General features: G+C 72.1%; 35 protein-coding genes (2 of these 35 running past the window's edge). 16 read left to right on the top strand and 19 right to left on the bottom strand.

What is annotated here, in order from left to right; all coding sequences use genetic code 11:
* Positions 1-1307: the 3' end of a WXG100-like domain-containing protein gene (locus FHR32_RS20340; RefSeq protein ID WP_184755741.1), read on the top strand. It extends 7969 nt beyond the left edge of the window; only the last 1307 of its 9276 coding nucleotides appear in the window; its start codon lies beyond the left edge, outside the window; its stop codon occupies positions 1305-1307.
* Positions 1308-1451: 144 nt separating this feature from the next.
* On the top strand, positions 1452-1979 hold the full coding sequence (locus FHR32_RS20345) for a hypothetical protein (RefSeq protein ID WP_184755742.1): 528 nt from the start codon (positions 1452-1454) through the stop codon (positions 1977-1979).
* A 114-nt stretch (positions 1980-2093) separates the two neighbouring features.
* Here the strand turns inward: FHR32_RS20345 and FHR32_RS20350 are convergent, their stop codons facing one another.
* From FHR32_RS20350 to FHR32_RS20395, 10 genes are read right to left on the bottom strand one after another with little or no spacing between them, the layout of a single operon-like run.
* Positions 2094-3068 (bottom strand): TauD/TfdA family dioxygenase, encoded by a 975-nt coding sequence (locus FHR32_RS20350; protein WP_184755743.1) that lies wholly within the window; start codon positions 3066-3068, stop codon positions 2094-2096.
* Positions 3065-8560, bottom strand: a complete 5496-nt coding sequence (locus FHR32_RS20355; RefSeq protein WP_184755744.1) for a non-ribosomal peptide synthetase/MFS transporter — start codon at positions 8558-8560, stop codon at positions 3065-3067. The genes FHR32_RS20350 and FHR32_RS20355 overlap by 4 nt, the downstream gene beginning before the upstream one ends.
* Positions 8557-11685, bottom strand: a complete 3129-nt coding sequence (locus FHR32_RS20360; RefSeq protein WP_312882504.1) for a non-ribosomal peptide synthetase — start codon at positions 11683-11685, stop codon at positions 8557-8559. The genes FHR32_RS20355 and FHR32_RS20360 overlap by 4 nt, the downstream gene beginning before the upstream one ends.
* Before the next feature lie 4 nt (positions 11686-11689).
* Positions 11690-11893, bottom strand: a complete 204-nt coding sequence (locus FHR32_RS20365) for an MbtH family protein (protein ID WP_184755746.1) — start codon at positions 11891-11893, stop codon at positions 11690-11692.
* Positions 11890-17262, bottom strand: coding sequence for a type I polyketide synthase (locus FHR32_RS20370; RefSeq protein WP_184755747.1), 5373 nt, complete (start codon positions 17260-17262; stop codon positions 11890-11892). Before FHR32_RS20370 ends, FHR32_RS20365 begins: the two co-directional genes overlap by 4 nt.
* Positions 17252-20773, bottom strand: coding sequence for a non-ribosomal peptide synthetase (locus FHR32_RS20375; protein WP_184755748.1), 3522 nt, complete (start codon positions 20771-20773; stop codon positions 17252-17254). The genes FHR32_RS20370 and FHR32_RS20375 overlap by 11 nt, the downstream gene beginning before the upstream one ends.
* Complete coding sequence (locus tag FHR32_RS20380; RefSeq protein WP_184755749.1) at positions 20770-23046, bottom strand: lantibiotic dehydratase; 2277 nt, start codon at positions 23044-23046, stop codon at positions 20770-20772. Before FHR32_RS20380 ends, FHR32_RS20375 begins: the two co-directional genes overlap by 4 nt.
* Entirely contained in the window at positions 23043-25328 is a 2286-nt protein-coding gene (locus FHR32_RS20385) for a lantibiotic dehydratase (protein WP_184755750.1), read from the bottom strand. The genes FHR32_RS20380 and FHR32_RS20385 overlap by 4 nt, the downstream gene beginning before the upstream one ends.
* Positions 25325-26083 (bottom strand): thioesterase II family protein, encoded by a 759-nt coding sequence (locus tag FHR32_RS20390; RefSeq protein WP_184755751.1) that lies wholly within the window; start codon positions 26081-26083, stop codon positions 25325-25327. The genes FHR32_RS20385 and FHR32_RS20390 overlap by 4 nt, the downstream gene beginning before the upstream one ends.
* Positions 26080-29481, bottom strand: coding sequence for an amino acid adenylation domain-containing protein (locus tag FHR32_RS20395; RefSeq protein ID WP_312882506.1), 3402 nt, complete (start codon positions 29479-29481; stop codon positions 26080-26082). The genes FHR32_RS20390 and FHR32_RS20395 overlap by 4 nt, the downstream gene beginning before the upstream one ends.
* 250 nt (positions 29482-29731) lie before the next feature.
* Here FHR32_RS20395 and FHR32_RS20400 point away from each other — a divergent pair, with 250 nt between their 5' ends.
* Entirely contained in the window at positions 29732-31570 is a 1839-nt protein-coding gene (locus tag FHR32_RS20400) for an AfsR/SARP family transcriptional regulator (protein ID WP_184755753.1), read from the top strand.
* A 31-nt stretch (positions 31571-31601) separates the two neighbouring features.
* On the opposite strand, the gene FHR32_RS20405 is transcribed toward FHR32_RS20400, so the two are convergent.
* Together FHR32_RS20405 and FHR32_RS20410 are read right to left on the bottom strand one after the other, a co-directional pair.
* Positions 31602-31907 (bottom strand): STAS domain-containing protein, encoded by a 306-nt coding sequence (locus tag FHR32_RS20405; RefSeq protein WP_312882507.1) that lies wholly within the window; start codon positions 31905-31907, stop codon positions 31602-31604.
* A gap of 101 nt (positions 31908-32008) precedes the next feature.
* Entirely contained in the window at positions 32009-33505 is a 1497-nt protein-coding gene (locus FHR32_RS20410) for an LCP family protein (protein WP_184755755.1), read from the bottom strand.
* Positions 33506-33570: 65 nt separating this feature from the next.
* On the opposite strand from FHR32_RS20410, the gene FHR32_RS20415 reads away from it, so the two are divergent.
* Positions 33571-34602, top strand: a complete 1032-nt coding sequence (locus FHR32_RS20415; RefSeq protein WP_184756613.1) for a glycosyltransferase family 2 protein — start codon at positions 33571-33573, stop codon at positions 34600-34602.
* A 19-nt stretch (positions 34603-34621) separates the two neighbouring features.
* On the opposite strand, the gene FHR32_RS20420 is transcribed toward FHR32_RS20415, so the two are convergent.
* Positions 34622-36415: a CDP-glycerol glycerophosphotransferase family protein gene (locus FHR32_RS20420; RefSeq protein ID WP_184755756.1), complete on the bottom strand. Its 1794-nt coding sequence runs from the start codon at positions 36413-36415 to the stop codon at positions 34622-34624.
* Between the two features lie 49 nt (positions 36416-36464).
* The gene (locus tag FHR32_RS20425) at positions 36465-37877 is read right to left on the bottom strand and encodes a bifunctional cytidylyltransferase/SDR family oxidoreductase (RefSeq protein WP_184755757.1); all 1413 of its coding nucleotides are present in this window, start codon (positions 37875-37877) and stop codon (positions 36465-36467) included.
* Positions 37878-38032: 155 nt separating this feature from the next.
* Between FHR32_RS20425 and FHR32_RS46055 the strand changes: the two genes are divergently transcribed.
* From FHR32_RS46055 to FHR32_RS20465, 8 genes are all read left to right on the top strand, one after another.
* Positions 38033-39652, top strand: coding sequence for a CDP-alcohol phosphatidyltransferase family protein (locus tag FHR32_RS46055; protein WP_184755758.1), 1620 nt, complete (start codon positions 38033-38035; stop codon positions 39650-39652).
* Between the two features lie 86 nt (positions 39653-39738).
* On the top strand, positions 39739-40362 hold the full coding sequence (locus FHR32_RS46060) for a DUF5941 domain-containing protein (RefSeq protein WP_184755759.1): 624 nt from the start codon (positions 39739-39741) through the stop codon (positions 40360-40362).
* A 115-nt stretch (positions 40363-40477) separates the two neighbouring features.
* A complete protein-coding gene (locus FHR32_RS20440) occupies positions 40478-41212 on the top strand; it encodes a phosphocholine cytidylyltransferase family protein (RefSeq protein ID WP_184756614.1) in 735 nt (244 codons plus the stop codon).
* A gap of 5 nt (positions 41213-41217) precedes the next feature.
* Positions 41218-42258 carry an iron-containing alcohol dehydrogenase family protein gene (locus FHR32_RS20445; protein ID WP_184755760.1) on the top strand — a complete coding sequence of 347 codons (1041 nt, stop codon included), beginning with the start codon at positions 41218-41220 and terminating at the stop codon, positions 42256-42258.
* A complete protein-coding gene (locus tag FHR32_RS20450; RefSeq protein WP_184755761.1) occupies positions 42236-43003 on the top strand; it encodes a CDP-alcohol phosphatidyltransferase family protein in 768 nt (255 codons plus the stop codon). Before FHR32_RS20445 ends, FHR32_RS20450 begins: the two co-directional genes overlap by 23 nt.
* Positions 43004-43199: 196 nt before the next feature.
* Complete coding sequence (locus FHR32_RS20455; RefSeq protein ID WP_184756615.1) at positions 43200-44081, top strand: glycosyltransferase family 2 protein; 882 nt, start codon at positions 43200-43202, stop codon at positions 44079-44081.
* A gap of 8 nt (positions 44082-44089) precedes the next feature.
* Positions 44090-44623 carry a type III PLP-dependent enzyme domain-containing protein gene (locus FHR32_RS20460; RefSeq protein ID WP_312882510.1) on the top strand — a complete coding sequence of 178 codons (534 nt, stop codon included), beginning with the start codon at positions 44090-44092 and terminating at the stop codon, positions 44621-44623.
* Positions 44624-44628: 5 nt separating this feature from the next.
* Entirely contained in the window at positions 44629-45504 is an 876-nt protein-coding gene (locus tag FHR32_RS20465) for a sugar kinase (protein WP_184755762.1), read from the top strand.
* A gap of 76 nt (positions 45505-45580) precedes the next feature.
* Here the strand turns inward: FHR32_RS20465 and FHR32_RS20470 are convergent, their stop codons facing one another.
* Positions 45581-46312 carry an acetoacetate decarboxylase family protein gene (locus tag FHR32_RS20470; protein ID WP_184755763.1) on the bottom strand — a complete coding sequence of 244 codons (732 nt, stop codon included), beginning with the start codon at positions 46310-46312 and terminating at the stop codon, positions 45581-45583.
* 120 nt (positions 46313-46432) lie between these two features.
* Here FHR32_RS20470 and FHR32_RS20475 point away from each other — a divergent pair, with 120 nt between their 5' ends.
* Both FHR32_RS20475 and FHR32_RS20480 read left to right on the top strand, forming a co-directional pair.
* Positions 46433-46885, top strand: coding sequence for an RNA polymerase sigma factor (locus FHR32_RS20475; protein WP_312882667.1), 453 nt, complete (start codon positions 46433-46435; stop codon positions 46883-46885).
* On the top strand, positions 46882-47820 hold the full coding sequence (locus tag FHR32_RS20480; protein WP_184755764.1) for a hypothetical protein: 939 nt from the start codon (positions 46882-46884) through the stop codon (positions 47818-47820). The genes FHR32_RS20475 and FHR32_RS20480 overlap by 4 nt, the downstream gene beginning before the upstream one ends.
* 13 nt (positions 47821-47833) lie before the next feature.
* On the opposite strand, the gene FHR32_RS20485 is transcribed toward FHR32_RS20480, so the two are convergent.
* From FHR32_RS20485 to FHR32_RS20500, 4 genes are all read right to left on the bottom strand, one after another.
* Positions 47834-48943, bottom strand: coding sequence for a glycosyltransferase family 4 protein (locus FHR32_RS20485; RefSeq protein ID WP_184755765.1), 1110 nt, complete (start codon positions 48941-48943; stop codon positions 47834-47836).
* Positions 48944-48992: 49 nt separating this feature from the next.
* Positions 48993-50966 (bottom strand): acyltransferase family protein, encoded by a 1974-nt coding sequence (locus FHR32_RS20490; protein ID WP_184755766.1) that lies wholly within the window; start codon positions 50964-50966, stop codon positions 48993-48995.
* Between the two features lie 317 nt (positions 50967-51283).
* A complete protein-coding gene (locus tag FHR32_RS20495) occupies positions 51284-52861 on the bottom strand; it encodes an LCP family protein (RefSeq protein WP_184755767.1) in 1578 nt (525 codons plus the stop codon).
* A 158-nt stretch (positions 52862-53019) separates the two neighbouring features.
* The gene (locus FHR32_RS20500) at positions 53020-54438 is read right to left on the bottom strand and encodes a hypothetical protein (protein WP_184755768.1); all 1419 of its coding nucleotides are present in this window, start codon (positions 54436-54438) and stop codon (positions 53020-53022) included.
* A gap of 120 nt (positions 54439-54558) precedes the next feature.
* Here FHR32_RS20500 and FHR32_RS20505 point away from each other — a divergent pair, with 120 nt between their 5' ends.
* Positions 54559-56700, top strand: a complete 2142-nt coding sequence (locus FHR32_RS20505) for a hypothetical protein (protein WP_246466232.1) — start codon at positions 54559-54561, stop codon at positions 56698-56700.
* A gap of 279 nt (positions 56701-56979) precedes the next feature.
* Positions 56980-57671, top strand: partial view of a glycosyltransferase family 2 protein gene (locus FHR32_RS20510; protein WP_312882512.1) — the 5' portion only. It continues 202 nt past the right edge of the window; only the first 692 of its 894 coding nucleotides appear in the window; it begins with the start codon at positions 56980-56982; its stop codon lies beyond the right edge, outside the window.

Genomic DNA, 57671 nt, shown 5'->3' on the forward strand with positions numbered 1-57671 from the left:
AGTGGAGCCTGGTCGGCCGCTGGACGCCCGGCACGCCGATCGTGCTCACCGCCACGGCGAGCGCCCCCGGACAGATGGGCCCGGTGACCCAGGCCCGGCTGCTGGCACGCGGGCTGCACACCGACGTCCACATCGAGCTGCGCGAGCCCGACGGTACCGTGCGTCGTTACCGTGCCACCTCCAGGGGCATGCTGTACAGCGCGGTGCCCGACGGCGGGTTCGCCTCGGCGTTCGCCCCGCTCCCTCCCGAGCTGGTGACCCGCGCCGACCAGGCCGGTGTGGACCTGCGCGCGCTGCACAACCGCTCGCCGGAGGAGGGCGACTTCGCCGGGCGGGTCAGCGAGGCACTGGACGCGCCCGCCGTTTCATCTGCCGCGCCCGCCGCCGCGCCGCAGAGCGCCTCCGGCCCGGGGACGCCGCAGCAGCCGAACACGACACTACCGAGCGGCAGCACCTACCAGCCGAGCGGCACCGGCTCGATGCCGGCGCGGGCGACGTCCGCGCCGCGCCAGGGCGTGATCCGCCGCTTCCTGCTGGCGCCCCTGATGGGTGCGCGGAACGAATACGTGTCGGCACGGTACAACGAGTACCAGCATCTGGCGGAGCGGTGGCAGAAGGTCCGTACGGCCTGCCGCACCGTGGAGCAACAGCTCAAGGCCTCGGGGCAACACCCCGACGCCTTGGAGCAACAGCTCAAGGCCTTGGAGCAACGGCTCAAGGACGTGGAGCAACAGCTCGACAAGGTGGCGCAGGCCCTGCGCGAACGCGGTCAGGTCCCGCCGGTGCCGCCCCGGGAGACCGAGTCGCCGACGGTGCCAGGGGCGCCGGGGGCGGGGGGCGCTCTCGCGAACCTCCTCAACCGGCCCGACGGCGAGATCATCCCGCCCCGCCAGTGGGAGACCCAGTACTGGGCTCGGATGCGCCGGATCAACAACACCACCGGCTGGATTCCTCCGGAGGAGGAGGAATGCGTTTGCCCGCCCGACAGGCCGTGCGTCTGCGGGCGGCGGCCGCAGGTGCCGGCACCGCGACCCGGCGACTCGCCGTCCTCCCCGGGCAGTGCCTCGCCGAAGCCGTCGGAGCAACCGGGATCGTCGGCGAAGCCGGAGAACCCACCGTCCGCAGGCGGTCACACCGTCACCACCGGCCACGGCAGCACATTGTGGGAGATCTCCGAGCAGGTTTACGGCGACGGCCGCTACTGGAAGGACATCTGGGAGCGCAACCGGGAGGCGATCGGTTCCGACCCCGATTCCCTGTCACCTGACCTGGAACTGGTCCTCCCGGACCGTCCGAAGTCCCCGTGATCGGCCTCGCGACCCGACGGGTCCGTGCCGGAGCCCCCGAGGTGATCATGCGGCCTCCGGGACGGAGATCCGGTAGGGCGCGGCGGGGAGGGCGAAGGTGCCCGTGGCCGGGGCATGATGGGGATCTTCAAGGAGAGGACGGCTATGGCGTTCGCGGTCGTGCGGTCCAGGGACGAGGCACACCTCTACCTCGACCTGCACCCGTGCAAGCAGTGCGGGTCTGTGGAGACGACCTGGGCCATGGGGTCGGGCAGCGTGGAGGACGAGTCCGTCGACCGCTACGCCGGCACCTGCGACGGCTGCGGAGCCGAGCGTGAGTTCCTGTTCGGCGTGCCGGAACGGCCCGTCATTCCGGCCGGCTACCCGGCCTTCGGCGGCCGGGAGCCCTCCCGGCTCATCGACGCGGGAGAGTGGCTGTGGGTGGCCGACCTGACCGCGGGAAACGTGCCGGCCGACGACCGGGCCGAGGCGCACCGCACGCTGTCGGTGGCCGCCGCGGCAGTCGAGGAGGTCGTCAAGTTCATCCCGCCGGGGGAGGAGGAGGTGCCCGACGACGGGTTCTGGTCAGAGCGTGGGCAGCAGGTGCGCGCGGCGGAGCCAGGTCGCTTCCAACTGGACCGGCTGCTGGTCGTCCGGAACACCTACCGCGACCTGGCGGCCCAGCATGCCTGACCCCGGCGGCCTCCCCGGCGAGAACGGCTCCGCGCAGCCGGCGGGAGACGGCTGAGGACCTGACCGCCGTCGTCGGCGGTCAGGTCCTCGGTCTGTGATCGCGGGGACCGGTGGTCAGGCCGTCATGGCGACCAGGATCCGCCGGGCGCCGGTGAACGGCTCCCGGCCGTGCGCGCACAGCATGTTGTTGATGATCATCACGTCGCCCTCGCGCCAGGGGAACGCGAAGGAGGCCTCGTCGTAGGCGGCCTTGACCGCGGCGAGGTCGGCCGGGTCGATCGGGGTGCCGTCGGCGAGATACGCGTTCCGCGGCAGGTCGGCCTCGTCGTACAGCGACAGCAGGGCCTCGCGGACCTCCTCGTCCAGGCTGGTGACGTGGAACAGGTTCGCCTGGTTGAACCAGACCTGCTCTCCGGTGAGCGGCTCGGTCTGGTGGGAGGGCCGGAGATGCCTGGTGCGCAGGCCGTCCTCGGTCCACTCGAACGTCTGCCCGTGCCGGGCGCAGTGCTCCTCGACCGCCGCCGGGTCGTCGGTCTGGAACGACTCCTGCCAGGACAGGCCGAGTCCTTCCCGGAAGGACCTGGCGTACACGACACCGTCGGCGAACCGGTCCCGCACCTCGTCGGGGATCAGGCGGAACACCGCCCGGCTGTCGGCGATCGGGGTGGCTCCGCCCGTGGCCGCGGCGGTGGCGCAGGCGAAGAACAGGTGACCCGGCCACGTGTCCGCGTAGGAGTTCTCGTTGTGCATCGGGAGCGGCTGGTCGGCCGGATACTCGGTGGAGGTGTAGATGGACTCGGTGACGGACGTGCGCGGCGTGGAGCGCTCGGTGTAGCGCAGCGGGTCGCCGCCGACGACGCGGACGATCCGGTCGAACAGCTCGAGGTCGGCCGGCAGGTCGCGGAGCAGTACCGCGCCGTGCTCGGCCAGACCCGCCCGCAGACTCTCGCGGTGAGCCGTCACCCAGTCGAGATGGTCGGTCATGTCCGGCCCGAGACCGTACACCACGACGGTGGTGTGGTCGTTGCCGTCCAGATGCCCGGTCACCGGCCCGAGCTGGGCCGGGTCCGTGGGGATGACACCCGTCATGATGCGTTTATTCCTTTCAGACGACGCTGCCGCTCCTGCATGCCGATGAGGTCGTCGGGGAGCGAGTCGGGCACTTCGGTGTCGAAGTTGCGCAGCAACCGGATGGTGGACGCGCAGACGGTGACCGCGGCCATCATCAGCGCGAAGACGACGTAGGTGAGGCCCACACCCCGGCCGTCACCGGTCCCGATGACCGCGCCGACCGAGTCGGCGAGCGCGCCGCCCGGCTGCAGCAGGGGGTTGAACAGGGAAGTGGCCGCCGGCGCCAGCACGGCGAACCCGAGCGGCAGGGTGGACCACGAGATGGCCTGGTTGAGTGCGAGCACCCGCCCGTGGTACCGCTGCGGCACCTTGACCTGGATCAGCGTCACGTAGATGCCCTGGGAGACCGTCATTCCCATGGCGAGGCAGAAGACACCGGCCATGACCACGACCAGGGACGGCCGCAGGCCCATCACCAGGCATCCGGCGGCCATCACCAGGTTGCCCAGGAACACACCGATCATCCGGCGCTTCCGGGGGCCGCCCCAGAGCGCCATCAGCACCCCGCCGGCCACCGCGCCCACGGCCTCGGCCACCGCCACCTGGGCGACCTGGGAGACCGTGCCGAAGGAGAGCGTCAGCGGGACGGTCAGCACCAGGGCGGGGCCCAGGAAGACGTTGGCGACGGCGAAGTAGACGACCATGGCCCGGAACCCGCGGAGGTTCCAGGAGAACCGCAGCCCCTCCGCGATCGCGGTGACCAGCGGCTCCTTGCGGCGGAAACCGAGCGTGTCGGGGAAGCGGACGACCAGCAGCACCGCGAGGGCGAACAGGTAGCTCGCCACGTCGACGGCGAGGATGCCGGTCAGGCCGATCGCGACGTACAGCCCGGCGCCCATCAGGGGGGCGAACAGCATCGCGAACCCGTTGGTGAGCTGGGTGAGGCCCACCGCGTGACCCAGATAGCGTTTGGGCACCAGTTGCGGGACGGCGGTCTGGAAGGCCAGCCGCTGGTAGGTGCCCGCCATCGAGTTGAGCGGTAGCAGCAGGTAGATGACCCACAGGTCCAGCCGGTCGGTCAGCAGCAGCAGCGTGATGCAGAGCTGGATCACGCCCGAGATGCCACTCGCCGCGATCATCACGCGCCGCCGGTCGAACCGGTCGATGAGCGGACCGGCGATGGGCAGCATCGCCACCCCGCAGAGCAGGGACAGCGCCCACAGCAGGCCGAGGTCGGCGACCGACCCCGTCCGGTCGAACAGCCACACCGGTACGGCGAAGCCGGTCAGCGCCGACCCGGTCGACGACACCAGCTGGCCGATCGCGACGCTGAGGAACCTGGAGTTGCTCGGCTCCACCGCGGGCGGGCCCGCGGGTTCTCCGGGGCCGGCCGGGTAGTGCGTGTCGTGCAGCGCCCAGGCGGCGTCCGGGCCCCGCTCGGCGACGCCGTACTCGGCGGTCTCCCGCCGGGCCATCGCGGGGTGGATGCCCGTGACGATCTCGGCCAGCTCCTCCGACCGGTGCTTCAGGAAGAAGTGGCCGGCCTGGTCGAGGACCACCAGCCCGGTGGTGGTGGTGAGGAACTCCCACTCCCGGTACCGCTCGGTGTGGTAGTCGGTGACCGGGTCCTCGGAGCCGACCACCGAGATGATCGGAGCGGACATCGGCTCCGGCCGCCGGTCGAGCAGCTCGGTGAAGTACTCCTCGGCGGCACGGGAGTCGGCCCGCATGTTGCCGATGATCCGGTCGGCCTGCTCCGGGTCGAGCGCGTCGGTGTCGACGCCCATCCCCTTCAGCCAGTTGGCGGACTCGCGGTTGCTGCGCAGCTTCTCCAGCCGGGTCCGGACCGCGCCGATGACGCCCTTGAGCCGGGCGAACGGGAACATGGCGCCGATGTAGACCGCGTCCACGTCCCGCCCGGTCTCGGTCAGTTTCCGGGCCACCCCGACCGCGATGGCGCTGCCGACGCCGCAGTGCCCGTAGAGGACCAGCGGGCCGTCCACCCGCTCGCGGACCTCCGCGACCACCCGGTCCACCAGTTCGTGGAAGGGCAGCGCCTCCTCCGTCAGGCCCACGTCGTGGCCGGGGATGGCCACCGAGTACAGGGCGTGCCCGGCGGGCAGGGCGTCGGCGAGCGGCTGGTAGACGATCGCGCTGCCACCGCCGTACGGCACGCAGACGTAGGACAGGGTGCGTTTACCGGCCTTCGGGGTCAGCTCGTACAGCAGCGGCTGCGGTCCGGAGGCCGCACCGGCCCCGGCGTCGATGAAGACGGCCAGCTCACGGATGGTGCGGTTCTGGAACAGGTCCATCACGCCGACCGGCCGTCCCGACCCGTCGGACGCCTTGCGGATCCTGGCCACCACCTGGGTGGCGAGCAGCGAGTGGCCGCCCGAGTCGAAGAAGTCGTCGTGGACGCCGAGCCGTTCCAGACCGAGGACCTCGGTCCAGATGGCGGCCAGCATCAATTCCGTGGCGGTCTCCGGCTCGACCAGCTCGGCGGTGGCGTCCCGCGTCGCCTGCGGGGCCGGCAGCGCCTTGCGGTCCAGCTTGCCGTTGGGGGAGAGCGGCAGCGCGTCCAGGATGACGAACGCGGTCGGCACCATGTAGTCGGGCAGGCCCTGCTTCAGCGCCAGGCGCAGTTCGGCGACGTCGACGTCGGCGTCCGCCTCGCCGGAGGTCGTCAGGTAGGCGACCAGCCGCTTGTCTCCGGGGGTGTCCTCACGGACCACCACGACCGCGTCGCCGATCTCCTGTCGTTCCCGCAGCACCGTCTCGATCTCGCCGAGCTCGATGCGCAGGCCGCGCAGCTTCACCTGCTGGTCGATGCGGCCGAGGAACTCCAGGTTCCCGTCGCGGCGCCAGCGCGCCAGGTCGCCGGTACGGTACATCCGCGCGCCCTGCTCGGAGCCGAACGGGTCGGGGACGAACCGCTCGGCGGTGAGCGCCGGACGGCGGTGATAGCCCCTGGCCACCCCGACCCCGCCGATGTGCAGCTCACCGGGCACGCCGACCGGGGTGGGGCTGCCGTGCCGGTCGAGGACGTAGAGCCGGATGTTCGCGATCGGGGCGCCGATCGGCAGGGTGACGGCGCCGGCGATGCCCTCCGGAGTGCAGTGCCAGGAGGTGACGTCGATGGCGGCCTCGGTGGGCCCGTACAGGTTGTGCAGCTCGCAGTGCGGGAGCGCCGCCATGAACGTGGCCGCCGTGGCGACGGGGAGTTCCTCGCCGCTGCAGATCACCCGGCGCAGCGCCGCGCAGTCCGCCGCGGCGTTCTCGTCGTCGGCGAGGAACACCGCCAGCATCGAGGGGACGAAGTGGGCGGTGGTCACGTCCTCGCTGATCAGCAGGTCGCGCAGGTAGGCCGCGTCCTTGTGGCCGCCCGGCTTGGCGAGCACCAGACGGGCCCCGGTGAGCAGCGGCCAGAAGAACTCCCACACCGACACGTCGAAACCGGCGGGGGTCTTCTGCAGCACGACGTCGTCGCCGCCCAGCCGGTAGGTCCGCTGCATCCACTGCAGCCGGTTCACGATGCCGCGGTGGGTGTTGGGCACGCCCTTGGGCCGGCCGGTGGATCCCGAGGTGTAGATGACGTAGGCGGCGTTGCGGGAGGTGACCGGCGGCCGGGGGTCGCCGGCGGGCTGGTCCGCCCACTCGCCGGGCCGGTCCAGGTCCAGGATGGTCGCGTCGGTGGCGGGGACGCTCTCCCTCAGGTGTCCCTGGGTCAGCACCACGGGGGCGGCGGCGTCGTTGATCATGAATGTCAGCCGGTCGGCCGGATACTCGGGGTCGAGCGGCAGGTAGGCCGCGCCCGCCTTGAGCACGCCCAGCAGCGCCACGACGAGCTCGGCCGAACGTTCGGCGTAGACGCCGACGAGCGTCTCCGGCCCCACGCCCAGGCCGCTCAGCCGGTGCGCCACCCGGTTGGCCCGCTCGTTCAGCTCGGCGTAGGTGAGGTGGCGGCCCTCGAAGGTCACCGCGACGGCGCCGGGGGTGAGGGCGGCCTGCGCCTCGACCAGGCCGTGCAGCGTCGCTCCCTCGTCCATCTCGGCACCGGTGTCGTTCCACCCGTCCACCAGCAGCGTCCGCTCGACGCCGTCGAGCATCGGCAGCTCGGACACCCGGGTGGCGGGGGCGGCGACGATCGACCGCAGGAGGGTCACGAAGCGGGTCGCCATCCCGGCCACGGTCGTCTCGTCGAACAGCGCCGTGTTGTAGACGAACTTGACGATCAGCCCGTCCGGCACCTCGATGACGTGCAGTTCGATGTCGAAGCGGGTGGCCCGCAGGTCCATCGGCAGCCACGCGATGCGCAGGTCCGAACTTCCCGCGTCCGCGATCCTGCCCATCTGGTAGTTCTGCAGCGCGAACATCGCCTGGAACACCGGCGACCGGCTGACGTCGCGGGGCACGCCGAGCGCGTTGACCAGCTGCTCGAACGGGACCTCCGCGTGGTCGAAGGCGTCGAGCACCTCGACCCGGGTGCGTCCGAGCAGCTCGTCGAAGGTGGGGTCGTCGTCGAGCCGCGCGCGCATCGGCAGCATGTTGACGAACATGCCGACCACGTTCTCCAGCTCCGCCAGCGACCGGCCCGCCGAGGAGGAACCGACCGCGAAGTCGTCCTGACCGGAGTGCCGCGCCAGGAGCACCTGGTAGGCGGCGAGCAGCGTCATGAACAGGGTCGAGCCGCGCTCCCTGGAGAGCCGGTTGACCGCGTCGGTGAGGTCGGCGTCGACGTCGACGACGTGCCAGTCGCCGTCGAAGGACTGGGTGGCGGGCCGGGGCCGGTCGGTGGGCAGCTCCAGGGCCGGCACGCCGGCGAGCCGTTCGCTCCAGAACTCCAGCTGGCGGTCCAACGCGGGACCGGTCTGGGTCTGCCGCTGCCAGTGCGCGAAGTCTCCATAGGAGATCGGCAGGCCGGGCAGCGTGGCCGCCTCGTCGGCGCGCCGGGCGTGGTAGGCCGCGGCGAGGTCGCGCAGCAGCAGGTCCACCGACCAGCCGTCGCCGACGATGTGGTGGGTGGTGACCAGCAGCCGGTGGTCGTCGTCGGCCAGCCTGACCAGCAGGGCGCGGAGCAGCGGCCCGTCGGCCAGGTCGAACGGCTCGGTCGCCGCCTCGTCGATCAGCGCCTGCGCGGCGGCCTCGTCGTCCGCCGCCACGAAGCGCAGCGGCACCGCGACGGAGGGCTCGACGTGCACGGTGGGCCGGCCGTCCGCGTCGGCGGGGAAACGCATCCGCAGCGCCTCGTGCCGGGCGGGGAGCGTCTGCAGGGCCTGCTCCAGCAGGTCGAGGTCGAGCTCCCCGGTGAGGCGCATCGGGACGGGGATGTTGTACTGGCTCGTGCCCGGCGCGAACTGCTCCATGAACCAGACGCGCTCCTGCTGGTAGGACAGGGGCGGGACGGTCCCGGTGGGGCGGGGCGCCACGGTGGCGGCGGCGCGCCGGCGCAGCCGCTGCTCCAGCAGCGCCCGGCGGGCGTCGGAGGGGGATGTCTGGGGGATCGCCGTCATGCTCGGCTGTCACCTTCCGCTGTGAGTAGCCGCTCGACGTCCTCATCGCTGAGCTGGTCGAGGTCTTCGGTGAGCCGCCGTTCGATCTCGGCGGCGAGGTCGGCGACGGTGGCGTAGGAGAACAGCCCGCGGACCGGGATGTCGACCTCGATCTGGCCGCGGATCCTGGCGATGGCCCGGATCGCCAGCAGGGAGTTGCCGCCGAGCTCGAAGAAGTCGTCGTCGACGCCGACCTTCTCCAGTCCCAGCAGCGTGGCGAACACCTCCGCCACCAGCTCCTCGGCGGCGGTGCGGGGCGCGACGTACCCGCGCTCCGTCGCCGTCTCCGGGGCGGGGAGCGCGGCGTGGTCGAGCTTGCCGTTGGGCGTCAGGGGAAGGACGTCGAGGGTGACGTAACCGGACGGGATCATGTGCGCCGGCAGGGTGGCGGTGAGCGCGTCGTTCACCGCCGCCGGGTCCGCGTCGCCGACCAGGTAGGCGACGAGCCGCTTGCCGTCGGAGGTGTCCTCCCGGACGACGACGGCGGCGGCGCGGACGCCGGGCCGCGCGCGCAGGGCCGTCTCGATCTCGCCGGGTTCGATGCGGTAGCCGTGCAGCTTGATCTGGTCGTCCGCGCGGCCGGCGAACTCCAGGCTCCCGTCGGCGCGACGGCGTGCCAGGTCGCCGGTGCGGTACATCCGTCCGCCGGGCGGCCCGTAGGGGCACGGCAGGTAGGCGGCGGCGGTGGCGCCCGGCCGGTTCAGGTAGCCGCGGGTGACCTGGGGGCCGGCGACGTAGAGCTCGCCGACGACGTCGACGGGGACCGGCCGCAGCCCGCCGTCCAGCACGTAGGCGGCGTTGCCGGGAGCCGGCCGGCCGATCCCGGCCGATCCCGACCGGTCGACGGGCAGCGCCTCGCCCGGCGCCACGTGGGCCGCGACGCAGCCGACGGTGGCCTCGGTGGGACCGTACTCGTTGACGACGGTGACGCCGGGGTGGCGTTCCCGCCAGTCGGTGGCCCAGTCGGCGCGCAACGCCTCACCCCCCAGCACCAGGTCGGCGCTGGGGGCCACGTGGTCGGGCAGCGCCGCCAGCAGCGCCAGGTGGCCGGGGGTGGCCTTGAGGAACGTCGGCTTCCCGTCCGCGGGGAGGTTCTCGTCGAGGGCGGCGAACCGTACCGCCCCTCCGACGGTCAGCGGCCCGAACAGACCGGTGACGGTCAGGTCGAACGAGATCGGGGAGTGCAGCAGGGCCTGTCCGGCCAGGCCGGGGTAGGCGGTGCCGGCCCATGCCAGGTAGGCGGCCACCGAGCCGTGCTCGACCACGACGCCCTTGGGGGTGCCGGTCGAGCCGGAGGTGTAGATGACGTACGCGACGTTCTCGGGTCCGGCCGCCTGCGGGGAGGCCGGTTCCCCGGCCCACTCGCCGGGGTCGTCGACGGCGAGCACGGTCGCGCCGGCCGCCGGCAGGGCTCCCGCCAGGTGCCGCTGGGTGAGCACCACCGTCGCGGCGGAGTCGGCGAGCATGTACGCCACCCGGTCGGCCGGGTAGGCGGGGTCCACCGGCACGTAGCCGGCTCCGGCCTTCCACACGCCCAGCAGGGCGGGCAGCAGCTCCAGGCACGGCTCGGCGTACACCGCGACCAGCGACTCGGGACCGATGCCCGACCGGCTCAGCCGGTCCGCCACCCGGCCGGCGGCCTCGTCCAGCTCGGCGTAGGTCAGCCGCCGGTCACCGACGATCACGGCGGTCGCGTCCGGGGTGCGGGCGGCCTGCGCCTCCACCATGCGGCCGACCGTGGCGTGCTCGCGCGGCGGCGCCGGCGTGCCCGCCTCGACCAGCGACGCGCGCTCGGCGTCGTCCATCAGCGGCAGGTCGCCGATCCGGGTCTGCGGGTCGGCCGCGGCGGCGGCCAGGACCCGCAGGTAGCGGGCGACGAACGTCTCCATGGTGGCCCGGTCGAACAGGTCGGTGCGGTACAGCAGCCGGCTGGTGCCGGTGGTCAGGTCGAAGGCCAGGTCGTCCTTCGAGGTGGTGTAGGGGATCGGTTCGATGCCGGAGTCGGGGATGTAGTTGAAGCCGATCTGGTAGAGCGGCTGCACCCCCGGGTCCCGCTGCGGCGCGACCGCCTCCACGACCGCCTGGAACGGGATCTGGCCGTTCTCCATGGCGTCGAGCAGGGTGGCGCGGACCCGGTCGAGCAGCTCGGCGAAGGCCGGGTCGCCCGAGGTGCCGGTCCGCACCACCATCTGGTTGATGAACATGCCGACCAGGCCGGTGACCTCCGGCAGGTCCCGCCCGCTCATGGTCACTCCGACGACGGTGTCGTCGTCGCGGGACAGCCGGGACAGCAGCGCGACGTAGGCCGTCAGGAACACCATGAACGGTGTCGCGGCCGAACGGCGTCCCACCGCGGCGAGCTTCCCCTGCAGCTCTTCGGGGACCGTGAAGCGGACCTCGTCGCCGGCGTAGCCGAGCCGGGCGGGACGGGGCCGGTCGGTCGGCAGGGTGTGTACGGCGGGCAGCCCCGCCAGCCGTGACCGCCAGTAGTCCGGCTGCTCGGCCAGCGCCTGGCCGGTGAGCTGGCCGCGCTGCCAGGCCGCGTAGTCGGCGTACTGGATGGGCAGCTCGGGCAGCTCGGCGGGCCGGCCGCTCACCGCGGCGGCGCACAGCTCGGATATCTCATCCGAGAGGATGACGGCAGAGGCGGCGTCGAACACGGCGTGGTGGACCGCAAAACCGACCACCCAGCGCGCGTCGTCGGTCCGGACCGCCGTGGCCCGCCACAGCGGGGCGCGGTCGGTCGGGATCGCGGCCCTGGCGTCGGCCAGGATGTGCTCGAACAACCGGGGCCGGCGCTCCTCGGCCGGGAGCGTCCGCAGGTCGTGCACCCGCACGCCGAGGTCGACCTCGGCGTGCACCACCTGGCGGAGGGCGCCGTCGACGACCCTGAAGGAGGTGCGGAGCACCTCGTGACGGTCGACGACGGTCTTCAGTGTCGCGACGATCTCATCGGCCTCGAATGGGTGCGGGATCGCGAACGAGCACGGCAGATTGAACACCGGCGAGCCGGGGTCCATCTGGTCGGCCAGCCAGATCCTCTCCTGGCCGAAGGAGGCGGGAGCCTCCCATTCCCTGGCGGTCACCTCGTCATCCCCCCTGGCGCAGGCTGAGCGGACGCATGTCAGTCCATACCGTCTCGATGTGGTCCAGGCATTCCTGCCGTGCTCCGCTGAAGCCCGTGTCATGCCATCCGGCGGGGAGGGACTGCCCCGCGGGCCAGATCGAGTACTGCTCCTCGTCGTTGCGGACGACAAGGTAGGGGGAGTCGGTCACGGTTCCTGCCTCGTTCATTTGCGGTCCAGCTTGGGGATGGTGGTGGCCGGGCGGGACTGCTCGGCCTCGCCGCCGGCGGCCCGGAGCCGTTCGACGACGGCCGCGAGCTCGGCCACCGTCGGCGACTCGAACAGGCTGCGCATCGGCAGCTTCACGCCGACGGCCTTGCGCAGGGAGGCGATGAGCTGCACCGCGATCAGGGAGTTGCCGCCGAGCTCGAAGAAGTCGTCGTCGATGCCGACCCGGGACACTCCCAGGCCGTCGCTCCACACGCGTGCGATGGCCGCCTCCAGCTCGGTGCGGGGCACGGCGTGGTCGTCGCCGGCCGCCGTGTCCTCGCCGGTCTCGCCGGCCTCGCCGTCCCCGGCGTGGATGCCGGTGGTCCGGGCCCGGACCCGTTCGACGAGTTCGGCCACCGGCAGCGGGTTGATCACGACCTGGGGGCCGAGGCGCGCGGCCAGCACCCGGCGGAACGCCTCCGCGCCGTCCACGGGGGCGATGCCGTCCGTGGCCGGTGCGGCGGGCGCGGGGTCAGCCGTGCCGCCGGGGGCGGTCAGGCCGCCGGTGACGGCGTCGCGGTCCACCCGGCGCAGGACGAAGTCGCCGATCTCCACCAGCGCCCGGCCGTCCTCGTCGAACAGCGTCAGGTCCGCCGAGACCACGTCGTCACCGCCGTCGGCGTAGCGCAGGTGGCTCCAGAACCGCGCGGGCAGCGGGCCGCGCACCAGCACCCGGCCGTAGGAGAGCGGCAGGTAGCTGCCCTCGCCCCGTCCCTCGCCGAACGCGGTGGCCACGTCGAGCAGCGCCGGGTTCAGCACCCAGCGCTCCAGGTCGGCCAGGGCGGCCTCGGGCGCGACGATCCGGGCGAGCTCCTCGTCCTGGCCCACGTGGTGCTCGCCCAGCGCGTCCCAGCGGGGGCCGAAGGCGAGCATGCTGGTACGGCCGGCCTCGTGCCCGGCGGTGCGCGGCCGGCAACGGGCCACGATCGCCGGGGCGTCCGCCTCGGCGGCCGGTCCGGGGCGCACCCACCCGGCCGAGCCGCGCACGTGCGTGGCGGAGCGGCCCGCCGTACGGCTCACCACCTGGAACTCGACGCCGTCCGCCGAGCCGGTCAGCTCCACCCGATACTGGGCGGTGCTCCCGTCGGGAACGGAGAACGGCTCCAGGAAGGCCACGTCCCGCAGCTCCACGACGTGGTCGGCGTCCGGAGCGGGCAGGCAGGCGGCCACGGCGGCGCGGGCCGACTCCAGGTGACCGGTGCCGGGCACCACGGGCACCTCGCCGATGCGGTGTTCGTCGAGCAGCCAGTGCGTGCCGGCGGACACCAGCCCGTGGCACTCGGCCTCGCCGTCCTGCCCGGTGACCCGGGTGGAGAGGACCGGGTGGTCCACCGCCTGGGCCACCCCGCCGCGGGCGGCGCGGAAACCGCCGGGCGCGGACACCTCGACGGCCATGCCGACCTCGGTCCAGCCGCCCCAGTTCTGCGAGACGACCGGTGCGCGCCAGCCGTGGGCACTGCGGGCGTAGGCGTCGAGGAAGCTGTTGGCCGCGCAGTAGTCGACCTGCCCGAAGCCGCCGACCACCGAGGTCACCGAGGAGCAGAGCGCCACCCAGTCGAGCGGCAGGTCGCCGAAGGCCTCCGCCAGGGCGAGGGTCCCCGCGATCTTGGGGGCCAGTACGGCGGTCGCCGCGGAGCGGTCCTTCACCTCGGCCATGCCTCCGCCGGGCAGGCCTGCGGCGTGCACGATGCCGTCCAGCCCGCCGAACTCGGCCTCGATCCGCTCCCGTGCCGCGCTCAGCTCGGCCGGGTCGGTGACGTCCGCGGCCAGCACCAGCACCTGGGCGCCGGCCTGTTCCATCCGCCGGATCGCCAGGATGGCCCGGCCCGTCCGGTCCTGGCCGCCGTGCACCGCCAGGTGGGCGTCCCACTCCGCGCGCGGCGGCAGGCCGGCGCGGCTGAGCAGCGCCAGGCGGGCACGGGCCCGCCGCGCGAAGTCCTCGGCGAGGGTGATGCCGATGCCGCCGACGCCACCGGTGATCAGATAGCGGCCCCCGTCGCGGACCACCGTGGTCCCGGCGGCCTCCTCGCTCACGGGCACCTGGGTGTAGTCGCTGACCCAGCGGCGGCCGGCGCGCAGCGCCACCTCCGCCTCGTCGGCGGGCCGCAGCAGCTCGGAGACCAGGTCGGCCGTCTGAGCGGTGCCCGCCTCCGGGTCGGCGTCGATGTGACGGACGGTCAGCCCGGGCAGCTCCAGCGGGACCACCCGGGCGATGCCGGCGAGGGTGGCGTGCTCGGGACGGGACAGGACGCCCTGGGCGTCCGAGGTGCCCGACGAAACCACGTCCAGGTGGACGCCGTCGGCCACCCCCGCACCGGCCAGCGCCTGGACCAGGTCCAGCAGGCTGAAGAAGCCGCGCTCCTGCGCGTCCCAGGTGGCGGCGATCCCGCCGTCCGCGGGCGGGCCGTCCAGCGTCAGGGCGTGCACGATCCGGGCGGGGACTCCGCCCGCGAGCATCGCCCCGTGGTCGCCGGGACCGGCGACCCGTACGGTGACCCCCCTGGCGCGCAGCTCGGCGACGAGCTCCTGCCCGCGAGGCCCGTCGGCCAGCACCACGCAGTCGCCGAGGTCGGCCCGGCGGAGGTCCGGAGCGGCCTGGCGCCAGGTGGGCACCGCGAACCAGTCGGCCAGCGGCAGCGGACCCCGGCGGCGGGGCGGGGCCACGGCCTGGTCGGCCGGGTCGGCGTCGATCCAGTAGCGCCGGCGCTCGAACGGGTACGCCGGCAGCGGCACCCGGCGGCCCGACGGACCGAAGCCCGCACCCAGCGGCACCCCGGCGGCCCACAGCGTGCCCGCCGCGTCGTAGACGGTGGCGGCGTCCCCGGCGCGCTCCCCGGAACCGGGCAGGCTGGGCAGCGGCGCGGGCGCCCCCTTGGGGAGCTGCATCCTGGCCAGCCCGGCCAGCTGCCGTCCGGGTCCGCACTCCACCAGCAGCGGCGGCGTGTCGCCGTGCGTGGCGAACAGCCCGGCGACGCAGGCGCCGAATCTGACCGGCTGCCGCAGGTGGCCCGCCCAGTAGGCCGGGTCCGTCGCCTGCTCGGCGGTGATGGGCTCACCGGTGACGTTGGACCAGAACGGCAGGCTCGGCGCCTGCCGGGGCACCGAGGCGACCAGCGCGGTGAACTCCGCGAGGATCGGCTCCATCATCGGCGAGTGGAACGCGTGCGAGGTGCGCAGGGCCTTGCAGCCCACCTCCTCGGCCTTCAGCGTCTCGGCGAACGCCTCGACCGCGTCCGCGGGGCCGGCCACCACGCAGGTGCCGGGACCGTTGACGGTCGCCACCGACACCCCGTCCGGCAGCCGGCCGGCCAGCGCCGACTCGTCCCGCTGGACGGCGAGCATCGCGCCCGGCGGCATCGACTGCATCAACGCGCCCCGGGCGGCGACCAGCCGCACCGCGTCGGCCAGGGTGAAGACCCCGGCGACGGTCGCGGCGACGTACTCGCCGATGGAGTGGCCGATCATCGCGGCCGGCCGTACCCCCCAGCTCTGCCAGAGCCGGGCCAGCGCGTACTCCACGGTGAACAGCGCCGGCTGGGTGTAGCGCGTCTGCCGGAGCGTCTCGTCGGCGTCGGGCGCGGCGCCGAACACCAGGTCGCGCAGGTCGAGGCCGAGGTGCTCGGTGAGCAGGCCCGCGCACTCGTCGACGGCGGCGGCGAACACCGGCTCCGTCCGGTACAGCTCCGCGCCCATGCCGGCGTGCTGCGCGCCCTGCCCGGAGAACAGGAAGGCCACCGCCGGCGGGGTGGTGCCGGCCTCCCCCTTGCGGCGGCGCTTGCGGTCCCGCAGCGCGGTGACCGCGTCGGCGCGGTCGGTGGCCGTCACCGTGGCCCGGTGCGGGTACTCCATCCGGCCCACCCGCAGCGTGTGGGCCACGTCGGCGAGGTCGAGGTCCTCGTTGGCCGTCAGGTGCCCGGCCAGCCGCTCCACCGCCGTGTCCAGCGCGGTGGCGGTCTTGGCGGAGACCTGCAGCAGGTGCGCGGGCCGCGGGGGGATCGGGTCCGCCTCGACGCGCGGCGCCTCCTCCAGGATCATGTGCGCGTTGGTGCCGCCGATGCCGAAGGAGCTGACTCCGGCGCGCCGGGGACCGCCGTCCGTCTCCCACTTGCTGAGCGTGGACGCCACGTAGAACGGGGTGTCGGCGAAGTCGATGGCCGGGTTGGGGCGCTCGTAGTTGATCGTCGGCGGGATCAGCCCGTGCTCCAGCGCCAGCACCGCCTTGATCACGCTGATGATGCCCGCGGCCTGGCTGAGGTGGCCGATGTTGGACTTCACCGAGCCGATGCCGCACCAGCCGCGGTCCCGCGTGGACTGCGTGTACACCGCGGACAGGGCGGCGACCTCGATCGGGTCGCCCATCGCGGTGCCGGTGCCGTGCGCCTCGACGTAGCCGATGCTGCGCGGGTCGATCCCGGCGGCCCCGACCGCCTGCGCCACCGCGGCGGCCTGCCCGTCGACGCTGGGCGCGGAGAATCCGACCTTGCCGGCGCCGTCGTTGTTGATCGCGTTGCCCCGCACCACCGCGTGGATGTGGTCGCCGTCGGCGATGGCGTCCTCAAGCCGCTTGAGCACGGCGACGCCGACGCCGCTGCCCCAGACGGTGCCGTTCGCGTCGGCGTCGAACGGACGGCAGTGACCCTCGGGGGAGGTGAACCCCTCCACCCCGATGTATCCGGTCGCCGGCGGGTGTTCGAGGTTCACGCCGCCTGCCAGGGCCATGTCGCACTCGCCGCCGCGCAGCGCCTCGCACGCCAGGTGGAGCGCGACCAGCGACGTGGAGCAGGCGGTGTGGACGGTCAGGCTGGGCCCGCGCAGGTTCAGCCGGTACGACACGGTGGTGGCCACGTAGTTCGGCGAGTTGGCGGTGGCCAGGCCGATGCCGTGGCGGGTCTCCCAGACCCGCTTGTTGCGGGCCAGGTTCTCCCACAGGTACTGGTTGCCTCCGGTGCCGGCGTACACGCCGATGGCGCCGTCGTAGCGTCCCGGGTCGGTCCCGGCGTCGTTCAGCGCGGTGTAGCACGTCTCCAGGAACAGCCGGTGCTGCGGGTTGAGGATCTCCGCCTCGCGCGCGGTCAGGCCGAACAGCCCGGCGTCGAACTGGTCGTACCCCTCCACGTACGGTGCCTTCGACACCCAGCTCGGGTCGTCGACGTCCTCCTCGGACGCGCCCCTGGCCAGCTGTTCCTCGCGGGTGAAGGTGGTGATCGACTCCACACCGTCGACCAGGTTGCGCCAGAACCCGTCGATGTCGGCCGCGCCCGGCACCCGGGCGGCCATCCCCACGATGGCGATCGGTTCGACGCCCTCGTCGGCGACGTCACTGGTCATGGTCGTTCTCCTGTCCGGTGGTGCTGTTGACGCGTCGTGGGCGTCGGGTACGGTTGCGCCGCGCCTCGCCTCGTGAGACGGCGCGGGCGAGTTCTGAGTCGCCGCTCTGGGGGTCGTCGGAAGGGCCGCCCGCCTGGGTGTCCAGGTGGACGGCGAGGGCACGGATGTTCGGGTAGCGGAACAGGTCCACCATCCGCAGCTCACGGTCGAGCCGGACGCACAGGCGGGCGTGCACGGCGGCGAGCGCCAGTGAGTGACCGCCGATGTCGAAGAAGTTGTCGTCGGGGCCGACGGTGTCCCGTTCCAGAACCTCACGCCAGATCGCGGCGATCAGCTGCTCGGTGGCGCTCGACCCGCTCCCGGGGTTCGGGGGCGGCGCATGCGGCTCGGCGACCCGCATGGCGCCGGGCGCGGCGTCCGGCGTGACCTGTCCGGGCAGGGCGACCTCGCCCATCGGGGCGGCCGGATCGGCGGCCAGCGCGCCGACCACGTTCACGTAGTCGGCGAGCATCGCCTCGACCCTGGCCGCGTCGAACAGGTCGGGGTTGTAGACGACCTCGACACAGAACCGGCCGGCCCGCTCCGTCACGTACACGGTCATGTCGAACGGCGATCCCGGCTTGTCGACCTCGATCGTCTCGCTGCTCAACCCGGGCAGCTCCAGCCGGGGCTGCGTGAGGTTCAGCACGTTGAACATGATCTGCACCAGCGGGGCACGGGACGGGTCCCTGCGGATGCCCAGCTTCTCGACCACGCGCTCCAGCGGCGCGGCCGGGTGCGCGGCGACGTCCAGCAGCTCGCGGGTGCACCGCCGTACGTGGGCGGCGAAGTCGGCGCCGTCGTCCGACCGCAGCCGCAGCGGGACCATGTCGATGAAGAACCCGACCAGGTCGTCGAAGGCGGCCACCCGCCGGTCGGCGACGACCGCGCCGATGACGTGGTCGGCGGTGCCGGTGAGCCGGTGGAGCAGCCGTCCGAGCCCGGCGAGCAGCACCCCCGCCGGGGTCGCCCCGAGGTCGGCGGCGAGCGCGCGGACCGCGGCGTCGGCGCCGGGCGGCAGGGCCACGCGCGCCTCGGCTCCCCGGTAGGTCTGCACGGCCGGGCGGGGCCGGTCGCGGGGCAGGTCCAGCGCGGTGGGCGCTCCGTGCAGGTGCTCGGCCCACCAGGCCAGGTCCGCGTCTCCGTCGCGCTCGTCCCGCCCGGCCCGCCAGACCGCGTAGTCGGCGTACGAGGCGCGCAGCGGCACCAGGTCCGGCGCTCGGCCGGCGGCGGCGGCCGCGTAGCAGGCGGAGAGATCGGTGTAGAGCGCGTCCTGGGACCAGCCGTCGAACACCGCGTGGTGCAGGGTCAGCGCCAGCACGTGCTCGTCGGGGCCCAGCACGTACAGCCAGGCCCGCCAGGGGGGACCGCCCGCCAGGTCGAACGGCGCGGACGCGCCGGCCGCCAGCCGGGTGCGCAGCTGAGCGTCCCGCTGTGCCCGGCCGTACCCGCGCAGGTCGACCACCGTCAGCTCCACCTCGCCCGGCGGCTCGCAGACGGCGTACGGCACGCCGGCCGTCTGCCGGATCCGCCAGCGCAGCACGGCGTGCCGCTCGGCGACGGCCCGCAGCGCCGCCCGCAGCGCCGGCACCTCCAGGGGACCGCGCAACGTCTCGGCCAGGGCGATGTTGTACGGCGCGGCCTCGGGTGCCAGCTGGTCCAGGAACCACAGGCGGCGCTGCGGCGGCGCCAGGGTCGGCGGGTGGCCGAGGGTGAGCTCCGGACCAAGCAGCCGGGCGGCCTTGTCGAACCGCCCGGCGATCTCCGGCAGGGTACGGCCGGCGAACACGTCGTCCACCGTCACGTCCAGGCCCAGCTCGTCGCGGACGGCGGCGACCAGCCGCATCGCGGTGATCGAGTCACCGCCGCCGGAGAAGAAGTCGGCGCCGACGCCCAGGCGCCGCCACACCGCCGCGAGCGCGCGTTCGGTGGCGGTCTCCCCCTCGGGTGAGCCGCCGGCCGGGCGGTCCTCGGCGGCCAGCTCCCGCAGCCTGGCCCTGTCCACCTTGCCGGAGACGTTGAGCGGCAGTCGGGGCAGGCGCAGCACCCGCCCGGGCAGCATCGCGGCGGTCAGCCGCGAGGCGGCGTAGCCGGTGTCGGCCGGGGCGTCCTCCGGTGTGAGGAACGCGACCAGCTCCAGGCCGCCGCCGGGCCCCGGCACCGCCTCCACGGCCGCCTGCGCGACCGCCGGGTGCTCCTGCAGCACGGCCGCGACCTCGCCGAGCTCGATCCGCTGGCCGCGGATCTTGACCTGTCCGTCGCGGCGGCCCAGGTAGACGAGCTGCCCGTCGTCGGCGTGGCGCACCATGTCCCCGGTCCGGTAGAGCCGCGCGCCCGCCTCGCCGGAGAACGGGTCGGGCACGAACGCCTCGGCCGTCAGCGCGGGCCTGCCCAGGTAGCCCCGGGTGACGCCGGGGCCACCGATCAGCAGCTCGCCCTCGGCCCCGCGCTCGACCAGGCGGAGCCGGTCGTCGACGACGTAGCAGCGGTGGCCGCGCGTCGGGAGGCCGATCGTGACCGGCGTGGTCTGCGGCGCGGTCAGCTCGCCGGCGACGGGCGACACCGTGGTCTCGGTGGGTCCGTAGGTGTTGACGAACCGGCGGCCCGCCGTCGCCCACCGGTTGACCAGCTCGGCCGGCACCGCGTCGCCGCCGCACATCACCGTCCGCCAGCCGGGCAGCGCGGCCGGGTCGAGCAGGGACAGCACGGCCGGGGTGATCACCCCCCAGTCGACCCGGTGCCCGGCGATGAACCGCTCCAGCCGCGCGGGATCGGTGCGGTCGTCCTCACCGGCCAGCTGCACCGACCCGCCCACGGACAGCGGCACGAACAGGTCGAGGACGGAGGCGTCGAATCCGAGGGAGGCGAACGACAGCGCGCGGGTGCTCTGCCCGGCCTCGGTGTACGCGGCCCAGGTGACGACGTAGTCGATCAGGTTGCGGTGGGTGACGAGCACGCCCTTGGGACGGCCGGTGGAACCGGAGGTGTAGATCGCGTAGGCGACGTTGTCCGGCGCGGCGGGGCAGGCGGGCACGGCGGCCAGGTCGACCGGTCCGGCCGGCCCGGGTACGGCGACGCGCCGCGGGCCCGTCTCACCGACGGCCTCCGCTCCCGCCCGGTCGCACACCACGACGTCCAGACCGGCGTCGGCGGCTATGTCCCGCAGCCGCAGCCGCGGGCCGGCCGGATCCAGCGGCACGTAGCCGCCGCCGGCCAGCAGGACGCCGAGGAGCGCGACCACCATCGCGGGCCGCCGCTCCAGGCAGATCCCGACCCGGCTCTCCGGGCCGACGCCGAGCGCGCCGAGCTGGGCGGAGAGCGCCGTGGCGCGGGCGACCAGCTCGCGATAGGTGATCTCCTCGTCCCACTGCGCGACCGCGACGGCGTCCGGCACGGCCCGGGCCCGCGCCACGATGAGGTCGGCGACGCTTTCCACGGGGGAGGGCGCCGGGTGGGGCAGGCGGGCGTTCACCGCTCACCGCCTGCGGGGGTGGGGTCGGTGATCTGCAGGCGGAGTTCGCTGAAGTAGCGGTTGCCGTGCTGGTCGGGGACCCAGGCCTGGTCGGGGGTGGGGAGGGCTTCGCTGATGGTGACGGATGCGTCGGGTCCGGCGGTGCGGAGCATGGTGCATAGGACGCCGACGTGGTGGGGGCTGGTGAGGTCGGAGTAGCAGGGTTTCACTTCGGTGCCGATCTTGACGAAGATCTGGTCGGGCAGGTTGAGACGGTGCCGCCAGGCGCGGGTGGCGAGGTAGCGTTCGCGTTCGTTGGTGATGTCGGCCAGTCCGGTCTCGGCGACGGTGGTGCGCCAGGTTTCGCGGGTGATGATCAGCCGGTCGATGGTGACGCGGGGGATGTGGGGGGCGGGCGTGGTGAGCTTGAACGCGTCCACGGCGAGTCCGTTGAGCATTCCGGCGAACATCTCGATCAGTGGCCACCGGTGTCCGTCGGGTGCGGTGGCGGTCAGGGTGCCGTTCTCGTCGGAGACGGTGACCGCGGTGGCGGGCAGCAGCCGGTCGGGCTCGGCGCCCGGTGCCGCGGCGAACCCCAGCAACCGGTCGGTGGTGCCGGTCAGCGACGGGGCGACCCGCCCGGTGTGCCGGGGCCAGGTGTCGGGATGGAGCAGCCGGACCCGGTGCTCTCCGAGGTCGGCGGTCAGCTCGTCGCGGAGCCGGTCGGCTTCGGGGTGCCAGGCGGTGAAGAGATCGCAGTCGAACGTCGGCCACGCCGCGTGCAGTTCGCCGAGGACGACCTGGTAGTCGCCGCGGTTGACGGCGTCGATGTCGGGGGCGCAGATCTGCAGGTCGGGGCTGTGTATCCGGGCGCTGGACCAACCGGGCTTCTCTGCGGGGAAGAGCCGGGCCACGGACTCGGCCAGGTCGGCGGCGGACAGCTGGACGCGGGTGCCGTCCTCCGCCAGGCCGAACAGGCTCCCCCAGCGCCGGGTGAACTCCTCGGCCACGGCGTCCGCGGGGCGCCGCCCGGTGCCCCACAACAGGCCCTGGGCCAGGGACATCAGGTCGGCCAGGCGCACCGGGGCGTCGGTGTCCTCCCGCAGATCGTCGTACAGCTCCCGCAACGCCGCTCCGTAGGCGTCGGCCAGCGTCGCCGTCAGCCAGCGGGCGGTGGTGAGGATGATGGCCAGGGGTGGGGCGAGGTCGTCGAGGAGGGTGGCGCCGACGGTGACGTCGAGGTCGCGGGTGGTGTCTTCGTAGCAGAGGGTGCGGCCGGCGTACATCTGGCCGTCGCGGCGGCGGGGTGGGGCGCCGGTGATCGCGGTGAACTCCGCGTCGAGGGCGGCGAGGGCGTCTTTGAGTGCGGTGGGGTCGCCGGCGGTGGCGGTGATGGTGTCGCGGGCGGTGCACAGCCGGTTCAGTCCGGTCAGGGCGTGCTGCTGGAGGTCGGTTTCGCCGATGGTTTCGATGCGGGCGCGTAGGGCTTGTTCGGCGTCGCGGCCGATGGGCAGTGCGGCGTCCCAGGTGATGAGGTCACGTTCGACGAGTCGTTCCAGGAGGAGGTAGCCGTCTTCGGGGCGGGGCAGGTGGGCGACCGCTTGGATGGCGGGGGTGCGTCCGTCGCAGTGGGCCAGCAGGGCGGCTTCGGGTGGGGACAGGGGCAGGGGTGGTTGCATGGGGCGCAGGATCTGCCGGTCGTCCAGGGTGAGGTGGGGCAGTAGTGCGGGTGGCCACCAGCGGCGGATCTGCGGGTCTTCGGCGAGGTGGTCGGCGTAGGCGCTCATGGCCCAGCCTTCGAAGAAGACCCGCCGCTCGCGTAGCAGGCCGGGCCCGGTGTGGACGTCCAGTGCCCGCTCGGTGCCCGAGCGGATGTCGATCCAGCAGATGGGGCCGAAGAAGCCGATGGTCTCGTTCTTGGCGCAGTAGCGCTGCCAGTAGCGGACGACGGCGCGTTCGCGGTCGCGGCGGCGTACGTTGCGGGGGGCGTCGGGTCCTCCGGCGAGCAGGCCGTCCAGGGCGATGAGGACGCCGGGGTTCTGCCAGGTGACGGCCTCGCGGAAGAGGGGGTCGGCGGCGATCTGGCAGATTTTGCGGGCGCCGGTGGTGATGGCGTCGGCCAGTGCTTTGTCGAACGCGTCGGCGTTGCCGTGGCCGGTCAGCAGGTCGTCGGCCGCGGCCGCGGTGGCGGGGGCGGTGAAGGCGTCCAGGCCGTCGGCGGGGAATCCGGTGGTGCGCAGGAGCGCGTCCGGCCACACCGACCAGCCGGTGTTGCCCAGGTTCACCTTCGTCACCGCTCACCGCCTGCGGGGGTGGGGTCGGTGATCTGCAGGCGGAGTTCGCTGAAGTAGCGGTTGCCGTGCTGGTCGGGGACCCAGGCCTGGTCGGGGGTGGGGAGGGCTTCGCTGATGGTGACGGATGCGTCGGGTCCGGCGGTGCGGAGCATGGTGCATAGGACGCCGACGTGGTGGGGGCTGGTGAGGTCGGAGTAGCAGGGTTTCACTTCGGTGCCGATCTTGACGAAGATCTGGTCGGGCAGGTTGAGACGGTGCCGCCAGGCGCGGGTGGCGAGGTAGCGTTCGCGTTCGTTGGTGATGTCGGCCAGTCCGGTCTCGGCGACGGTGGTGCGCCAGGTTTCGCGGGTGATGATCAGCCGGTCGATGGTGACGCGGGGGATGTGGGGGGCGGGCATGGTGAGCTTGAACGCGTCCAGCAGTTGCGTGCTGAGCATCTCGGCGAACATCTCGATCAGTGGCCACCGGTGTCCGTCGGGTGCGGTGGCGGTCAGGGTGCCGTTCTCGTCGGAGACGGTGACCGCGGTGGCGGGCAGCAGCCGGTCGGGATCGGCGCCCCGTGCTCTGTCGATGCCCAGTTGCCGGTCGCGGGGCCGGACGAGCCCGTGGCCGGTGCGGGTGGTGGTGCGCGGATAGTCCTCCGGGTAGAGGATCCGGAGCCGGCTCGGTCCCAGGTCGAGATCGAGGTCGGCACGGAGTCTGTCGGGGTCGGGATGGAACGGGCTGAACAGCGCGCTGTCGAACGACGGCCACGCCGGGTGCAGTTCGCCGAGGACCGCCTGGTAGTCGCCGCGGTTGACGGCGTCGATGTCGGGGGCGCAGATCTGCAGGTCGGGGCTGTGTATCCGGGCGCTGGACCAGCCGGGCTTCTCTGCGGGGAAGAGCCGGGCCACGGACTCGGCCAGGTCGGCGGCGGACAGCTGGACGCGGGTGCCGCTCTCGGAGCCGGACGGCACGTCGGTCAGCTCGGCCCACCGCCGGGCGAAGTCGTCCGCCACCGTGCGGAACGGGTTGTCGCTGCCGGTGAACAGCAATCCCTGGGCGAGATACCACAGGTCCGCCAGGCGCACCGGTGTTCCGGCGTCCTCCCGGAGTTCGGTGTAGAGGTCCCGCAGGACGTCCCGGCACGCCGAGCTGATCGCGTGGGTGAGCCAGCGGGCGGTGGTGAGGATGATGGCCAGGGGCGGGGCGAGGTCGTCGAGGAGGGTGGCGCCGACGGTGACGTCGAGGTCGCGGGTGGTGTCTTCGTAGCAGAGGGTGCGGCCGGCGTACATCTGGCCGTCGCGGCGGCGGGGTGGGGCGCCGGTGATCGCGGTGAACTCCGCGTCGAGGGCGGCGAGGGCGTCTTTGAGTGCGGTGGGGTCGCCGGCGGTGGCGGTGATGGTGTCGCGGGCGGTGCACAGCCGGTTCAGTCCGGTCAGGGCGTGCTGCTGGAGGTCGGTTTCGCCGATGGTTTCGATGCGGGCGCGTAGGGCTTGTTCGGCGTCGCGGCCGATGGGCAGTGCGGCGTCCCAGGTGATGAGGTCACGTTCGACGAGTCGTTCCAGGAGGAGGTAGCCGTCTTCGGGGCGGGGCAGGTGGGCGACCGCTTGGATGGCGGGGGTGCGTCCGTCGCAGTGGGCCAGCAGGGCGGCTTCGGGTGGGGACAGGGGCAGGGGTGGTTGCATGGGGCGCAGGATCTGCCGGTCGTCCAGGGTGAGGTGGGGCAGTAGTGCGGGTGGCCACCAGCGGCGGATCTGCGGGTCTTCGGCGAGGTGGTCGGCGTAGGCGCTCATGGCCCAGCCTTCGAAGAAGACCCGCCGCTCGCGTAGCAGGCCGGGCCCGGTGTGGACGTCCAGTGCCCGCTCGGTGCCCGAGCGGATGTCGATCCAGCAGATGGGGCCGAAGAAGCCGATGGTCTCGTTCTTGGCGCAGTAGCGCTGCCAGTAGCGGACGACGGCGCGTTCGCGGTCGCGGCGGCGTACGTTGCGGGGGGCGTCGGGTCCTCCGGCGAGCAGGCCGTCCAGGGCGATGAGGACGCCGGGGTTCTGCCAGGTGACGGCCTCGCGGAAGAGGGGGTCGGCGGCGATCTGGCAGATTTTGCGGGCGCCGGTGGTGATGGCGTCGGCCAGTGCTTTGTCGAACGCGTCGGCGTTGCCGTGGCCGGTCAGCAGGTCGTCGGCCGCGGCCGCGGTGGCGGGGGCGGTGAAGGCGTCCAGGCCGTCGGCGGGGAATCCGGTGGTGCGCAGGAGCGCGTCCGGCCACACCGACCAGCCGGTGTTGCCCAGGTTCACCTTCGTCACCGCTCACCGCCCGTGAGGTCCGTCGACAGGAAAGTGGTCAGATCCGCCAGATTGTCCTGTAGGAAGAAGTGGCCGCCGTCAACGTGGTGCAGGACGAAACCGGCGGTGGTGTGCTGCTCCCACGGAGTCATCTGCTCCATCGAGACGGCCCGGTCGAGCGTGCCGGTGAAGGCCGTGATCGGCACCGGCAGCGGCGGTTCCGGCTGGTACACGTAGTCGTCCAGCCAGGTGAAGTCCGCCCGCAGCGTCGGCAGCAGCAGCTCCAGCAGCTCCGGTTCGTCGGCGACCGCCTCGGGCACGCCGCCCCCGGCCACGACCCGGGCCACCAGCTCGTCGTCGGAGAGGCGGGAGAGCCCGTCGAACATGGCCGACCCACGCAGGTGCGGCGCGCGGGCGGCGCCCACGTACAGCCGGACCGGCAGGGGCGCATCGGTACGGCGCAGCCGCCGTATCACCTCGAACGCGAGCCGTCCGCCCAGCGAGTGCCCGTACAGCGCGTAGGGACGGCTGTCGGCGGTCACGGCGTCGGCCACCGCGGTGGCCAGCTCGTCCAGGTCGATCTCGGCCGGCTCGACGATCCGGTTCTCCCTGCCCGGCAGCTGGACGCCCACGACCTCCACACCGGGAGCGAGGGCGGCCGGCCACGGATGGAACACACCCGCGCCCGCGCCGGCGTAGGGCAGGCAGAACAGCCGGAGCGCCGCCTGCGGCAGGGGCCGCGCGCACCGGAACCAACGGGCCGTCAAGGTGGTCATCGAGTGCCTCCCGGCAGGGCGATCCAGTAGCGCTGCCGCTGGAAGGGATAGGTCGGCAGGGGTATCCGCCGCCCTGGGGCGGCGGAGCCGGAGGGCAGCCTCTCCGGCAGGTCGGCCTGGGACAACAGCCGGTCCGGGTCGAGCTCCGCGACCGCCTCGGCGAGGCTGCCGCACTCCACGACGGCCCGGTGGGCGAAGGAACGCCGTCCGACCGTCAGGGTGTGTGCCACGTCGGCCGGCGACAGGTGCGGGTTGGCGGCCAGGTGGGCGCGCAGCCGTACGATCGCGGCGCGGAGGGCCTCGGGGGTGCGTGCGGAGAGGGGGAGCAGATACCGCCCTCCGGAGACGGTCGCCGCCTCCGGAGGCTCCGGCGCCTCGGCGACCAGGACGTGCGCACCGGTGCCGCCGATGCCGATCGCGCTGACCCCTGCCACGCGTCGGCGGCCGGCCGGCCAGTGCGTCGTCTTGGTGGGCAGGTAGAACGGCCCGCGGTCCAGGTCGAGCTGCGGGTTGGGGGTGTCGAGGTGCAGGTTGCCGGGGATCTGCCCGTGCCATACCGACAGGACCGCCTTGATGAGGCCCGCGACCCCGGAGGCGGCGTCCGTGTGGCCGATGTTGGTCTTGACCGCGCCGAGCGCGCAGCGGCCGCCGCTCTGCGCGCCGGCCGCCAGGTAGGCCCGGGTCAGAGCCTCCACCTCGATGGCGTCTCCCAGCGGGGTGCCGCTGCCGTGCGCCTCCACCATGCCGATCTCGTCGGGAGATATCTCCGCGTCCTCAAGGGCCTCGGTCACCGCGGCCACCTGACCGGCCAGGCCCGGTACGGCGAAGCCGGCCCGTGCGGCGCCGTCGTTGCCGATCGCCCAGCCGGGGATCACCGCGTACACGTGGTCGCCGTCGGCCATGGCGTCCGCGAGCCGCTTCAGCGCCACCACGCCGCTCCCGCTGGAGAATCCCGAGCCGTCGGCCGCGGCGTCGAACGCGCGGCACCGGCCGTCGGGTGAGACCATCCCGCCGGGGGTGTGCCGGTACCGCGGCCAGGTGACGGTGACGCCGCCGGCGAGCGCGAGGTCGCAGCGGTAGTCGGCGAGGCTCTGGGCGGCAAGGCAGACCGCGACCAGGGAGCTGGAACAGGCGGTCTGCACGGCGATCGCCGGGCCGGTCAGTCCGAGCCGGTAGGCGGCCTGACCCGGCAGGTGGTCGGCGTTCTGGTGGGGCAGGATCCGCCCCTCCCAGTCATCGGGGTCGTCCGGCGCTCCGGCGGCGGGGTTGCCGAACAGGTGGAAGAGGAAGTACCGGTTGGCCGACGCGGAGGCGAACACGCCGATCTGGCCCTCGAACCGGTCCGGGTCGCACCCGGCGTCCTCCAGGGCCTCCCAGGCCGTCTCCAGGAACAGCCGGTGCTGTGGATCGGTGCGGGCGGCCTCGCCGGGGCCGAATCCGAAGAACTCCGCGTCGAAGTCCGCCACCCCGTCCAGTTTCCCGCCGGCCTTCACATGCGCGGGATCGGCCAGCAACGCCGCTCCGATGCCCAGTTCGCGCAGCTCCGAGTCCGGGTAGTCCCAGATGGCGTCCACCCCGTCGGACAGCACGGACCAGAAGGCGGCAGGGTCGGGAGCGCCGGGGAACCGGCAGCCCAGGCCGACCACCGCGATGTGGTCGTCGAGATCGCCGGCGTCGGCGCCGGAGGTCGCCGCGACGGCCGGTGGGAGAGGCGACGGGCCGGCCGGCGCGGACAGGGCACGGGCCTGGGCGCGCACCGTGGTGTGCTCGAACAGCGTCATCATCGGCACCGGTGTCCCGAACGCGTCGGCCAGCCGCTGCTGGAGCCGTCCCAGGAGAAGGGAGTGGCCACCGGCGTCGAAGAACGGCTCGGTCACGCCGATCTGGGCCACGCCGAGCACCTCGCACCAGGCGTCGTGCACCGTGGCCTCGGCGGGGGTGGCCGGCTGTTCGCCGGCGCGGGCCGGGCCCGGCGCGGGCAGGGCCCGGATGTCCACCTTGCCGGTGGGGGTGAGCGGCAGCGCGTCGAGCACCACGATCGCCGCGGGCACCAGGTGGTCCGGGAAGGTCTCGGCGGCGGTCCGCCGCATCGCGGCCGGATCCAGTACGGCGGCGGCGGCGGAAGGCTGGACGTGGGCGACGAGCCTGTCGCCGGCGAGCGTGACCACGGCCCTGGCCACCCCCGGCTGTCCCACCAGGTGTGCCTCCACCTCGGCCGGTTCGACGCGGAACCCGCGCACCTTGATCTGCCGGTCCAGCCTGCCCAGGCAGACCAGCGTGCCGTCGGGGAGCTCGCGCCCGAGGTCTCCGGTGCGATACAGCCGCCCGCCGTCGTCGTCGGTGGTGAACCGTTCGGCGGTGCGTTCCGGATCCCGCCAGTACCCCAGCGCCAGGTACGGGCTGCGGATGGCGATCTCACCCTCACCGGTGCCGGAGTCCAGCAGCACCACCTCATAGCCCGGCAGCGCACGCCCGATCGGCACCAGGGGTCCGGCCTCCGGGGAGTCGAAGGAGGTGTGGTGGTGGGCCACGAAGGTGGCCTCGGTGGCACCGTAACCGTTTACAAAACGGCACGCGTCGGCGAAACGTCCACGGCCGGCGGCCACATCGGACCCGGTCACCCGCTCGCCGCCGAGCAGTACGGCCCGTACCGAGGGCAGCCGGCCGGCCGGCCCCAGCGCGTCGAGCACGTACCGGTAGAGCGTCGGGGTGGAGTGGTAGACGGTCACTCCCAGGTCGGCCAGGCGGCGCACCAGTTCCTCCGGCCCGAGGGCGCGGACGTCGACCGGGACGATGGCCGCACCGGTCAGCAACGCGGGGTAGATGTCGGGTATGGAGGCGTCGAAGCTGACAGAGGCGAGCAGGCTGAGCCGGTCCCCGGAGGTGATCGACAGGCTTTCGACCTGGTTGCCGGCGCAGTGCGCCAGGTTGCGGTGGCTCTGGGCCACCCCCTTGGGCACGCCGGTGGATCCGGAGGTGTAGCGCAGGTAGGCCAGGCTGTCCGGCTCGATCGTCCCGGCGGCCGTCGGCGTCATCGGAGTCGCGTCTTCGACGAAGACCACCGCGCAGGACCGTTCCCCGAGGAGGGTCCGGGCGAGCGCCTCGTGCCGTCGCGTGGTGACCAGCACGGTCACATCGGCGTCGTCGAGCATGTACGCCAGCCGCGGCGCCGGATACGACGGGTCAAGGGGGACGTAGACGCAGCCGGAGAGCAGGGTTCCCATGATCGCCGCGATGGTTCCCGCGTCATGGCCGGTCAACAGGCCGACGCGTGCTCCCGGGCGACCTCCCGCCGTGACGACGAGGTGCCTGATCCCGCCGGCGGCGGCGGCCAGCTCGGCGTAGGTGACCGAGGAATCAGCCGAATACACCGCGACGCGGCCGGGAGCAGCGTTCACGGCATCGAGGAATCGGCCGACTACCGTATGTTGCATTATCCGAAATCCTGCACGTTTCTCACTATCCGGATCCGCCGTTACCGCGTGTTGTGCCTTTCCACATGATTTGTGGCTCGCTGACATGTGGAACGTTAAAGGGCGGACATTTCCGATCATTAGCCATACGATTGCTATGTCCGCAAACGTGGCTAATACGGCTTGGGCGTGTTTCCTCGGGGCGGATCAGTGAGGCCCAAGGCGGAGGACAGGCATGACCGTCGACAAGGCTGTTCCCGCATACGACTTTCAGATCCTCGGGCCGCTCCGGCTCTGTCGGGACGGAATCACCGTGGCGCTGCCGGCACGCCACCCCCGCATGCTCCTGGCGGTGCTGCTGCTGCACAACGGCGAGATCGTCGCCGAGGGGCGGCTGCTGGAGCAGGTGTGGGGCCAGAGCGCCGGCAGCATGATCGCTCTGCGCACCGCCGTCTCGCGGTTGCGCTCCTGGATGCGTGAGGCGGCCGGCGCCGTCGCCTCCATCGAGCACGTCGACAGTGGATACCGGCTGCGGCTACCGGGCCGGTCCATCGACGCGGCCCGGTTCCGCGCCGTCCTGGCCGCCGATTCCGACACCGCCGGCATGGACCCCCACCAGCGGCTGGCCGACCTGATGAACGCGCTCGAACTGTGGCGTGGTCCCGTGCTGGACGGCGCCCCCGACGGCGTGCGAGAGGACTCCGCGGCCCAGGGGCTGGACGATGATCACGCCATGTGCCTGCAGCGGCTGGCCGTGCTCTCCATCGCGGTCCAGGCCCCCGAACTGCTGTTGCCGAGGACCCGAGCCCTGGCCCGGGCACGGCCGTTCGACGAGCCGCTGCACACGCGCCTGATCGAGCTGTACGCCGCCTGCGGCCGGCCCGCGGAGGCGCTCATGGAGTACGAGCGGCTGCGATCCCGGCTCGCCGACGAGCTGGGCGTCGCGCCCAGCGCGGACGCGCAACGCGCCTACCTCACCCTGCTCGACCAGGACCCTCCGCCGCTCGGCGGGTTCGAGCGGACCTACGGCATGGGATGGGGGCGCCAGGTCGTGCCCCACCAGGTCCCCGCCGACATCGCCGACTTCACCGGGCGGGACAAGGCGACCGCCGTACTCCTCGACCACCTGGGCGGGGTGCTGAACGATCCGACCCGGCCGGCCGCGCTGGTCGCGGGTGTCACCGGTCCGGCCGGAGCCGGCAAGTCCACCCTGGCGGTGCACGTCGCACACCGGCTGATGGCGACGTGCACCGACGGCCAGCTCTACGCCGATCTGGGCGGCACCGGAGCCGCTCCCGAACCCCCGGCCTCCGTGCTCGGACGGTTCCTGCGGGCGCTCGGAGTCGGACAGACCGCGGTCCCGGAGGACCTGGCCGAGCGCACGGCCCTGTACCGCAGCCTCATGAACAGCCGCCGGATCCTGGTCGTGCTGGACGACGCCGCGGGGGAGGCTCAGGTGCGGCCGTTGCTCCCCGGCTCGCCGACATGCTCGGTCCTCATCACCAGCCGGTCCCGGCTGGTGGGTTTCAGCGGTGCGAGAATCGTGGATCTCGACCGGTTCGACGTCGATCACGCCATCCATCTGCTGGCGGCCGTCATCGGGCACGAACGGGTGGTCGAAGAGCCCGAGGCCGCGGCCGAACTGGTCCGGCTGTGCGGCAGGCTGCCCCTGGCGGTGCGCATCTGCGGCGCCCGGCTCGCCGCCCGCCCGCACTGGCCGCTCTCCGGCCTGGTCGCCGTGTTACGCGACGAACGCCGCCGTCTGGACGAGTTGAGCATCGCGGACCTGACCGTGCGGGACGGTCTGCGGCAGAGCTACGCCCGGATGAGGGAGGATGCCCGGCAGACACTGATCCGGCTGGCCAGGCTGGGAGCGGTCGAGTTCACGGTCGGCACCGTCGCCGCCGTCTGCGGCTTGGACCACATGGCCGCCGAGGACTGTCTGGACGCCCTGATCGAGGCCCGCTCCGTCTCGGTGGTCGGCACCGGGCAGGCCGGGATGGTCCGCTACCGCCTCGACGACCTGGTCCGGCTGTTCGTCCTCTACCCGGGCACGGCCCGGCCGCCGGTCTGACAGCGGAGCCCGGCCTCCGGGCGCGGAGTGTTCAGGCGGCGGCGTCGAGGGCCTCGCGCAGAGTGCCGCACGTCTCGAAGTGCCGGTTGAGGTTGGTGACGGTCAGCAGGTGGGTGATCATGCCGGGGTTCAGCACCAGGATGAGGCGGCCCCGGGTGTCCCTGACCCGCGTGAGCGCCCCCACCAGGATTCCCAGGCCCACCGAGTCGCAGAACGGCACCTCGGTCAGGTCCAGCACCAGGCACGGATGGCCGGGGGTCTCCAGAGCGTGCTCCACCTCCGCGCGGAGCCGGGGGGCGACGGCCATGTCCAGCTCGCCCGACGCCTGCACCACCACGCAAGGACCGTTGCTCCACCTCTGAACATCGAAAGCCGTAACCACGATCATCACCTCCGTGCGTTCTACCTGCCCTGAAGAGTGGTTTCTATGCGTTTGCCTTACTTTTTGCAGATGTTCTGAGTCGCGGTCCTGGCAGCGGGGGGCGTGGTCGCGGCGGGAGACGCGGTGGGAGTGGCGGCCTCCGCGACGGTGACCTTCTTGGCGCCCGAGTACTTCTGGCCGACGATCACCTCGATCCGGTCGCCGATGCCCTCCACCGGGCGGACGTCCGCTCCGGGCAGCGCGGCGGCCAGGGTCCGCGCCGAGTCCTCGCGGCCCGTGCCGTACCGGATGACCGTCTTGTCGTGATCTCTCTTCTGGGTGTCGCCGGCGGCCTCGGGGACCAGGAATCCGGCCTTCAGCAGGTCGGTCCGCGCCCGCGCGCCGAGACCGGTGATCAAGGTGCCGTTGAGCACCTTGACCGAGATCCGGGCGGGCGGCACGGTGAGCGCGGCGGCCGAGGGGGTCGGCGTCGCGGCCGCGGTCGCGGTGGGGGTGGGCGTGGCGGGCCCGGTGAGCGGTTCGTCGGCGGCGATCCGGCGGAACAGCTCGGCGGCCGCGTCCTTGTCCCAGAGCACGGCGGACTCGTTGGTCGGCGTCGTGTAGTCGACGTCGGCGAGCGGGACCGTGGCGAAGGCCACGTCGTCGGTGGAGACGTCTCTGAGCTGGTTGGCCAGGCCGAGCAGGTCCTTGCGGAGCGGCTCGTCCACCCGGAGCGTGCCGAGGGCGGTGTTGACGAACGAGGTGAGCCTGACCGGGTTGGTCAGCGTGCCGCCGCTCAGGGCCTGGTGCAGCAGGGCCGAGATGACCTGCTGCTGGCGGTCGATGCGGTCGAGGTCGGAGCGGGCGGTGGCCCGGGTGCGGGCGTAGGCGAGGGCCTTGACGCCGTCGAGGGAGTAGGTGCCGGGCTGGAGGGCCAGTGAGGTCTTCGAGTCGTTGATCGCGACCGGGGTGCACACCGAGACGCCGCCCAGGGCGTCGACCACCTCGATGAAGCCGAGCACGTTCACCTCGACGTAGTGGTGGATGTGGAGCCCGGTGGCGTTCTGCACGGTCCGTACGGCGAGTTTCGGGCCGCCGAACTGGTAGGCGGCGTTGATCTTGTGCAGGCCCTTGCCCGGGATCGTCGTCCAGGTGTCGCGGGGGAGGCTGACCACGGTGACCCTGGTGTGGTCCTCCGACAGATGGAGAACCATCATGGTGTCGGTCCGCTCACCGGCCTCGCGGCCCAGGTTGAGCCGGTTCTGCTGCTGGCGGGTGAGGTTGTCGCGCCTGTCCACGCCGACGACCAGGATGTTCATCGCACCCGTGGACGGCGCCCCCGTCACGCCCGCGTCGACTGACTCGATCTTGCTGGCCGCGTAGTTCGGCAGCGCCCACGTCACGCCGGAGGCGCCCAGCACCACGGTGGAGAGCGCGCCGGCGATCAGCAGCCCCCGGCGCCGGGAACGAGCACCCCTGGCGGACCTGCGGTCACGCCTGGGGTTCACCCGGACCTTGCCGTAGGCGTCACCGCCCACCTGCACCCCCGAGTCGTCCTCTTCCGGGTCGCGCATGCGTGGCCCCCTAGGCTCTGCTGGGTCGATGAGGTACCCGTTCGTACAGTAGCGTGAGCGACGCCATGAAGCAGTTCCCCGACTCGCCCGCGCCGGCGTCGTCTCACGAGACACGTGTCTGGCCCCCCATCTCCATCGTCATCCCGGTGCTGAACGAGGAGCGCCATCTGAGGGAGGCGGTGCGTCAGGTCCTGTCGCAGCGGTACGCGGGACCGATCGAGGTCGTGCTCGCCATCGGCCCCTCCCAGGACCGCACCCAGGAGGTCGCGGACGCGATCGCGTCCGAGGATCCACGGGTGATCGTGGTCCCGAACCCGACCGGCCGCACTCCCAACGCCCTCAACGCCGCCATCGGCGCGTCCCGCAGCGGGATCATCGCCCGGGTGGACGGCCACGCCATGCTCCCGGAGGACTACCTCCGGGTGGCGGTGGAGACGCTTGAGGAGACCGGCGCCGACAACGTCGGCGGCGTCATGGCCGCCGAGGGCGTCACGCCGTTCGAGCAGGCCGTGGCCCGCGCCATGACCTCCAAGATCGGTGTCGGCGGCGCCCGCTTCCACACCGGCGGCACCGCGGGCCCGGCCGACACGGTCTACCTGGGCGTGTTCCGCCGTGAGGCGCTGGAGCGGGTCGGCGGCTACGACGAGCACTTCCAGCGGGCGCAGGACTGGGAGATGAACCACCGCATCCGCGAGACGGGCGGCCTGGTCTGGTTCCAGCCCCGGATGCGGGTCTCCTACCGGCCCAGGCCCACCGTCAAGGCCCTCGCCAAGCAGTATTTCCACTACGGCCGCTGGCGCAGGGTCGTCGCCCGCACCCACGAGGGCACGATCAACCTGCGCTACCTGGCGCCCCCGGCCGCGGTGCTGGCCATCATCCTCGGCCTGGTCGTCTCCCCGTTCTTCTGGCCGGGTCTGCTGATCCCCGGCGGCTACCTGGCGGCGATCCTGGCCGGCTCGGCGGTGACCGGCAGCGGCCTGCCCGCGGCCTCGCTCGCCCGGCTGCCCCTGGTCTACGTCACCATGCACATGTCCTGGGGCTGGGGCTTCCTCACCAGCCCGAGGCGGCTCGGCAAGCCACCCGCGACACGGGGCTGACCGCGCGCGGGGAGGGGCCTCAGCCGTCCGCTTCCCCGCGCGCGGCGCGCTCGTAGGCGCCGTCCACCGCCTCGTTCAGGCGGGTCATGGCGTCCGGATGGTCGGGGCCGAGCAGGTAGGTCCTGAGCTTGCGCCTGGTGGCCGCCAGCACGTCCTCCCCGCCGCGCTCCACGGCCGAAAGGACGGCGGGCAGCCCGTCCAGGTCCTCGGTGAGCAGGTAACCGGCCTCCGTGCTGGGGTACCGCTCACGGAAGGTCCGTTCCGGGAGCCCCGCCACGTTGGTCACCGCGTACGGCTTGCCGCTGGCGATGAAGTCCGCCACCAGGCTGGAGATGTCGGTGATCAGCAGGTCGGCCTGGTTGAAGCAGTCGTAGAGGGACGGTTCGGGCCCGGCGACGACCTGGTGCCTGACCGGCTCGGCGTGGGCCGTACCGGCGGGGTGGCGGGCGATGGACCGCGACAGCTCCGCCCTCTCCAGCATCGCGAGGATCCCCCGGTGGGCGTCACGCGCGGCCGGGTTGCGGTAACCGGTCAGCGGGTGCGGCTTGTAGATCACCCGGAGTGCGGGGGAGCGGGCGAGCAGGGCGCGGACGATCGCCTGCCCCATCGTGATGATCGAGGTGTGGAACAGGTCGTCGGTCCATCCCTCCCAGGTGGGGGCGTAGAGCACGGTGCGGTACGGCAGGCCGGGCCCGGTGCTGTGAACCCCGGTGAGCTGCGGCCGGCCCACCTCGTAGATGTCCTCGTCGCACACGCCCACCCGGGCGCGGCGGTAGCGGTCGCGGCCGGCCTGCCCGGCCACCCAGACCTCGTCGTAGACCTTGGTGAACGGGTTGAACGACGCCTCCTTGTCGCTGTCCCCGTGACCCACGAAGACGCTGCGCAGTCCCCGGATGCGCAGCATGTGGATGTTCTTCCCGACGTTGGACGGATACAGGCAGACCCGGGCGGAGTCCAGCGCCCCGAAGCTCATCAGGTCGGCCGCCGACGGGATGCAGACCACCGGCAGCGAGGTCTCTCCCAGCAGCCGGAGCATGCTCGTCTCCCGCAGGACCACCACGGCCCGCCGGTCGATCCGCTCCAGCGGGCGCAGCCACATGGTGGCCTGATAGGCCGAGTCGTTCGGCCCGGAGAAATAGAGGATCACCTCCGGCCGGTAGGTGGTGAGGTGCTTGCCGACCGTCCTCAGCACGACGCGCCGGTTCCTGAGCGGCCTGACCCGGCGCAGGTGGGGCAGGAGGCCGGCCACGCCCGCGGCCCCGAGGCCGAGCGCGATCACCACCCCGGCCACGCCCTGGTAGCCGGTGCCGAGCACCGCGTCCAGCGTCGCGCCGCCGACCGGCAGCATGTCGAGGTACAGCGTCCGCATGGCGCCGTAGCCGACCAGGACGTTCGGGGGCGGCGGGGGGATCTCCACCGCGCCGTCGATGTTGCGGGTCAGCACCGGAAGCCTGGTGAGGACCCGGGCGTGGGCGATGGCCAGCCCGGTCTGCAGGGCCCGTACGCCGTGAAGGACGAACAGTCCCAGGACCAGGGCCGAAAACCAGGGCGAGTCGGTGCCGGCCGTACGCGCGACCAGGAGGACCGCGGCCATCTCGCGGATCATGAACCGTAGCGTGACGCCCAGGTGCACACTGCTCAGCAGGTCGACCAGTTTCCGGGCCCGCCGCCTGGCGACGATCTCCGCCGCGTAGGACAGCGCGCAGAACGCCAGGAAGACCCATGGCCAGGGCCACAGAGCGGCGACGACGAGCGGCGGGTAGGAGCCCAGCACAGCCGCGCACGCCAGCAGGGCACGAGGGTCACGCTTCATCTTCCGACGCTAACCGCGCGCCGATGTCCGCCCTGGTAGGCGCGCTGCGTCAGGTTCCGTCGAGGCGGACGTCGATCACGTGCCCGGTGAGGTCGGAGATGAGCACGTCCATGGATGTCTGGGCGACGGCGCGCGGTGAGAGCAGGGTATGGACGGGTTCCTCGCCGAAAGCGCGGGCCCGCATCGGAGTGCTGGTCCGCTCCGGGTTGACGCAGTTGACCCGGACGCCGTACTCGGCCCACTCGTCGGCGAGCGCCTGCGTCAGGTTCACCACGGCGGCCTTCGTCGAGGAGTAGAGGCTGTAGTCGGCCCGGCCCCGGGTGTAGGAGGAGGAGGTGTAGAGCAGCAGGTGGCCGCGGGTCTCGCGGAGGTGGCCGATGGCGGCCCTCGCGATGTTGACGGGGCCGAGGTAGTTCACGCCCACGGTCTCGGCGATCGTGGCGTCGCTCACCTCGCCCAGCTTGCCCATGTGCAGCACGCCCGCGGTGTTGACCACGTAGTCGACCCTGCCGGTCTCCTTGGCCGCGTGGGCGAGCGCGTCGTTCACCGCTCCGGCGTCCTCGACGCGCACCCCGTTCAGCGACCGGGAGAAGGAGAACACCTCGGCGCCGTGGCGCTTGGCCAGGTCGACCACGTCGGCGCCGATGCCGTAGCTGCCGCCGAAGACCACCATGGTCCTGCCCTCCATCGCCTCCCGGTAGGCGAAGGGGGAGTGCCGCGGGGCGCTGCCCGCGGCGAGCTGGAAGAGCTTGTCGGCGATGAACACGTCCACCGGATGGGTGATCTTCATGTTGTGCTCGCTGCCCGGCACGATGTAGATCGGCACGTCGGGCAGGTAGCGCAGCACCACGCCGCAGTCGTCGGTGGGCGGCTGCCTGCCGAAGTCGGGGTCGGCGAAGGCCCGCTCGTAGGCCTCGCGGATCACCGAGAGCCGGAAACACTGCGGCGTCTGGCCGCGGCGCAGCCGGGAGCGGTCGGGGATGTCACGGACGATCTCTCCGCGCGGCCCGGGGGCGGCCACCACGATCGTGTCGGAGCTCGGGATCGCCACGTCGACGGCCGAGTAGACCTTCAGGGCCTCCACGCACTCGGTGATGATCCGAGGCTCCAGCAGCGGTCTGACGGCGTCGTGCAGGAGCACGTCGCACTCCTGCGTCCCCAGGGCCTTCAGCGCCCGCCAGGTGGTGTCGGTACGGTTCTCACCGCCCTCCAGGACCTTGCTGACCTTCCGGAAACCGTTGCGGGCGACGATCCGCTCCACCTCGTCGGTGAAGCCCGGGGTCATCAGCACGATGATCTCGTCGACCTCGGGCGCGCCGTCGAACAGCGCGAGGGTGTGCTCCAGGATCGTCCTACCGGCGATCTTCACGAGCTGTTTGGGGGTGTTCAGGCCGACACGCTGGCCGACTCCACCGGCGAGGACGACGCCGACGGTACGGAGACGTGGTTCATGAGCGGCCAAGATCTGCTTCCTTCGACGGTGCGGATACGGCGAGCGTAATGGGTGCTTACCCGAACGCAGGTCGCGCTCCCGTGCTATCCAGTCAAGATCTCGCTACGCTAAGTGCGCACTCCCCGGTTCGCACGGTGATCCCGTCGGATACGAAGGAGCCCGGTTTGCCTGATTCCCACGTCCCCGCGCCGTCTGGAGACACCCGGACGGCCGCCGTCGTGCTCGCCACCACGGACGCGGCGAGTTCGCACTGCGCCGACGGCACGCTGCTCGACCGGCTGACCGGCCAGCTCGCCCGGCTCCCCGTCGGGGACGTGCACGTGGTCGGCCGCTCCAGCGACATCATCCGCGCCCCCGGCGGCACCTACCTGATCGGCGCCGAGGGCTCCCGGGGGCTCACCGACGACCTGCGCAGGATCGCCGAGGTGGCCCGTACGGCCACCGGCCCGGTGGCCGTGGTCGCAGGAGATCTGGTGGCCCACACCGAGGCGCTGGCCATGCTCCTGGCGCATCCCGCGCACGACACGAGCGCGATGGTGACCACGGACGGTGAGGGCCCCGGGCCGCTGCGCCCGCCGGTCCGGATCGAGGGCGGCCGGGTGGCCGCGGCGGGCAGCACCTTCCACGGGATCGCCGACGCCAACGGCACCTTCAGGGGGGTGCTCCAGGTGGGGGTGGCCGACCTCCCCCTCCTCGCCGAGACCGCGGACACGCTGGCCGAGCCGGCCGGGACCGGCAGGTTCGGTCTCCTGGGCGGTGCCGAGGTCGGCGAGCTGCTCCTGGTCGGCCTGGTCCGCTCCGGCATCCCCGTGCGCGCCTGCGCGATCGGGAGGCTGTGCTGCGACCGGGTGGCCGGGCAGGCGGACGCCGACTCGGCCATGTCGCGCCTCGTGGCGGTGGACGAGGAGCGCGCCCGGCTGGACGCCACGGTCAAGCCGAACGACGGCTTCTTCACCACCTACTTCGTGAGCTCCTGGTCCACCCACCTGGTCAAACTGGCGGCCGATCTGCATCTGACGCCGAACGCGGTCACCGGGATCTCCGTCGGCCTGGCCGCGCTCGCCGCGGTCTCGTTCACGACGGGCACCCGCGAGGCGCAGGTCGCCGGCGCCGTCCTGCTCTACCTGTCGTTCGTGCTCGACTGCGTGGACGGCCAGCTCGCCCGCTACACCCGCGCGTTCTCCCCGTCCGGCGCCTGGCTGGACGCCACCTTCGACAGGGTCAAGGAGTACGCCGTCTACGTGGGCCTCGCGCTGGGCTACACGGCGGGGCTGGACGACTCCCACGGCGGACCGCACGGCATCTGGGTGCTGGCGGTCGCGGCGATGATCCTGCAGATGCTCCGCCACACGATCGACTTCTCCTACGCGGGGTCCCGCGCCGACGCCGCCCAGAAGGCGGTCCGGGCCGGCACGGCGGCCTCGCTGACCGTCCCGGCGGAGGCGTCCACCTGGCCGGAGCCGCTCCAGCCGCCGCCGGACCGGCAGGTCGAGGTCACCGACGGCATCGCCGCAGCGGAACGCTACCTGGGCAAGGAGCGGGAGGCCGGTGCGGGCAGCGTGGGCAACACGGTCGTACGGCTGTCGCGGCGGTTGGAACGGGTCTCCCTCACCCGCTGGCTGAAGAAGATCATCGTGCTCCCCATCGGGGAGCGGATGGCGCTCATCGCGGTCACCGCCGCGTTGTTCAACGCGCGGGTGACCTTCGTCGCCCTGCTGACCTGGGGCGGCGTCGCCGCCCTCTACACGGTCGCGGGCAGGATCGGCAGGTCCTTCAGCCGATGACGCCACGTGTGGGTTCCAGGGGCGGCGGCGCGGCGGGAACGGCCCGGCGGGTGTTCCGCGGAACGAGTGAGGAGACGAATGCGATCATGGTTTCCGTGCGCATGACGCCGGTGCCGCGCAGCACCGTTACGGCCTACAGGGACGACGGGACGCTCTCGCGGGCGATGGGCGCGCTGGTGGCCGGGCAGCTCCCGCCGTTGCCGCCCGCGATCGTCGGGATGTTCGTGACCGGGGTGCTGCTGATGGTGGGCGTGGCCGGCGCCGACAACCTGGCGGTGTTCGCCCCTGCGGTGGCGCTGCTGCTGGCCGGTCCCGGCAGCTCTCATCCGCATGACGGCAGGATCGACTGGCTGGTCCCGCCGATCCTGCGCCTGACCGAGTACGGATTCGTGGCCGCGGTCGGGTTCGCGCACGACGTGCCGCCGTGGTTGATCTTCCTGCTGCTCGGCGCGATGGCCTTCCACCACTATGACGTCGTCTACCGCGTACGGCAGCGCGTCTACCCGCCGGCCTGGCTGGCCACGGCCGGCCTGGGCTGGGACGGCCGCATGCTGCTGATCGCGCTGGGTGCTCTGGCCGGGCAGATGACGCTGGTCTTCTGCCTCCTCGCCCTCTATCTCTGGGGCCTTTTCGGGTGGGAGAGCATCACCTGCTGGCTGGCCGTACCGCGCTCGGGGGTGGACGCGGCCGATCTGGGCGCCCACGATTGAGCCACGGCGGAGAAACGGCCGGCAAACCTTCGATTACACGTTCCGGGCCCAAAGGCAACTAATCTTTGGGGCCAGGAGTGCCCGCCGAGGGGCTCATTTGGGTGAGGAGCGCACGTTGCTGGGAATGGTGCTGGCCGCCGGGGCCGGACGACGCCTGCGGCCGTACACGGACACACTGCCCAAGGCGTTGGTGCCGGTCGACGGTGAGACCACGATCATGGACATCTCGCTGCGTAATCTCGCGGCGGCGGACCTTCGTGACGTCGTGGTCATCGTCGGCTACCAGGCGCAGGCCGTACACGAGCGCAAGGCCGAGCTGGAGCGGCGCCACGGCGTGAAGCTCACCCTCGTGCACAACGACAAGGCCGAGGAGTGGAACAACGCATACTCCCTGTGGTGCGCGCGTGACTACTTCGAGCAGGGCGTGCTGCTGGTCAACGGCGACACCGTGCACCCCGTCTCCGTCGAGCACACGCTGCTGTCCGCCCCCGTGACCGGCGACATCCTGCTCGCGGTGGACGACGTGAAGAAGCTCGCCGACGAGGAGATGAAGGTCACCCTCGACGACGCCGGCCACCTGGCGCGGATCACCAAGCTGATGGACCCCGCCGACGCGGCGGGTGAGTACATCGGCGCGACGCTGATCCGCCCCGGCATCGGCGGACGTCTCGCCGACGCCCTCCAGGCCACCTTCGAGCGCGACCCGCAGCTCTACTACGAAGACGGCTACCAGGAGCTCGTCGCCCGCGGCGAGAAGATCGCGGTCGCCCCGATCGGCGAGGTCTCCTGGGTAGAGGTCGACAACCACGACGACCTGGCCAAGGCGCGGGAGATCGCGTGCCGATACTAGCCAGAATGCTCCCCGCCCCACTGACCGTGGAAGTACGGCGGGGCGCCATCGCCCAGCTCGGCTCGCTGCTGGCCGACAGCCGGGTCGCGACCTCCGGGCGGGTGGCGGTGGCGGTGGGCGCCGGACAGGGCGACAGGATCGCCTCGGTGATCGCCCCCACGCTCGGCGAGGCCCAGATCTTCCGGGTGCCCGACGGCTCCGTGGACGCGGCGGTCTCGCTCGGTGCCGACCTCCGCAAGGGCGCCTACGAGGCGCTCGTCGGGATCGGCGGCGGCAAGACCATCGACGTGACCAAATACGCAGCGTCGCTCGCCGGCATCCCGATGGTGGCGGTGGCCACCAACCTGTCGCACGACGGGATCTGCTCGCCGGTGGCGTCACTGACGCACGACGGCGGCAAGGGCACCTTCGGCGTGCCCATGCCGCTGGCCATCATGGTCGACCTCGATTTCGTCCATGACGCGCCGCCCTCCCTGGTCCGTTCCGGGGTCGGCGACGTGGTCAGCAATCTGTCGGCGATCGAGGACTGGCAGCTCGGCAACACCGAGCGGGGCGAGCCGATCGACGGCCTGGCCTGCGCGATGGCCCGCACCGCGGCGGAGGCCCTGATCGGCAGGTCCGACTCGATCGAGTCCGACTCCTTCCTCACCGTGCTGGCCGAGGCGCTCATCCTCTCGGGGATGTCGATGGTGATCGCCGGGTCTTCCCGTCCCTCCAGTGGCGGAGACCATGAGATCCTTCATGCCGTGGATCAGCTTTTTCCCGGCACCTCCAACCACGGCGAGCTCGCCGGGATAGGTGCCGCATTCTGCTTCTTCCTCCGGGAGGACTCTCGCAGGCTCGACCAGGTGGTCGGCTGCCTGCGCGGGCACGAGCTACCGGTCACCCCCGGCGACGTGGGCATGACCGCCGGACAGTTCACCGAGGCGGTCATGCTGGCGCCGTCGACCCGCCCCGGGCGTTACACCGTCCTGGAGCACCTGCGCCTGTCGGAGCCGGAGATCAGAGATCGGGTGGAGGACTATGTCCGGGCCGTCGGTCGCTGAGCTCCGTGCGGTGGCCCAGCCGCACTCGACCATGGAGCGCAACAGCGGGGAGCACTGGGCCGGTGCTCTCTACATGCGCAAGCTGTCGATCTACGTCACCTGGTTCCTCGCCAAGACGCCGATCACCCCCAACCAGACCACCTGGCTGATGATCCTGTCCGGGCTGCTGGCGGGGGTGGTCCTCGCGCTCCCCGGCCTCTGGGCCGCCGTCGGCGCCGCCCTGCTGATCCAGCTCTACCTGCTGCTCGACTGCTCCGACGGCGAGCTGGCGCGGTGGACCGGGCGGACCTCCATCACGGGCGTCTACCTGGACCGGGTCGGTCACTACTTCGCCGAGGCCGCCCTGCTCATCGGGCTGGGCTTCCGGGCCTCTGCGATCCTCCCGGACTGGTACACCGTGCTGGGTTTCGCCGCCGCGCTCGGCGCGATCCTGATCAAGGCGGAGACCGACCTGGTCGACGTGGCCCGCGCCCGGTCCGGCCTGGTCGCGGCCACCGAGAGCTCAGCCGAGCACTTCCAGTCGCGTGGCCTGGGCCTGGCCCGCAAGGCCGCGGCCGCCCTGAAGTTCCACCGGGTCGTCCAGGCCGTCGAGCTGTCCCTCCTCGTGGTGATCGCCGCGGTGTGGGACCTGCTCAGCGGTGGTCTGGCCGCGACAAGGGTGCTCATGGTCGCCTGCGTCGTGGTCGCCGTGCTGCAGATGGCGCTGCATCTGATCAGTATCCTGGCCTCCAGGCGGCTTTCATGAGGAACCGGACAGCGTCGCGGTGCGTCGTAGGTGCGAGTACCTCACTGTTTGGTGGGTGTTCGCCGATGGTTCCGATACGCTTGGTTTCCGGTAAATCAGTAATGCTTGGCCATGTCAAAGTTGCCCGACACAGCAGACTCGGTGATCATGAAAGTATGCTCCGCACGTGCTCTCGACGCGTCAGGGCGATGACCCGTTGAAGATCTCGTGTGTCATCCTCACCATGGGTAACCGGATCCCCGAGCTGGACCGGGCCGTGGAGTCCGCGCTGAACCAGGTCGACGGCGACGTCGAGGTGGTCGTCGTCGGCAACGGCGCGGACGTCCCCGAGCTGTCGGTCGGCGTGCCCTCCGGATCGTCCGCCTCGATCAAGACCGTGCGGCTCAGCCACAACACGGGCATCCCGGCGGGCCGCAACCGCGGCGTCGAGGAGTGCTCGGGTGACGTGGTGCTCTTCCTGGACGACGACGGCTGGTACGGCGCGACGGACGTCGTCTCCCACCTGCGTGAGCGGTTCTCCACCGAGCACGATCTCGCCGTCGTCTCCTTCCGGGTGATGGACCCCGAAGGCGGCACCGGCCAGCGCCGTCACGTCCCCCGCCTGCGGGCGGGCGACCCCGAGCGGTCCTCTCCGGTCACCACCTTCCTGGGCGGGGCCTGCGCCATCCGGCGCTCCGCCTTCCTCCAGGTCGGTGGCCTCCCCGAGCGGTTCTTCTACGCTCATGAGGAGACCGACCTGGCCTGGCGGCTGCTCGGTGAGGGATACCGCATCGAGTACGACGCCCAGACGGTCATGTACCACCCGCAGGTCCCGCCGACCCGCCACGCCGACTTCTACCGGCTCAACGCCCGCAACCGCGTCTGGCTGGCCCGCCGTAACCTCCCCTGGCCCCTGGCCGCCTTCTACCTCCTCAACTGGGTCGGCCTCACCCTGATCCGTGAACGCTCCGGCTCCGCCCTGCGTGCCTGGTTCACCGGTTTCACCGAGGGGCTGCGCGAGCCCGCGGGCGAACGCCGCCCCATGGGCTGGAAGACCGCCTGGCGCATGCTCCGCCTGGGCCGCCCGCCGATCGTCTGATCCCTCACGTGGACGGCTTCGAGGTGGCCTCGGGCGGTGAGCTGGCGCACGTGCGGGGCCCGGGGCTGTCCGAGGTCAACCTGGGTGGCGGCATGGCCGTCTCCTACGCCGAGCCGGACTCCCTGTTCGACTGGACGGCCTACGGCGAGGGGCTGGCGGAGCTGCGCCGGGAGGGCGAGGCGCTGCGGATCGAGCCGGGCCGTTCCCTGACCGTCTACTGCGGGCGCCACGCCACCCGTGTGATCGACGTCAAGCGCGTCCACGGCCGGCTGTTCGCGATCGTCGCCGGGGGCACCCACCACATCCGCACCCCGGCGACGAAAGGCCACGACCAGCCGGTCGTCCCCGGTGAGGCCGGAGAGCCGATCACCATCGTCGGCCGGCTCTGCACCCCGAAGGACCAGCTGTCCGCCGATGTGCCGATCACCCTGAAGCCCGGTGACGTCGTGGAGCCGGCGATGGCCGGGGCGTACGCCTGGAACATCTCGCATCACGACTTCCTGATGCACCGGCACCCGGTGTTCTCCTACGTGGGGAAGTGATCCATATGGACGTCTACACCCTCGGCGAGGCCTTCGCCGTCGTCACCAGTGGGCGGATCCGTCACGAGCACGAGGCCAGGCTGGACGTGACCGGCGCCGAGTTCACCGTGGCGGTCGGGCTGGCCAGGCTCGGTCATGAGGTCGCCTGGCTGGGCAAGGTGGGCGGCGACGAGCTCGGCGTGCGGGTCCTGGCGGCGCTGCGCGGTGAGGGGGTGGACGTCTCGGACGCGCGGGTGGACGAGGCGTCCCCGACCGGACTGCTGCTCAAGGAGTCCAGACCGGGGCAGGCGGCCAGGGTCACCTACTACCGCACCGGGACCCGGCTCACGCAGGGGAACGTTCCCATGGACCGGATCGCGGCCTCTGCGGTCCTGCACGTCAGCGGGATCTCCGCGGCGCTGAACGCCCGCGACGCCATGCGCGCCGCGGTACGGGCCGCGCGGGCCTCGGGGGTCACCATCTCGGTCGCGGTCAACTACCGCGACCAGCTCTGGCCGGACCTGCGGGAGGCCGAGGAGGTTCTCAGCGAGCTGGCCTGCTCGGCCGACGTGCTGTTCGTCCGGCAGAGCGAGCTGGATCTGGTCAAGCCCGCGCTCACCGGAGGTCGCGAGGTCATCGTGATCCGAGGCCCCCGGGGGGCGAGCGTCCGGGTGGACGGCGTCCGCCACGACGCCCCGGGGCTGTCCGGCCCCGTGGTCGACCCCACCGGCTCGGGAGACGCCTTCGTCGCCGGATATCTCAGTGCGCTGCTGGAGCGGCTGCACCCGGCCGACCGGTTGCGCAGGGGTGCCCTGGTGGCGGCTTTCGCGGTGTCCAGCACCAGCGAATGGCAGGGACTTCCCACCAGGGCCGAGCTGCCGTTGATGGAGTCCGAGGGCTGAGAATCCCGTGGCCCCGCGCCGGAGGCCGGCCGGGCGATTCCCGGCGGGGAGCGGAGGCAACGGTCCGGAGATCCCGCTAGATGTCTTTCGCCTCGTCGAAGGTCATGGCGAGGTGGGAGGCCGTGGTGGTCATCAGGGCGCGTCTGGGCAGGCCGAGCTCGCTCAGCTCCTTGGCGACGGGGTGGTTGCCCAGCCGGATCAACGCACCGCCGGGGCGGGCCCGGACTCCGCGGGGAGACACCGACCAGGGGATGCGGCGGGTGACGCCGTCCCGGTGGCTGTAGGCGTCGGGGGCCCTCACCGTGCCGCCCGAGAGCACGGGGACACCGGGTCTGACCAGCAGGTCCAGCACCAGGCGGCCGTCCTTGCGCAGGATGCACCGCTTGTAGGGGGAGGCCAGGCGCAGGTCGATGTCGGCCAGCTCCTTGGGGAAACCCCAGATCGCCCTGCCCGCCTCCAGGGTGAAGCCCTGGTCCACGGGCAGCCAGTGCACGAACGCCCCGGCCCCGCGCAGCCCGGGCAGACCCCCGCGCAGGCCCCGGCGGAGCGGCGGCTCCCCATCGGGGTGCCGGACCAGGAAGGCCATGCCGAACTCCCGGTAGGCGCCCAGGTCGCCGTCGGCGTAGGAGACGAACACCAGTGTGCAGAGCGCCTTGCCGGGCAGCACCTCGGCGACGTCCATCCCCGAGTAGGCGATCACCGCCCGGGCCGCGTCGGCCCGGACCAGGTAGGAGGCTCCGCAGGCGGTGGCGTCCCGGATCCGCACCGGCATGGCGACCTCGCGTCCCTGGATCAGATGGCGTGCCATGTCTCCAGTACACCAACCTCCCGTCCCGACGTCACTGGTGTGTGACCAATCCCCTGAAAACTCCGTCTTTCAGACTGTGATGAATCAACCCCCGACGCGGAGGCGGCCATCGGCACCCGCATTGAGCAGCTCTACCGGGAGCACTGGCCGCTGGTCTGCGGTTACCTCCTGCGCCGCACGCGTGACCCCCATCTCGCCGAGGACCTGGCCCAGGAGACCTTCGTCAAGGCGACCAGGGCGCTGCTCGGCTGGCGCGGGGAGTCCCCTGTCGCGTGGCTGCTCAGCATCGCCCGCAACGTGCTCGTCGACCACCTGCGGCGCAGCCGTACCGAACTGCCTCTGCCCAGCGCGGACGACCTCGGTGCGCGTGCACCGGCCATCGACGCCGTCGCGGTCCGCGACGTGCTGGACCGGCTGCCTGAGCAGCAGCGCCGGCTGCTCACCCTCGTCTACTTCGACGGGTTCTCCCTGGTGGAGGTGGCCGCGATGACCGGCCGATCCGTCACGTCGATCAAGACAGCCGTGTGGCGGGCCCGCGCCGCCTTCGCCGACATGTACGGAGCCGCCCGATGACCGAGCCCGAGTCCGAGTTCCAGATCCCCGACTTCGACCCGCGCAGGACACGGAGGGCCGTGCGCAGGGGTGTCGTCCGTACGGCCCTGGTATCGCTGAGCGCGCTGCTCGCGCTGGTGCTGGTGGCCACCCTCGGTTCGGCGTGGGTCCAGAAGCGCGGCGACCGCGAGCGGCGGATGCTCGACGTGCTGGGTACGGCCATGCAGGTCGCCAATCCCGGCTACCGGGTCAGCGTCGGCGAGTGCTGCGAGGTCTCGCCGCTCTCGCTCTCCTTCGAGGTGGGCATCAGCCCGATCCGCGTGGTCGGCGGCTTCTCCGCCGGACCTGCCTTCGCCGACCGGCGTGAACGGGTGACGCAGGACTTCTTCGGGCGGGTGCACACGCCGCCGCTCGGTTACGGGACCGAGACCCCGCTGACCTACGCGCTCTACAACGTCCGGACCGGCAACCAGCCCAAGGCCGGCATGCGCCAGGTCCTGAAACGCCTGCCCGAGGATATGAACGCCCTGGCCGTCGTCGAGTTCACCGAGCCGATGACCAGCGCCCAGCTCGTCGCCTTCGCCCGGCAGTACGGGGGATGCCCCGAGAACGTGGTCTACGAGGATCGGCCGCGGTCCACTCCGATCACCTGGGAGCAGACGATGCGACCCAGGTCCATGGATCTTCCCAAGGGCGGGATGTGCAGCGACTCGCCGCCGGAGACGCTGGAGGGGTTCCGGGGCTGGGTGGGCATGCTGCGCGAGCATGACGAGCCCAACCTCAGGCGGTTCGGGCTCGACCTGGCCCGCCTGCGGAAGTCGGCGGCCGAGGGCCGGGCTTACGCCTACGTGGATCCGGTGTCCAGGGTCTCGGAGCTCCGCAAGCTGATCGAGGATCCCCGGGTCGCGACGGTGCGGGTGGCTGACATCACCTTCGACCTGGAGCGGCCCCGGTAGTCGCGTAGGAATTTCAGATCGTCAGGGCTTGGCGGTGGGCGCTTGCAGGGGTGGCGCTCACCGTCGCCCATTCCTCTAGCAATCTCACGAAATCGCCCGCGTGATCGGGCCAGTTGTGGTGGCGCAGTGCCTCCTGGTGCCCACGCGCGCCCATCGCCGCGGCCCCTTCCGGATCCTCCCGCAGCGCAAGTACAGCGTGCAGCACCGCGTCCACGTCCCCGAAGGGGGTGACGACGCCGCAGCCGGTCCGGTCGACCAGCGAGGCGGCGGCCGGGAGCGGGGTGGTGACCACCGGGATCCCCCGGGACATGTAGTCGACGACCTTGGCCGGCGTCGACCGCCGGTGGGCGGGCACGTCGTGCGGGAGCGACAGCCCGGCGACCGCCCCCTCGGCCATCCGCAGCGCGTGCTGGTTGGGCACGTAGCCGTACCAGTCGAGCAGGCCCTCCCGCTGCGCGTCCCGCAGCAGCGGCCTGATCTCGGCGTCGGCGGCGCCCACCAGGTCCAGCCTGACGCCGTGGGGGAGCAGCCGCCGGGCCAGCTCGACCAGGTGCGTCGCGCCCCCGGACCGGGAGAGGTGGCCGACGTGGACCACCCGGTCGCGGCCCGGGGTCGTGGGCGGGCGCGGGGGCACGTAGGCGGCGTTGGGCACCACCGGGTGGGGCCGGGAGAACCGCTCCTGGTAAGACTTCTCCGCCAGGATGAGGTGCGCGCGGGCCTCGACCCGGCGTATCAGCGATGACGAGGTCCGGCGCAGCTGCTCCGGAAGGTACGATCTCGCCTCCAGCGTGGCGACCGGATCCTCGCGGACGTCCCAGACGGTGACGGGACGGTGCCGGGGCAGCCGGAACAGCAGCTCGACGTCGTGGACGACCAGCAGATCGGCGTCCGCGGCTCCGCGCCGCAGGGCTCCGCGGGCGGCCTTCAGGGAACGCCTGCGGTGCCCGCCCAGCGCGCGCGGGATGTCGATCGCCCGGATCCGCGGATCGGGCGTGACGTTGCAGTCGGTGAAGGGCGCGACATAGGTGATCTCGTGCCCGGCGTCGAGGAGCGCCCGGATCTGCCGATGCATGATCCGGGCGTCCTCGGGGTGGTGGACGATCGTACCGACACATACCCGCATATGCCGATGCTGAGCGCCGGTTCCGTCATCACCGGATGTGTTGAGTTAACTACCGCGGAACGGCCGCTGAACTCTCCTTGCTCGGGGAGGCCGCCGCCCCGGAGGGCGTACTCGCCGCACTCCCGGGGGAGGCCGCCGACGGGCGGCGGTAGAGCCAGACCAGGCGGGGTTCGAGTAGCCACTTGAAGAGTGTGCGGGTCTGCGGCAGGCACAGGACGATGGCCAGCACCAGCGCGCTCGACGTGATCGCCAGGACGCCCAGCGGGCCGTGCAGCCAGGAGAAGCTCAGCCACTTCTGGTCCTTGGCGATGAGCACCACGACGCCGTGGAGCAGGTAGGCGTAGAGGGTGCGGGTGCCGAGGTCGGAGAACCAGGTCTCGCGCCTGGGCACCAGCGCCAGGAGCGCGACCGTCAGGGCCAGCCCCGCGATCAGCATGGCGCCGCGTATCCCGAGCCCCGTCCACCAGGTGACGTCCATGGACTTGAAGCTGTAGCGGAAGTAGACCGGCTTGAGGCTGACGTGCGGGGCGATGAAGATCGCCGCCCCGATGGCGCCGGCGACCGTGATCCCGGCCAGGATCTTGACCCAGAGCGGTTTGAGCAGGTCGAAGTGCTCCGGCTTGAGCACCAGGCCGAGCACGTAGAAGGGGAGCAGGCCGAAGAATCGGTCGATGCTGAAGTCGCCGGAGATCTCCGAGAATCCCGCGACCATGTAGATGACCACGGCGACCAGCAGCGGCTGCCGCATCCGCGTCCAGATGGGTGTGGAGATCCGCCAGAGCACCAGGGCGAGCAGGTACCAGTTCAGCCAGGCCGGGTCGATGATCGTCAGGGACCATTTCTGGCCCAGCGCGTAGCGGAGCAGCGCGTAGCCGATCTCCACGACCGCGTAGGGGACCAGCATGGTGTCGACCAGCTTGTTGATCTTGGCGTTGGAGTGCCAGAAGTTGCGGCCGAGATAGCCGCTGATCAGTACGAACGCCGGCATGTGGAACGTGTAGATGAACAGGTAGGCGGCCTTGGCCGAGTGCGCGGACAGGGTGGGCACCAGCGAGTGCCCGGTCGCGACGAGGACGATCAGGATGAACTTGACGTTGTCGAGGTAGGGGTCGCGCTTCTTCTTGCCGGGGGGAGGAGCGGGTTCCTCCCGCGAGCGCGGCTCCTGCTCATCCGCGGCCGGGCTCCACGGGGCCGGATCGGGGTCTCGGTGGGAGTTCTCCCAGTAGGAGAACGGCCGCTCGGCAGGGGCCGGAGCCTTCTGCGGCTCGGCCCGACGGTGGGAAGGCGCGGCCGGAGCCGCAGGAGCCTGGGCGCCGGCCTGGCCCGATGACCAGGCGGGGTCCAGCGGGTCCAGAAGGTTCCCCGCGGGCGCGATGGCGCGCGGCGTCATGTCCAGGGGGTCTCTGCGCGTGTCCGGATACGGCGCCCGTGCTTCCCGCGCGGAGGGATAGGAGGTCTCCCGCTGGGAACCCCATGTCTGCGGGGCGGCCGGCGGTGGGACGCCCAGGTGCGACGAGCCCCACGCCTCCGGTGGGGAGGCGTCCCGGTGCGATCCCCATGTCTCCGCCGGGGAGGGCGGGCCACCGAGGCGAGGGGCCTGCGTGCCCGGTGCCTCCGGGGGCGGGGTGCGGTGCCGCGTCCGCCCCTGCGGCTCGGAGGGGGACCGGGTGCCCCGGCGCGGCTCCTGCTGCCCGGGAGCCGCCTGGGTGTCCCAGTTGGCCCACGCGTCGTGCTCGGTGGAGGACGACGGCTCCTGGTAGGCGGGGTAACCCCAGGCGGTGACCTCACCGGGATCCTCGTCCGGGCCGTGCCCGTCCGGGCGGCCACCCCGCCTTGCGGAGGGAACGCGGTCCGGCGGCTCCGGCCAGGGGGCCGAGGAGGTGGGAGACGGCTGTGCGCGCTCGGGCATCGGCCACGGGGCGGGTGTCCGGCCCTGTCCGTCGGTGGACCTGCCGGTGTCGGCGTCGGGGACGCCGTCGTCCCCTGGGGTCGGTACCTGGAAGGGGAATCGGGTGTCGCTCACGGGGAAAACGCTCAGCTATCTGTCGGAGACTGGGGAGTAGTCGGACACGCTAGTGGAGACGTCCAGGGACCGCCGGAGGAGTGCGGCCAAGTGGGGGGTTCGCCTCGCCGACCCGACCACCCTAGACCGATGACGCGCCCTCTGTCGCACGCGCACTGGGGGTTTGCGAGGGTTCGCGGCGAATCGTGATCATCGGAAACCTGTGGCCCCAGCGGGGCCGTCGCGCTCCTGGACGGAGCACGCGGCGTTCCCGGGACCGCGGCGCTCACCGACGGGGGAGGCGGCGGCTCCGGCCGTCGCCTCCCCCCTGCCGGGTCCTACTGACAGGGGTCGGTCTTGCTGTCGACGACGTCGCCCTTGAAGGAGTCGGGGCTGGGGGCCCGGACCCCCTTCCAGTCGGCACCGACGACCAGCTGGACGACCGGTCCATCCAGAGGCGCGGTGGCCGGGATGGTCGGTGCGTAGTTCTCCACCGTGGCGGGCTTCACCTTGCCCGCGACGGGGACGAGTTTGTCGCCGGAGAGCCGGGCGGCCACCGCGTCGGCGTAGGCGGCCCCCTCGGCGTCCTTCTTGCCGTAGCGCAGCGCCGTGGTCGGCACGTTGCCGGTGGTGTTGCCCACCTGGGTCACCTTGAAGCCCTGTTCGGCCAGTTTCGCGGCCACCTCCTTGGCCCGGCCGAACGTGCCGGTGCCGTTGAAGACCTGGACCTGGACCTGCTCGTTCTTGACGGTCGGCTTGGCGGGGGCGTTGGGGGCCGGGCTGGCGGTCGGCTCGGTGTCGCTGCGGATCGACTCGAACAGGTTCTGGGCTTCGGGCTTCCAGACGACCCGGTTCTTGTCCTCGGGGTCCGGCATCCACGGGATGGTGACGGCCTTCAGGCCCTTGGCGGTGAGGGATTTCGCACTCTGGGCGATCTCCACCATGCGATCGACGCTGAGCTTGCTGTCGACCGTCATCGAGGAGGTGACGGCGTTCAGGAAACCGGTCAGCTTGCCGACGTCGGTCAGCAGGTCGGAGCTGGTGGCCTTCTTCATCACCTGCTGGAGGAAGACCTGCTGGCGCTTGATCCGGCTGATGTCGCTCCCGTCGCCGAGCGAGTAGCGGGCGCGGACGTAGGCGAGGGCAGTTTCACCTTTCACGACGTGTTTGCCCTTGGTCAGCTCCAGCTTGGCCTTCTTGTCCGACACGTCCTGGGGCAGGCAGATCTCGATGCCGTCCAGCGCGTCGACGATCCCCTTGAATCCGGAGAAGTCGACCTTGACGAAGTGGTTGAGGCGGATCTGGGTCAGCGCCTCGATCGTGTTCCAGGTGCAGGCGATGCCGCCGTCGTTGAAGGTCGCGTTGATCATCTTGGGGCCGGCGGGGACGATCGCCTTCGTCTTGGGGTTCTGACAGGAGGGTGTCTGGACCACGGAGTCACGGGGGAAGCTCAGCAGCGTCGCCTTGTCGCGGTTCGGGGAGATGTGGAGCAGCATGATGGTGTCGGTCCGCTCGCCCGTGCCCTGCATGTGCTGGCCGTACTTCTTGTTCGCGTCGCCCTCGCGGCTGTCGGAGCCCACGACGAGCACGTTGAGCGCTCCGGTGTCCGGGGGGCGGTTGGCGCTGAGCTGTTTCGTGATGTCGTCACGTTTGATGTTGTCGTCGAGGCTGCGGTAGAGCTTGTAGGCCCCGAGGGTGCCGGCCACCAGGACGCAGGTCATCCCGACGCTGATCCAGCCGCCCACGCTCAGCCGTCCGGTCTTGCGGGCCGGCTCGCGGGGCGGCCTGTCGTACTCGACCGGATTCTCGGGGGGCTGCTGCCCCCCGTTCCCGCCCGCGCGCCGGGAGCCCCGGCGGCCGTGGCCGCCCGGCTCGGTCCGGCGGTCCCTCACGGCGACGTGCCGATGGTCGCTCATGCGATCTCCTCGCCCGGCGGCAACATCAGGTGCTGTCTCAGCTCGCTCATTGCGCCCAAAGAGTAGGTCACGAGGTGAGCAGGGGACGCGATGATGACGTGAACTTGGTCATGACTGCCCCTTTACAGGTCCCGTGATGATCCGAGCGCTCAGCATACTCAAATACGGACATTTCTTGGAATGTTATGGAAAGAAGGTTTACCTGCCATAAACGCGGCGGCCAGACACGCGGCCGGTACGGCGGGCAGGACGTAGCGGTAGTCGAACTCCGCGACCGCCGGAGGCATGACGAGCAGCACCACCGCGGTCGTCCACGGCAGCACCCACGCCGTGGAGTCCGGGCGCACCCGCCCGGCCCGGGCCGCCACCGGGCGGAACCGCCGGATGCCCGCCGCCGCCGGGGGGATGAGCAGGATCACCAGCACCGCCGCGCCGGGCAGCCACACGATGTCCTGGTAGGCCCGTATCCAGCCCGCGTACGGCTCGACGATCCGGGTGGCGATCGGTCCTCGCTGGTAGTGGCGCTCGGCCCACTCCGCGCCCACCGTGGCCGGGTAGCGGCCCGGAGGCGCCGGCGGCGTCGCGGGGAACTCGTAGTAGTCGTAGACCTCCTGGTCCGGATAGACCGGGCGGTTCAGCGGGAACGAGCGCGCCAGCTCGGAGAGCACCGAGCTCAGGTAGGCGAGCGGCTGGCGCTGGATGGCCAGCGACGCGAACCGCCCGGCCAGCGCGTCGTTCGCCTCGCTGAAGGTGATGCCGGGCAGCCTGACGAGCGGGGAATCGGGACTCCAGACATACTCCTGGGCGGGGGGCCGTCGCTCGGGCGGGCGGGGGTCGCAGAGCACCGCCAGATCCGCGGGAGGCCGCATCACCGCGCAGTCGGCGAACGTCATCGTCTTGGCGTAGAGGAAGACGCCGTTGGCTCCCACGATGCCGACCCGGCCGGTGGTCGCGTAGAACCAGGCTCCGTAACCCAGGATCGGCAGCGCCGCCGCGGCCAGCATCACCCCGGCCATGAGCACCCGGCCCCGCATCCGGTAGATCAGCCAGCACGCGAAGATCGCGACCAGCGGCAGCCCCACGGTCCTCGTCAGTGTCGCGGCCGCGACCAGCAGCCCGATCCCGCATGCCGTACGCCACCCGGTGGCCCGGGAGAGGGCGAGGCAGACCGCCGACATCACCAGCGCGGCGAACAGGGTGTCGGAGACCAGCAGGTGCTCCAGCTCGATCTGGTAGGCGTCCAGAAGGGAGGGGACGGAGGCGAGCACCGCGGCCCAGCCGGGGACGCCCAGCCGCCGGGCGGTGAAGTAGACGAGCACGCCGATCAGGAGTCCCAGCAGATGCTGGACCAGCGCGACGAGGGCGAAGCTGTGAAACGGTTCGAGCAGTCGCAGGAACATCGAGTAGCCGGCCGGCCGGACCAGGTCGGGCCGGGGCCTCAGCGCGGTGACGACGTAGGTGTAGGAGTCGGGGAACCAGAGCGCGGGGCGGTAGCCGAGCATGGTGACCGCCCGCAGGACGACCCCGAGACTCAGAACCCCCAGGAACCATCGGTGCTCCCGAGCCCAGCCGACCACGTGCCGCCCCCTTCGCGCGCTGCGCGTACGCTACCGGCTTTCCCGCAGCCGGTGCGCGCGTGCCCGTCGCCCTCGCCGGAGGCTGCCACTACGCTCGGGTCAGCTATGTGGACCATCTGGATGGATCACGCGCGGAGGCCCACGGCGGGCAGGGTGCTCGCCGTGCTGTCGGTCGTGCCCGCGCTCGTGCTGGCGGGCTGGCTGCTGGCGGGGCTGTCGCTGCTGCTGTTCGGCTGGTTCCGGCCGCTCGCCGCCCTGCCGCTGGGCCTGGTGATCGCGGCCGTCCTGTGCCGGTACGGCCTGCGCCGCCTGCCCGAGACCGTCGAGGCCACCGCCTGGCAGACGTCCGGGGTCGTGGCCGTGGCCCTGGCCTCAGGGATCTTCAACGGTCTGCTCCACAGCGAGCAGCTCATCGTCCGCCGAGACCCCGCCACCTACGCGCAGTACGCCCTCTGGCTGGCCGGGCACGGCTCGTTGCCGATCCCGTACCAGCAGGCGGCCTTCGGCGGGCCGGATTCCGCGCTGCGCTTCGACAGCGCGGGCTTCTACAACTCCGGCGGCGCGATCGTGCCCCAGTTCATGCCGGGCGCGCCGCTCATCGACGCGCTGGGCCACTGGGTGGGCGGTCTGTCCGGGCTTCTGCTGGTGCCGCCGGTGCTGGGGGCTCTGGCGGTGCTCGTCCTGGCGGGGGTCGTGGCCCGGATGGTCGGCGCCCGGTGGGCCCCGCTCGCCGCGCTCGTGTTCGCGGTCAGCCTCCCGATCCTCTACACCTCGCGCACCACCTTCAGCGAGATCCCCTCCATGATCCTGCTCTTCGGCGGTCTGGCCCTGCTCCACGATGCCCAGGTCAGGCTCCGCTCCGGCACCACGGGTCTCGGCTACCTGCCGTCCGCGCCCTCCGCCGAGCAGCCGGGACGGATCCGCCGGGCCCAGTCGGACGGCGCGGTGATCGGGGCGGAGCTGGCCGGCCTGGTGTTCGGGCTGGCCGTCCTGGTCAGGATCGACGGCCTGCGCGACGTGCTGCCCGTGCTCGTCTACGCCGGGCTGCTGATCGCCATGCGCCAGGTCGGCACCCGTGACGAGGGGCGGCTCGGCGTCCCGCTGCTGTTCGGGCTGGCGGCGGGGGTGGGGACGGGGGTCGCGGCCGGATACATCCTGTCCCGGCCCTACCTGAACTACCTCTCCGGATCGTTTGTGCCACTGCTGGCCATCTGTGGCGTGGTGCTGGTCCTCACCCTGGTCGTCGCGCTCCTGGCCCCGAGGCTCGTGGTGCTCTTCCGGCGGGTCAGGAGGATCCGGCGGCTGCCCGAGATCGCCGGCGGCCTGGTGGCGCTGGCCGTGGTGTCCTTCGCGGCCCGGCCGCTGCTGCAGGTGGTCACCCGGCTGCCGACGACGCGGGACGACCGGCTGAACTTCGAGTTCATCGAGAGGACCCAGCAGGCCAACGGGCTGCCGATCGACGGCTCCCGGCTCTACTACGAGGACTCGCTGTACTGGGTGATCTGGTACGTCGGCGTCCCCGTGGTGGTGCTGGCCACGCTGGCCGCGGCGCTGCTCACCCGCAGGATGGTCCGGGGCAGGGGCTTCGGCTGGCTGCTGCCGCTGGCCGTCATCGGCTGGACCACGGTCACCACGCTCTACCGGCCGGGCATCACCCCCGACCACCCGTGGGCCGACAGGCGGCTGGTCCCCGTCGTCATCCCCGGCCTCATCCTGCTCGCCTTCTGGGGGCTGCGCTGGGTGCGGGAGAAGGCCCGCCGGATGGGATACGGCCGGGCCGTCCAGAACGGCCTCGCCGCCTCCGGCGCGGTGCTCCTGCTCGTCCCCGCGGTGATCACCTCCGTCGGGACGGCCCTCACCCCCATCGAGCCCGGCGAACGCGCGGCGGTCGAGGCGATGTGCGCGGCCCTGCCGGAGCGGGCCTCGGTGCTGATCGTGGAGCGGGTCACCGGCGAGCGGTTCACCCAGGTCGTCCGGGGCACCTGCGGCGTCCCCACCGCCCGCGTCGTCTTCGGCCCGGGCGCGGACGTCCCCGCCTCGTCCGACGTCACCCGCCTGATCGACCGGACCCGGGCGGGAGGCCGCGTCCCGGTCCTGCTCGCAGCCAAGGCCGGCCAGCTCTCCCGGTACGGCCCGGCGGTCCAGGTGATGAAGCTCCGCACCCGCCAGGACGAGAGGTCGCTCACCGGCCCCCCCGACGGCACCTGGTCCCTGTCCATGGACGTCTGGATGGCCGTCCCACCCGCGGACGCGGGTCCCTGAGAGCCACGGGGATCGTCATGTCACCGAGCCGTTGCCGCCTGGGCGTCCTCAATCCGGCCGGAGGAGTGATCTCCCCGGTTCCGCGTCGGGGCCGCCGGGGACCCGGCGCTCCGCACGGCCTGCGGGCCGTTTCCGGCGGCCTGGGAATCTCGCCTGTTCAGGGGCGGCACATCGGGCCGCGTGACCGTCTGGAGGGGGTGATGTGCGTCCGGGTCTTGACTGGGCAGAGTATCCTCGCCGGACGTGAGCACGCCCGAGATATCCGAGAGTGGACCAGCTGTGGACGCAACGCCGTACGTCACGATCGTTCTGCCCTGTTACAACGAGCAGGACCACGTCATCGACGAGGTCGAGCGCATCTCCGAGGCCATGGACCGCAGCGGCTACACCTACGAGCTCGTGGCCGTCGACGACTGTTCCACCGATCAGACGCTGGCCAGGCTGCAGGAGGCCGCCCCGCGCTTCCCGCACATGCGGATCAGGGCCTTCCACCGCAACGGCGGGTCGGGCACGGTGCGCAGGATCGGCACGCAGGAGGCGCGCGGCGAGATCGTCGTGTGGACCGACGCGGACATGACGTATCCCAACGAGCGCATCCCCGAGCTGATCGAGATCCTGGAGAAGGACCCCACGGTCGACCAGGTCGTGGGCGCGCGGACCACCGAGGAGGGCTCGCACAAGTTTCTGCGGGTGCCGGCCAAGTGGTTCATCCGCAAGGTGGCCGAGCGGCTGGCCGGGCAGAAGATCCCCGACCTCAACAGCGGGCTGCGGGCGTTCCGCAAGTCGGTGGCCAGGCCCTACCTGCGGCTGCTGCCCCCTGGGTTCTCCTGCGTCACCACGATCACCCTGTCGTTCCTGTCCAACCAGCACGACGTCTACTACCTGCCGATCGGATACAGCAAGCGGGCCGGTAAGTCCAAGTTCAGCTTCGTCTCCGACGCCTACCGCTACATCCTGCAGGTGCTGCGGAT

The organism is Streptosporangium album, assembly GCF_014203795.1.
GTDB lineage: Bacteria > Actinomycetota > Actinomycetes > Streptosporangiales > Streptosporangiaceae > Streptosporangium > Streptosporangium album.

Coding starts and splice junctions, on each gene's coding strand:
- FHR32_RS20345 (WP_184755742.1), top strand. CDS start 1,452: ATGGCGTTCGCGGTCGTGCGGTCCAGGGACGAGGCACACCTCTACCTC.
- FHR32_RS20350 (WP_184755743.1), bottom strand. CDS start 3,068: ATGACGGGTGTCATCCCCACGGACCCGGCCCAGCTCGGGCCGGTGACC.
- FHR32_RS20355 (WP_184755744.1), bottom strand. CDS start 8,560: ATGACGGCGATCCCCCAGACATCCCCCTCCGACGCCCGCCGGGCGCTG.
- FHR32_RS20365 (WP_184755746.1), bottom strand. CDS start 11,893: ATGAACGAGGCAGGAACCGTGACCGACTCCCCCTACCTTGTCGTCCGC.
- FHR32_RS20370 (WP_184755747.1), bottom strand. CDS start 17,262: ATGACCAGTGACGTCGCCGACGAGGGCGTCGAACCGATCGCCATCGTG.
- FHR32_RS20390 (WP_184755751.1), bottom strand. CDS start 26,083: ATGACCACCTTGACGGCCCGTTGGTTCCGGTGCGCGCGGCCCCTGCCG.
- FHR32_RS20400 (WP_184755753.1), top strand. CDS start 29,732: ATGACCGTCGACAAGGCTGTTCCCGCATACGACTTTCAGATCCTCGGG.
- FHR32_RS20410 (WP_184755755.1), bottom strand. CDS start 33,505: ATGCGCGACCCGGAAGAGGACGACTCGGGGGTGCAGGTGGGCGGTGAC.
- FHR32_RS20415 (WP_184756613.1), top strand. CDS start 33,571: ATGAAGCAGTTCCCCGACTCGCCCGCGCCGGCGTCGTCTCACGAGACA.
- FHR32_RS20420 (WP_184755756.1), bottom strand. CDS start 36,415: ATGAAGCGTGACCCTCGTGCCCTGCTGGCGTGCGCGGCTGTGCTGGGC.
- FHR32_RS46060 (WP_184755759.1), top strand. CDS start 39,739: ATGGTTTCCGTGCGCATGACGCCGGTGCCGCGCAGCACCGTTACGGCC.
- FHR32_RS20445 (WP_184755760.1), top strand. CDS start 41,218: ATGCTCCCCGCCCCACTGACCGTGGAAGTACGGCGGGGCGCCATCGCC.
- FHR32_RS20450 (WP_184755761.1), top strand. CDS start 42,236: ATGTCCGGGCCGTCGGTCGCTGAGCTCCGTGCGGTGGCCCAGCCGCAC.
- FHR32_RS20465 (WP_184755762.1), top strand. CDS start 44,629: ATGGACGTCTACACCCTCGGCGAGGCCTTCGCCGTCGTCACCAGTGGG.
- FHR32_RS20470 (WP_184755763.1), bottom strand. CDS start 46,312: ATGGCACGCCATCTGATCCAGGGACGCGAGGTCGCCATGCCGGTGCGG.
- FHR32_RS20480 (WP_184755764.1), top strand. CDS start 46,882: ATGACCGAGCCCGAGTCCGAGTTCCAGATCCCCGACTTCGACCCGCGC.
- FHR32_RS20485 (WP_184755765.1), bottom strand. CDS start 48,943: ATGCGGGTATGTGTCGGTACGATCGTCCACCACCCCGAGGACGCCCGG.
- FHR32_RS20495 (WP_184755767.1), bottom strand. CDS start 52,861: ATGAGCGACCATCGGCACGTCGCCGTGAGGGACCGCCGGACCGAGCCG.
- FHR32_RS20505 (WP_246466232.1), top strand. CDS start 54,559: ATGGATCACGCGCGGAGGCCCACGGCGGGCAGGGTGCTCGCCGTGCTG.